This is a genomic window from Pseudomonas sp. DD1 (genome assembly GCF_044510355.1).
Classification (GTDB): domain Bacteria; phylum Pseudomonadota; class Gammaproteobacteria; order Pseudomonadales; family Pseudomonadaceae; genus Aquipseudomonas; species Aquipseudomonas shahriarae.
The window spans coordinates 1-55,327 of record NZ_MSAJ01000013.1; the positions used below are offsets into that span (position 1 = coordinate 1).

Sequence of the window (55,327 nt, forward strand, 5' to 3'; positions counted from 1 at the left end):
CAAGTTCATCGCCAACCGTCGCCTGTCGCAGATCGGCTTGAAGGAAGAGTACCCAGGGACCACTAACCCGTTCCCGTGGATGAGCGAGATCATGGACTTGAAGAAAGAGAAGAACTTCTTTGAGACCCGAGTGATCGAGTATCAGACTGGTGGGGCGTTGAGCTGGGATTGATCCAATACTATCGCCGGTTTGCCGGCGATAGCGATCTATCAGGCGCCACGCATCAGTTCGAGACTTGCTCAAGAAAGATCAGTTTCAGGGGTTCCTGGAGCAAGTCATCCGCCGTGGCGGCAAAGCGCTGGAAGTACGGCATTGCGAAATGCGCATCGAGGGCCGCCTGGTTTTTGAACGCTTCACGCATATAGAACGTGCCCGGCTCATCACGCAGTTCGAACAACACGTAATCCAGGTTGCCAGGCTCGGTGCGGGTTGGCTCGACCAAGGCCAGCAGGCCTGCCTTGAGTGCTTGTTCCTGGCCTGGCTTGGCCTTAAGTACGGCGATGGATATCAAAGGTTTGGTCATGCTGGCGACTCCGTTGGTAGGTTGGCTGGCACATGCAGCGAGCATCATACACAGCGATAAGCCCATGGCTTTGATCAGGGTGGTCATTGGAAATCCTCAAGCACAATCTTGCCCCGCGCCTTGCCGCTTTCGACCAGGGCATGGGCGCTGCGCATATTGGCCGCGTTGATCGCACCGAAATGTGCGCCCAGGGTGGTGTGCAACACGCCCTGGTCGATCAGTTGTGCAACCCGGTTGAGCAGGTGGTGTTGCTGGATCATATCCGCCGTTTCAAACAACGAGCGGGTGAACATCAGTTCCCAGTGCAAGGACAAGGATTTGAGCTTGAGCGGCATCACATCCAGGCTGGCGGGATCGTCGATCAACCCCAGCCGCCCTTGTGGGCGCAGCACTTCGACCAGTTGCGGCAGGTACTCCTCGGTATGCGTGAGGCTGGCGACATGGCTGACCGCGTCAATCCCCAACGCTTGGAGCTGGGCCAGCATCGGCCGGCGATGGTCGATCACATGATGGGCCCCCATGCGCTGGACCCACCCAATGGTTTCCGGGCGCGAAGCCGTGCCGATCACCGTCATGTTGGTGAGTTGACGGGCCAGTTGTACCAGGATCGAACCCACGCCGCCGCCAGCCCCCACCACCAGCAGCACATCGCCCTCGCCGCCGCCTTCGGTCACGCCCAGGCGGTCGAACAGCAGCTCCCAGGCGGTGATCGAGGTCAGCGGCAAGGCGGCGGCGTGCGCCGCATCCAGTGTGCGCGGACGATGGCCGACGATGCGCTCATCAACCACCTGGAACTCGCTGTAGCTGCCGGAGCGGATCAGGGAGCCGGCGTAGTACACCGCGTCGCCCGGTTTGAACAGGGTCACGTCGGCGCCCACCTGGCGCACGATGCCCGCCGCGTCCCAGCCGAGGATTTTCGGCTCCTTGGCAAAGGTGCCGGAACGCACCTTGGTATCGACCGGGTTGACCGCCACGGCCTGCACTTCCACCAGCAGGTCCCGAGGGCCCGGCTGGGGGGCTTCGATATTCACATCAATCAGCGAGCGCGGGTCGTCGATGGGCAGGCCATGCTCGGTAAAGGTAATTGCTTTCATGGGAACTCACGAGTGATGAGGGGCGATGGCCCTCGATGGCTTGCATCTTTACCGTTCCCAGGGAGAAGAAAAATCGACAAAATGCAGCAACACTTTCATTGTTGGAGTGAAAATGATCCGCATCGATGATCTCGGGCTGTTTCTGCGCAGCGCCGCCCTGGGCAGTTTCACCGCCGCGGCCGTGGAGGCCAACCTGTTGCCGGGCCAGGTGGCGGCGGCGATCAAGCGCCTGGAGCGGGAGCTGGAGGTGCGCCTGTTTACCCGCACCACCCGCAGCCTGCGCCTGAGCGCCGAGGGCGAACAGTACCTGCCCACCGCCCGTGGCGTGCTGGAGCAATTGGAGCTGGGCCGCGAACGCTTGCGCGGCGATGACGCGCCACTGCGTGGCACCTTGCAGATCGCCGCGCCGTCGGACCTGGGGCGCAATATCCTGCTGCCGATGCTCACCGAGTTTCGCCGCCAGCACCCTGAGTTGAGCTTGCGCTTTCTGGTGTCGGACCAGGTCACCAACCTGTTTCGCGACCCGGTGGACGTGGCCCTGCGTTATGGCTGGAACGAGGACGCCAATTACATCGCCCTGCCCCTGGCACCCTGGAACCGCCGGGTGCTGGTGGCATCACCGGACTACGTGGCGCGCCACGGCACACCGACATCCGTCGACGACCTGACCCGTCACCCGTGCCTACTCTATCTGCAAAACGGCCGCCTGCATGACCGCTGGGAGCTAGGCGAACAGACCGTGCAAGTCACCGGCCCCCTGTTCAGTGACGACGCCGATGTGGTGCGGCGCTGGGCCGTCGCCGGTGAAGGCATCGCCTACAAGACCTGGCTGGATGTGTATGCCGATGTGCAGGCCCAGCGCCTGGTGGTGCTGTTGCCGGAGATTCCCGGGGATGTGTACCCCTTGAGCTTCGCCTGCCCCCATCGCGGGCAGATGTCGCGGGCGGTCACCCAGTTGTATCAGTGGTTGAACCAGCAGTTCAGCGCTCTGCAGCGCCTGTGAACCCTTTTGTAGTGGATTAGGAAAGACGCGGTTTTTATGCCCAATCAAACCATCAAGACGCCGTGCGTCGGCCTGTGTTCCACCGTGTATGGCGACCTGGTGTGCCGTGGCTGCAAGCGCTATCACCATGAAGTCATTCAGTGGAATGGCTACAGCGCCGAGGAAAAACAAGCGGTCTGGCTGCGCCTTGAGCAGTTGCTGGTGCAGGTCATGACCAGCAAGCTGGAGGTGTTTGACCCGGCGCGCCTGCGCCAGCAACTGGAAGAGCGCAAGATCCGTTTTATGCCGCACCAGTCGCCTTATTGCTGGGCTTATCAGCTGATTGCCCGGGGCGCGCGGGTGATTTCCAGGCTGGATGCGTATGGCTTGGCGTTGCTGCCGGAGTTTCGCGAGCGGCACCTGGCGGATTTGCGTGATGCGATTGATCGGGAGTTTTTCCTGCTGTCGCAGGCGCATTACCAACGCTACATCGCGCCGGATTTTTTGCTCGAGGCGTTTGGGCCAGCGTTGATTGCTACCCTCTAAAACACCCCCCCCCCTGTGGGAGCGGGTTTGTGTGGGAACGGGCTTGCTCGCGAAGGCGGTGGGTCAGTCACCTATGCACCAACTGACACTACGCCTTCGCGAGCAAGCCCGCTCCCACATTTGGTCCTCATTTACCTTGAGGTGTCAGTGAGTCCACGACGCCGCACGCTCGGTGTGCAGGCCGTATCGCTCAATCGCCCGCTGACACACCTGCGCCTCCAGGCTGCCCTGTTCCACCAGGGCGGCCAGCGCGGCGAGCACGATGTGGTGGCGGTCCACCTCGAAGAAATCGCGCAACGCCGCACGGGTGTCGCTGCGCCCGAAGCCATCGGTGCCGAGCACGGTGTAGTGGGCCCCCAGGTAGGAACCGATCATCTGCGGCACCGCCCGCACGTAGTCCGAGACGGCAATCACCGGCGCGCCGTCGGGCAGGCAGGTCGCCAGGTGGCTGCGCTGCGGGCTTTGCAGTGGATGCAGGCGGTTCCAGCGCTCCACCTCACGCGCATCGCGGGCCAGTTCGCTGAAGCTGGTCACGCTGAATACCTCGCTGTCGATCTGCCAATCGTCCGCCAGTAACTGCGCGGCGGCCTGGGCCTCGCGCACCAGGGTGCCGGAGCCGAGCAGGCGCACCTTGGCCCCAACACTGCCCTCAAGGCGGTACATGCCCTTGATAATCGCCGCCTCGACGCCTTCGGGCAGGGTCGGTTGCGGGTAGTTTTCGTTCATCAGGGTCACGTAGTAGAACTCGTCCACATCGTGCTCAAGCATCTGGCGCATGCCGTGGTCGAGAATCACCGCAAATTCGCCGGCAAACGCCGGGTCGTAAGCACGGCAGTTAGGCACGGTCGCGGCCATCAGGTGGCTGCTGCCGTCCTGATGCTGCAGGCCCTCGCCGCCCAAGGTGGTACGCCCCGCCGTGGCGCCGAGCAAAAAGCCCCGGGCGCGCTGGTCGGCGGCGGCCCAGATCAGGTCGCCCACGCGCTGGAAACCGAACATCGAGTAGTAGATGTAGAACGGCAGCATGCGCAAGCCATGCACCGAGTAGCTGGTGGCCGCCGCGACCCAGGAACTGATAGCGCTGGCTTCACTGATGCCTTCCTCAAGGATCTGCCCGTCGGTGGCTTCGCGATAGCTGAGGATGGAACCGATATCTTCCGGCTCGTAGCGCTGACCGACGCTGGAATAGATGCCGATCTGCTTGAACAGGTTGGCCATGCCGAAGGTGCGTGCCTCGTCGGCGACAATCGGCACGATGCGCGGGCCCAGGGCCTTGTCTTTGAGCAGGTTGCTGAGCATGCGCACAAAGGCCATGGTGGTGGACATTTCCTTGCCTTCGGCCTGGGTCGCAAAACCGCCGTAGCCACTCACTGGCGGCACAGGCACCGGTTCAGCGCTCTGGCTGCGGCTGGGCACATAACCGCCCAAGGCTGCGCGGCGCTGGTGCAGGTAGCGCATTTCGGCGCTGTCGGCGGCGGGTTTGTAGAAGCTCAGGGATTCGGTCTGCTCGTCGCTCAGGGGCAACTGGAAGCGGTTGCGAAAGCCGATCAGCGCGTCGCGATCAAGTTTTTTCTGCTGGTGGGTGGTCATCTTGCCCTGCCCGGCCTCGCCCATGCCAAAGCCTTTCTTGGTCTGGGCCAGGATTACCGTAGGGCGCCCCTTGACCCGCCGCGCGGCGTGATAGGCGGCATGGATTTTCAGCATGTCGTGGCCGCCGCGCTTGAGCCGGTCGATCTGCTCATCGCTCAAGCCGGCCGCCAGCTTGGCCAGGGATTCATTTTGGCCAAAGAAGTGCTCGCGGTTATAGGCACCGTCCTTGGCGGCAAAGGTCTGGAACTGCCCGTCCACGGTCTGGGACAAGGTGCGCACCAACGCGCCGTCTTCATCCTTGGCCAGCAAGGCGTCCCAGTCCGACCCCCACACCAGCTTGATCACGTTCCAACCGGCACCGGCAAACAGTGCCTCCAGCTCGTCGATGATCCGCCCATTACCGCGCACCGGGCCATCGAGGCGTTGCAGGTTGCAGTTGACCACCCAGGTCAGGTTGTCCAGGCCTTCGCGGGCGGCCAGGGTCAGGGCTGACATGCTTTCCGGCTCGTCCATCTCGCCATCGCCGAACACACCCCAGACGTGCCGGTCGGTGGTGTCCTGCAAGCCGCGATGGTGCAGGTAACGCATAAAGCGCGCCTGGAAAATCGAGCTGATCGGGCCTATGCCCATGGAGCCGGTGGGGAACTGCCAGAAGTCCGGCATCAACCACGGGTGCGGATAGCTCGACAGGCCACGGGCGCCGGCCTTGACCGCGCCCAACTCCTGACGATAGTGGGCCAGGTCCTGCTCGCTCAGGCGCCCCTCAAGAAAGGCCCGCGCGTAAATACCGGGCGCGGAATGCGGCTGGTAGAACACCAGGTCGCCGCCGACGTTGTCGTGACGGGCACGGAAAAAATGGTTGAAACCCACCTCGAACAGGTCCGCCGCGCTGGCATAGCTGGCGATATGGCCACCCAACTCGCCATAGGCCTGGTTGGCGCGCACCACCATGGCCAGGGCGTTCCAGCGCACCAGCGAGGCCAGGCGCTCTTCGGTCGCCAGGTCGCCGGGAAAGTGTGGCTGCTGCTCCACGGCGATGCTGTTGATGTAGGGCGTGCCATGGCGCGGTTTCCAACCGATGGCTGGCGTATTGCCGGCATCGGCCAGCATATCGAGGATCTCCCGCGCGCGCTCCGGGCCGGCATGGCGTACCAGGGAGTCCAGGGCGTCGCGCCACTCGGTGAGCTCCTGCTGGTCAATGGCTGTTTGATTGACTGTCTTTACGAAACCGTTCATGGGCACCTCCGAGCTGTTTTTTCCAGTTTATGTCTGCCCAAAAGGATTTTTTGACTGTTCTGGGTAGGTCAAAGGACGATTTGCAGCACAAAACGCTTAAACATGGCTGATTAAAAGCACGTTGTGCTTCCTTCACCTGAGTCAACGCAATTGTGTTTAAAATGCCGCCCGTTTAATGATCGACGCTGCCCGATGACCCCAGACGCCCTCGCCCTGCTCCACACTCACTTGCTGACCGCCCTGCGTGACGTGCCCGTGGAAACCCGTCGCCTGTTCCACGGCCGGGGTCGTTGCTGGCCGGGGCTGGAGCAGTTGACCGTGGATTGGCTGCAAGGCGTGGTGCTGGTTTCGTTGTTCAAGGAGCCTGAGCCCGCGCAACTGCAAGCCTTGCAACACCAACTGCGCGAGCTCTGCGAAAGCCGCGAATGGCAACAGGCCGGCGCCCACACTCTGGCCCTGCAACATCGCTACTTGCCGCAAAGCACCACCGAATGGCTGTGGGGCGAGAGGGTCGAGGAATTGACCATCACCGAAGGCGGCCTGCGTTATCGCATCGACCTGGGCAAAAAGCAGAACAGTGGGCTGTTTCTGGATATGCGCTACGGCCGCAACTGGGTGCGCGAACACGCCAGTGGCTTGCGGGTGCTGAACCTGTTTGCCTATACCTGCGGGTTTTCCGTGGCCGCCATCGAGGGCGGGGCCGAGCATGTGGTCAACCTGGATATGGCCCGTGGCGCCCTGAGCCGGGGTCGCGACAATCACCGGCTCAATGGCCATGACCTGGGCAAGGTGAGCTTCCTGGGGCATGACTTGTTCAAGTCCTGGGCGAAAGTCACCAGCAGCGGCCCCTATGACCTGGTGATCATCGACCCGCCGTCGTTTCAGAAAGGCAGCTTCCTGCTGACCAAGGACTACCAGCGCGTGCTGCGTCGCCTGCCCGACCTGCTGACACCCCAAGGCACGGTCTTGGCCTGCATGAATGACCCGGCGCTGGGCGAAGACTTCCTGATCGAGGGCGTCACCCGCGAAGCGCCGGGGCTGCGTTTTGAGCAGCGCCTGGCAAACCCGCCGGAATTTCCCGACATTGATCCGCAAAGTGGTCTGAAGGCCCTGGTGTTCCGTCAGGGCTGATGCCGAATCCTTCTGCGCTTGCTACGCTCAACCTAAGGCCTTGGTGGTGAACCTTATCCCCTCCTTCCCGGTCGATACCTGCATCCCTTGGCCAGATTCGACGCTCAACCGCCGTCGGCTGCCCCGTTTCACCTTTTGGAGAACGCCCCTGTGATATCGACCCTGCATGTAGCCAGACTCAAAGCCTGGGGCGCCCATGGCTTTACCGCCACCGGCGTGGTGCTGGCCTTCCTTGCGACGCTGGCGCTGCTGGAGAACCAACCCAAGGCCTGCCTGCTGTGGCTGGGCCTGGCGTTGATTGTGGATGGCGTGGACGGGTCGCTGGCGCGGCGGGTCAATGTGCAGACCGTGCTGCCAAGCTTCGATGGCTCGGTACTGGACCTGGTGATTGACTACCTGACGTATGTGTTTATCCCGGCGCTGTTTATCTACCGCTATATCGACCTGCCGGACTTCACCCACCTGTTCACCGTCTCGGTGATCCTGGTGTCGTCGTTGTTCTGCTTCTGCAACGTCAATATGAAGAGCAAGGACAACTACTTCCAGGGCTTCCCCGCAGCCTGGAATGTGGTGGCGCTGTGTGTCTACATTATCGACCCGGACGCCTGGATAACCTTGGCCACAGTGATCGGCCTGGCGCTGCTGACGGTGACGCCGATGAAGTTCCTGCACCCGTTCCGGGTCAAGCGCTTTATGCCGATCAATATTGCGGTGACTACGGTGTGGCTGCTGTGCAGCCTGTTGCTGGTGATCGACCAGCCGTACACCAACAAGCTGACCATGGGCTTGTGGTTGTTGATGTCGGCGTATTTCCTGGGGATTTGTATCTGGCGTACGGCGATGGAGTGGTTGGATAAATCGCGCAAGGCATAACCCGTGAAGTGTTGTGGCGAGCCGCCCTCGCCACAGCACCCCAGCGCAAGACCGGCAGTCAGAACGCCAGTTTGAAACCAATCAACCCCAGCATCACCGCCAGGCACGGACGCAGCAGCTCATCCGGCACCCGGCCGGACATATGGCTGCCGAAGTAGATACCCGGCAGCGAGCCCATCAGCAAGAACCCCAGCAAATGCCAGTCCATATTACCCATGCTCGCATGCCCGAGGCCCGCGACCAGGGTCAGAGGGACTGCGTGGGCGATTTCGGTGCCCACCAGGCGCTTGGTGGCCAAAAACGGGTACAGGATAAACAGCGCCACGGTGCCCAGGGCGCCGGCACCGATGGAGGTCAGGGCAACCATGGTGCCGAGGATCGCCCCAGTGAATACCGTCAACCCATTCAGGTTGCGCGGGCTCATATGGTAGTTGTCGCCCGCATGGCGCTGGGCAAAGGCCAACAATCGCTTCTTGAACAGAATCGCCAGGGCCGTCAGCAACAGCACCACACCCAGGGCTTGCTTGATCACTTCGTTCATCGCGCTGGGATCGGTATGCAGGCTCTTGAGGAACCACAGCGTCAGCAACACCGCCGGCACACTGCCCAGGGTCAGCCAGCCGGTGATGGTCCAGTCGATGTTCTTGTTCTTGCCATGCACCAGCACCCCACCGGATTTGGTGATGGCGGCATACAGCAGGTCGGTACCCACGGCGGTCGCCGGGTTGATGCCGAACCACAGCAGGATCGGGGTCATCAACGACCCTCCACCGACGCCGGTCATGCCGACGATAAAACCAACAATCAGGCCCGCCACCACAAAACCAAAATTACCCACATCCATTACAGCTACCTGCGGCCTTATAAAATTCTGGCGGCAGCATAGCGATTTTTCTTATAACTACTTATATCAATACGATCTGACTTTATTCCTTTTGTGTTTTGCAGATTTATTTGCCGCGCCGTGCATCCAATCGGCCACGCCGTGAGTAGTACAGGAAGCAGCCGCAGCGCTGCTCAGCTGTTCACCCTTACGGAGAGACACCGATGAACGCTAAACCCCTGCTCTGCCTGACCTGCCTGCTGATTGCCGCACCGGCGGCCTTTGCCCAGACCAGCCTGCCCGACAGCATCAAGGTGCCGGACGGGCACAAGCTGATCCTGGAAACCACCGGTGTCGGCGAAATCACCTACGAATGCCGCGACAAGGCCAACGCTGCCGGCCAGACCGAGTGGGTCTTTGTTGGCCCCAAGGCGGTGCTCAACGATCGTAGCGGTAAGCAAGTGGGTACCTACTTCGGCCCGCCTGCCACCTGGCAGGCCAAGGACGGTTCTAAAGTCACCGGCACCCAACTGGCCGTGGCGCCGTCCAGCGCCGGCAACCTGCCCTATCAGTTGGTCAAGGCCAATCCGGCTGAAGGCCAGGGTGCCATGACCGGCGTCAGCTATATCCAGCGCGTGGCGCTCAAGGGTGGCGTGGCGCCGAGTGCCGAATGCAGCACCGCCACCAAGGGCCAGCAGCAAGTGGTGAAGTACCAGGCGGACTACCTCTTCTGGGCGGCCAAATGACTCGCCCGGCCAGAAAACTCGTCTAAGCTGCTGCGATAGCACCCCGGCCACTCTGGGCCGGGGGTTGACCCTGAAATGGCGGCCCCAGTCCTTGCCCGAACTTCTCTTTGACTATGAAGCCTGCCTGTTGGCCTGCGCCCGTGGCGAACAGCAAGCCTTGCGTCAGTTGTATGAACAAGATTGCGCCCGTCTGCTCGGCGTGGCCAAGCGCATCGCACGGGACACGGCCCTGGCAGAGGACATCGTGCATGAGGCATTTATCAACATCTGGAACGGTGCCAGCGGGTTCGACCCGCGCCGAGGTTCGGCCCGTGGCTGGGTGTACAGCGTGACCCGGCATATGGCGCTCAACGTTATGCGTAAAAATCAGCGTGAGGTCGCGCTCAGTGATGAGCACGAACGCACACTGGTAGCTGAGCCCACGGCCGAGCACTTCGAGTACCGCGCCCGCAGCGGCAAGGTTTATCAGTGCCTGGAGCATCTGGAACCGTCGCGCCGCAGTTGCCTGTTGCATGCGTATGTCGATGGCCTGTCCCACAGTGAAATCGCACAGAAACTGGACACCCCGCTGGGGACTGTCAAAGCCTGGATCAAACGCAGCCTCGCGGCCTTGCGTGAGTGCATGGCATGACACCCGACGAATTGGACGAACTGGCCAGCGAATACGTGCTGGGGACCTTGGCCGCAGATCAACGTTTGCAGGTGCAGCAACGCCTGGAACACGACGCGCCCTTGCGCGCGGCGGTGGATGCCTGGGAACAGCGCCTGCTGCCCCTGACCGAACTGGCCGAGCCGCTGGCGCCGTCGCCCTACCTGTGGCGACGCATTGAACGCAGCCTGGGCCATCACACCCTGGGCGATGCGCGGTCGATGCCGTGGTGGAACCTGCTCGCCCTGTGGCGTGGCCTGGCCGGTGCAGGCTTGTTGGCCAGTCTGGTGCTGGCCACACTGCTGCTGACCCGCCCCGCCGCCGTCAACCCGACCGCCTACGTGGTGGTGCTGATGGCGCCACAGAGCCAGGCGCCGGGCTGGGTGATCCAGGCCAGCAACGATCAGCAAATCCAGCTGATCCCCCTGGGCGTGGTGCAGATACCGGCAGACAAGGCGCTGGAGTTCTGGACCAAGGGTGATGACTGGCAAGGCCCGGTTTCGCTTGGGTTGGTCAAGCCGGGGCAAAGCCTGTCGATCCCCCTGGATAAACTGCCGCCGCTGGCGCCCAACCAACTGTTCGAGCTGACCCTGGAAGGCCCCAATGGCTCGCCGACCGGCAAGCCGACCGGGCCGATCCAGGCGATTGGCCGTGCGGTAAAGGTGATCTAGCACTGGATTAAAACGCCGACTCGCGCCATCCTCCGCGTTTTACGCCGCCTTATCTGCGGCGCTTGACGCTCAAAGGATATGTTCATGCACGACCACGCCCTCGCCCCTGCCGATTTCGAGTTCATCGAAGACATTCTGCTCAAATACGGCGACGACAACTCGGTGTTGAACCTGGCCGAGCTCGACGGCTACTTCACGGCCCTGGTGTCCGGCCCGGCGCCGGTGGACGTTGCCATCTGGTTCCCGGCCATCTGGGGTGGGCAGGTCCCGGCCTGGGAAAGCAAGGAAGAACTCGGGCAGTTTATCGACCTGTGCACGCGCCATCTCAACCGCCTTGCCCTGCAGTTGGCCAGCGATGCCCAGGGTTTTGAGGCACGCTTTGAACAAACCGAACACCAGGACCAGCCGCTGACCCTCGCCGAGGAATGGTGCTTTGGCTATATCCGTGGCGCCGCGATCAGCGAATGGCCGCCCCTGCCGAGCGAACAGGCGGCACAGTTGGAAGCCATCTCCTGGTGCGCCGAGCAGGACAACTTCGAATTGCCGGCCGACCTGGATGTCGCCGCCCATCAGCAGCAGGTGGCGCGCATCGAACCAGCCGCCAGGGCCTTGCATGCCTATTGGCTGAGCCAGCGCGGTTAAACCTGCGCCACGATTTGACCCTGCCGTGCCGGATGGTCGATTATTCGTCTCCGCCAGCCGGCCACTCCCAGCCACCGCGCCTTGAATCAGGAGCCTTGTACCTTGAGTTCGCAGAAAACCGTGACCGTGACACCGCCCAACTTTCCATTGCACGGCAAGGTAGCGCCTCCCGGCTCCAAATCCATTACCAACCGCGCCCTGTTGCTGGCGGCCCTGGCCAAGGGCACCAGCCGCCTGAGCGGCGCGCTGAAAAGCGACGACACCCGGCATATGTCCGTGGCCTTGCGCCAGATGGGCGTGACCATTGATGAGCCGGATGACGTGACCTTTGTCGTCACCGGCCACGGCAAACTGCAACTGCCGGCGCAACCCCTGTTCCTGGGCAACGCCGGCACCGCAATGCGCTTTCTTACGGCCGCCGTGGCGACCGTGGAAGGCAGCGTGGTACTGGATGGCGACGCGTACATGCAAAAGCGCCCGATCGGCCCGCTGCTGGCGACCCTGAACCAGAACGGCATCCAGGTTGAAAGCCCCACCGGCTGCCCGCCCGTGACCGTGCATGGGCGCGGCAAGGTGCAGGCCAAGCGCTTCGAGATCGACGGCGGCCTGTCCAGTCAGTACGTGTCGGCGCTGTTGATGCTCGCGGCGTGCGGCGAGGCCCCTATCGAGGTGGCCCTGACCGGCAAGGATATTGGCGCCCGTGGCTATGTCGACCTGACCCTGGATTGCATGCGCGCGTTCGGCGCCCAGGTGGACGTGGTCAACGACAGCACCTGGCGCGTGGCCCCCACCGGCTACACCGCCAACGATTATCTGATCGAACCCGACGCTTCGGCGGCCACCTACCTATGGGCGGCTGAAGTACTCACGGGCGGCAGCATCGACCTGGGCGTCGCGGCCCAGGACTTCACCCAGCCCGACGCCAAGGCCCAGGCCGTGATCGCGCAATTCCCGCAGATGCCGGCCACAGTGGTCGGCTCGCAGATGCAGGACGCCATCCCGACCCTCGCAGTGCTAGCGGCGTTCAACAACACCCCGGTGCGTTTCACCGAACTGGCCAACCTGCGGGTCAAGGAATGCGACCGCGTCCAGGCCCTGCATGACGGCCTCAACGAGATCCGCCCGGGGCTGGCGACCATCATCGGTGACGACTTGCTGGTGGCCAGCGATCCGGCGTTGGCGGGCACTGCGTGCACCGCACTGATCGACACCCACGCCGACCACCGCATCGCCATGTGCTTTGCGCTGGCAGGCCTGAAAGTCTCGGGCATCAAGATTCAGGACCCGGACTGCGTGGGCAAGACCTATCCTGAGTACTGGAACGCCCTGGGCAGCCTGGGCGTGCAACTGACCTACTAAGCCGTCAGCACCAGCGTGGGGAGGGAGTGATCATGACAATTCGCCAACCCTGCCCACCGGCTGTGTGTGACTGCGAGCGCGAGCAACTGCTCGATGCCCCCGGTGCCGACCAGCGCATCCTGCAACTGACCCGCCAGGAAGAAAAAAAGCTGCTCGAACGCCTGGAAAACCTGCAAAGCCTGGCCGACCTGGAACGCATGCAACACCTGATGCACCAGCAACTGGGCATCCGCGTGCATATCGCCCCGGGGCATACCGAAGTCAAAAGCATGCGCGGGATCCAGATCGTCATCGACGACCTGCCGGGGCTGTGTCGCAAGACGCGGCAGTCGATTCCGGCAGCCATTCGCAAAGGGATGGAGAAACGGCCGGAGATTGCTTATCGGTTGCTGGATGCCCATGACCTGTTTCGCGACAGCCCGCCGTTGTTGTGAGCAACGGGCTTGATCAGACCCGTTGCCACAACAGCCGCCGGTCAGGCCAAGCGGTTTTGCACAAACACCTGGGCCTTGCGCGCCATCTGATCGAAATGCCGGTCTCGCTGTTTCTCGGCGTCGATCATCGCGCGCTTGCCGTGTTTGTTTAGCAAATAGGTGTGAATCTGCCGCACTTCCAGGGAGCTGTAGATCGACGCCACATCCAACACGCCCATCAGGCCATCGGTGCTGTAGTCACGGGTATTCATCAATACCTGAGTGCCACGCACGCCGCGCACCTGAAAGCCCATGGCTTCGAACGCCGGGACTTTTTCCACCGCGCAGGTCAGTTCGCCATGGGGGTAACGGCCGAGCATGTCGTCCATCATCGCCCGCGCCACGCCCTGGCGGCGGTGGCTGGCATGCACGGCCATATAGGTCACGCCGCAAGCCTCAGGATCGTCCTTGACCGGCAGGTACAGCAGGAAGCCAATGACCTTGGCCGGATCCTGCTCATCCATCGCGACAATCAGCTCAACCGCAATGCCCTTGCCCCCGCCCAGCGCCTCCAGGTACAGGTGCACTTCGTAGCCGATTGCATATTGGTAGATGTTGTACAGCAGGTTGCTCGGCGGGATGGCGACCATGCTGATATCGGTCAGGTAGTCGACCACCATCTGCAGAATCTGGCTGTTGACCGGCTCGGGGCATGGGCTTGCGTAGTGGGTAAGGGTGAACATCGAATTCCTGTTTCCTGGTATTTCGCATCAAGGCTGGCGGGATTGTACCCGTTCTGCGCCACACACCTCGCGCAAACAGCCACGCAACCAGCGATGCGCGAGGTCGGCATCCAGGCGTGGATGCCAGAGCATCGCCACGCTGAACTCCGGGACGTCGACCGGCAGGGCAAAGCTGAACAGGCCATCGCGCAGGCCATGGGTATAACGCTCAGGGACGCTGGCGATCAGGTCGGTCCTTTGCGCCAGTGCCACGGCGGTGGAGAACCCGGTGACGATGGTCGCCACGTCACGCGTGAGGTGCAAGGCCTCAAGGACATCGTCGATCTGCCCGCGCTCGCGCCCGCGCCGGGACACGTAGATATGCCGGCCGGCGGCGTAGCGTGCAGGGGTGATGGGCCCCTGGCTCAGTGGATGGCCGGCGCGGACCACGCCGATAAAGCGGTCGCGAAACAGTAACTGGGTCAGCACTTCGGGGTTGGCCGTGCTATCGACCACGCCGGTTTCCAGGTCCACGCCGCTGTCGCGCAGCGGTGTGCCGGGCTTATGCACAAAGTGCAGGCGTACGCCGGGCGCCTGCGCGGCGATATGGGCCAGCAGCGCCGGGCCAAAACTCTCGACAAACCCTTCGCTGGTGCGCAGCACAAAGGTCCGCTGCAGGCCCTTGAGGTCCAGGACCTGCAGCGGACGCAGCAGCGCTTCGGCATCCTGTACCAGTTGGCTGACCCGTTCGCGCAGTTCCAGGGCGCGTGGCGTCGGCACCAGGCCTCGGCCGGCGCGCACCAGCAACGGGTCACCGGTGGTTTCACGCAGCCGCGCCAACGCCCGGCTCATGGCCGAGGGGCTCAGGCCCAGGCGCTGGGCGGCACGGGCGACGCTGCCTTCTGCGAGCAGCACGTCCAGGGTGACCAACAGGTTGAAATCGGGAAGCGACACGGCGGCAATCCTCATCAGGCGTTTTACGCAGGTATAGAGTGCAACTGCTGCGTCTTCCGCCATGCTAGGCGAGACCATAGAGTGCGGGCAACGACTAGGTGCAGCACAAGGAAAATCCCATGACGTCCCCTACCCCACGCGGCGCGCTCGCCGGTTTATCGTTGTGCATGCTCCTGGCTGCACTGGGCACCAGCATTGCCAATGTCGGCCTGCCGCAGATGGCCGAGGGCTTTACGGCAGCCTTTGCAGCGGTGCAATGGGTGGTGCTGAGTTATCTGCTGGCGATCACGGCCGTGCTGGTTGGTGTGGGCCGCCTGGGGGATCGGTTCGGCCATCGACGCCTGCTGCTGGCGGGTGTGGCGGTCTTCGCCGTGGCATGCGCCCTGTGCAGCGCCGCGCCCTCCCTCGGTGCGTTGGTCGCGGCGCGGGCGCTGCAAGGGCTCGGCGCAGCGACCATGATGGCAATGACCATGGCGCTGGTCACCGCCACCGTGCCCAAGGAGCAGACCGGGCGCATCATGGGTTTGCTGGGAACGATGTCGGCGGTGGGTACCGGCTTGGGGCCGGCCATTGGTGGCGCACTGATTGCGGCGTCGGGCTGGCGCGCGCTGTTCCTGGTGATGCTGCCGTTGGCCGCCCTGGCGTTCGTGCTGGTGCAGCGCACACAGGCCGACAGAGATCCGCCACCACCCGCTGGCGGCCGCGTCAGTGTCTTCTCGGCACTCCATGACCGAGCCCTGGGCGCCGGGCTTGGCATGAGTACGCTGGTGGCGGCCGTGATGATGACCACCCTGGTCGCCGGGCCGTTTTACCTGAGCCATGGCCTAGGGCTGCATCCCACGCCAATGGGCCTGGCCATGGCTGTCGGCCCGTGCGTCGCGGCGCTCGCGGGCATACCGGCCGGGCGCCTGACCGACCGCTGGGGCAGCTATGCCACGACGCTTGGCGGCCTGTTGTGCATGCTGGCCGGCTGCTTGATGTTGGTGTTGCTGCCCTTGGGCGCAGCAGGTTATATCAGCGCGCTGGTGATCCTCACCCTGGGCTACGCGCACTTTCAGGCGGCCAACAACACAGCAGTGATGAGCAATCTGTCGGCGGATCGACGCGGCGTGATCGCGGGCTGGCTGAACCTGTCGCGCAATCTGGGCCTGATTATCGGCGCCTGGGCCCTGGGCGCGGTGTTTGCCTGGGGCACTGGCGATCTCCAGTCAGCCCTCCCCGCAGCAGTCGGCCAAGGCTTGCGCGTGACCTTTGCGGTGGCCGCAGGGCTGGTTGTGCTGGCGCTGCTGCTGGCCTTGGGGCGCCAGGTAAAAACGCTGCAAGCCACAGCGGCGCCTTGACAAGGGAAAATCGTAACAGCTATTGTCTGACAACCTGATCACCTAGGTTTTGCCATGCTTGAGCTTCAGCGTCCAGATTCCCTCGTTGTGCGTGTTGTCAGCGCTATACGGGCCGAGATTGACTCCGGACAACTGGCGCCCGAGTCGCGCCTGCCCACCGAGCAGCAACTGGCGGAACAGTTGAATGTCAGCCGTTCGGTGGTGCGCGAGGCGATTGCCCAGCTCAAGGCCGATGGCGTGCTGACCGCCCGCCGTGGCCTGGGCTCGTTTATTTCGCAGACCCCGGCCGGTACGGTGTTCCGCTTTCCGGAAAAGAATGGCCGACGCCCTGACCTCGCGCAAATGTTCGAAGTGCGCCTGTGGATCGAAACCCAGGCGGCCTCCATTGCCGCCCAACGCCGCGACGCCGACGACCTGCAACGCATGAAACGTGCCCTGCAGGAAATGCACGACAAGCGCGCCGACTTTGAGGCCGCTGCACTGGCCGACGTGGAGTTTCACCGGGCCATCGCCGACGCCAGCAAAAACGAGTATTTCGTCGCCTTCCACGACTTTCTGCGCAATCAGTTGGCCAGCGCACGCAAGACCGCCTGGGAAAACTCGGCGTCGCGCTTTGCCAGCGGCTCGGCGGATGCCACCCAGGAACACCAGGCGTTGTACCAGGCCATCGTCGACGCCGACCCCCAGGGCGCTGCCGCCGCCGCCGAGGCGCATTTGCGTGCCGCCGCCAAACGCTTGCAACTGGAGCTGCCGGCCACCCATTGATCCATCGAACACCTATAAAGCGTGCCCGCGGGCACGCTGTTTTTTTAACAAAAACATTAGTCTGACAACCTGATAAGCAGACTGAAATGTACTGATTTAGGTAGCCCACATGATTTATGACTTTTGCATCATCGGTGGCGGCATTGTCGGCCTGGCCACCGCGATGGAGTTGCTCAAGCGCCAGCCCAACGCGTCCCTGGTGATCCTGGAAAAGGAAGCGGTGTTGGCCAAGCACCAGACCGGCCATAACAGCGGCGTGATCCATGCCGGCATCTACTACGCACCCGGCAGCCTCAAGGCCGAGTTGTGCAAGCGTGGCGCCGAGGCCACCAAACAGTTCTGCAGCGAGCATGGGATCAAGTTCGAGGTGTGCGGCAAATTGCTGGTGGCCTCCACGGCCCTGGAAGTGCAGCGCATGGAAGCGCTGTATGCGCGATCGCAGCTCAACGGGATGAAGGTCGAGCGCCTGGACGCCGAGCAACTGCGGGCCCGCGAGCCGAACATCGTCGGTCTGGGCGGGTTGTTCCTCGATGCCACCGGGATAGTCGACTACCGCCAGGTCTGCGAAACCATGGCTGCAGTGATTCGCCGCAATGGGGGTGAGATCTGCCTGGAAAAAACCGTCACGGCGATTGCCGAAGACACCGACAAAGTCACCGTCAGCACCCACGACGGCGCCTGGCAAGCGCGGCACCTGGTGGTGTGCGCGGGCCTGCAATCGGACCGCCTGGCGACTCTGGCCGGGATTGATATCGACCACCAGATCATCCCCTTCCGTGGCGAGTATTTCCGCTTGCCGGCGTCGAAGAACAACATCGTCAACCACTTGATCTACCCGATCCCGGATCCGGAGCTGCCGTTTCTGGGGGTGCACCTGACCCGCATGATTGATGGCAGCGTCACCGTCGGCCCCAATGCGGTGCTGGGCCTGGGCCGGGAGAACTACAAGAAGTTTTCCGTCAACTGGAAGGATGTGGCCGAGTACGCGCGCTTCCCCGGCTTCTGGAAAACCATCTGGCAGAACCTCGGCTCCGGCAGCGTGGAAATGAAGAATTCGTTGTTCAAGTCCGGCTACCTGGAGCAATGCCGCAAGTACTGCCCGTCCCTGGAACTCGACGACCTGCTGCCCTACGAAGCCGGGATCCGCGCCCAGGCGGTGATGCGCGACGGCAGCCTGGTGCACGATTTCCTGTTCGCCCAGACGCCGCGCATGTTGCACGTGTGTAACGCGCCGTCACCGGCGGCCACCTCGGCGATTCCGATTGGCGAAATGATCGCCGACCGCATGTTCACCCCCAACTAAACACCCCTCTGTAGGAGCTGTCTCGCCCCGCGAGGCTGCGATGACGGCGGCACAGGCAACCAATGCATTGCCTGACACAGCGCTATCGCAGCCTCGCCAAGGCTCGACAGCTCCCACATTTGATCGCGTTCGCAACCCCCTAATAAATATAATGACTGAGAAGGAAGTACAGCATGACGGCAAAAGCCCACAACCCGGCCACGGTGGAAACCCCGGCACAAACCAAGAAGCGCCTGCGCAAGGTGGCTGCTGCCACCATCTTCGGTTCGATGCTGGAGTGGTATGACTTCTACCTCTACGCAACCATGGCGGCGATTGTCTTTTCGAAGATCTTCTTTGATAACAGTGACCCGAAAACCGCGACCCTGATGGCGTTCTCCACCTTTGCCATCGGCTTTATCGCCCGCCCCTTCGGCGGCATCCTGTTCGGCTACCTGGGCGACAAGTTCGGCCGCAAACATGTGCTGGTGTTGACCTTCTGCATGATGGGCGTGTGCACCACGCTGATCGGCCTGATCCCCAGCTATGCCTCGATTGGCATCTGGGCGCCGATCATTCTGGTGTTTATCCGCATCATCCAGGGCCTGGGCGCCGGTGCCGAGCTGTCGGGCGCAGCGGTCACTTCCTACGAGCATGCTTCAGAAGGCAAGCGCGGCAGCCAGGGGGCCTGGCCGGCGCTGGGCTTGAACCTGGGCCTGCTGCTGTCGTCGCTGACCGTGTACCTGCTGACCATCAATGGCAATGAGTTCCTGTTGGCCGGCGGCTGGCGCATCCCGTTTATCTGCAGTATCGCCCTGGTGGGTGTGGGCCTGTGGGTGCGTAACAGCATCCCGGAAACCCCCGAGTTCAAAGAACTGAGCCAGGAGCCGGCCAAGGCCAAGGTCTCGCCGCTCAAGGCCCTGTTCAAGAATGACCTCAAGGGCCTGGCGGTGGTGTTCTTCGTGGCCATTGGCTACAACGCCCTGAGCTACATCTTCAAGACCTTCTCCCTGGCCTATCTGACGCAGTTCAAGGGCGTTGATGTGCACGTCACTTCGCTGTCGGTGACCATCGCCAGCCTGGTGGCGATTGTCGCCGTGCCATGCTTCGGTTGGCTGTGTGACAAGTGGAGCAGCAAGTCGGTGCTGGTGCTGGGCGGCGTGCTGTCGCTGATGTTCGCCTACCCGTTCCTGGCGCTGTTGAACACCGGCGAAAGCCTGATGATCTACCTGGCCATCGGGATCGGCACCGGGATCCTCGCGCCGATGATGTTCGCGCCACAGGGCTCGTTCCTCAGCCGTCAGTTTCCGACCCAGACCCGTTCTTCGGGTTTCGGTACCGGCCGTGAAATCGGCACGGCTATCGCCGGTGGCCTGGCGCCTTTGGGGGCCTTGTCGATGGTGGCTGCCTCGACCACTCACTCGACAGACGGCGTGGTGATCATTCTGGCCATCGCGTCAGTGCTGGTGGTGGTGTTTGCCCTGTGTGACCAGGGTCGCAAGCACTCGGCATTCAAGAACTAAGGGCAAAATATTGCCCAAGGGGTGCATCTGCGCCCCTTGATCGCGCATCATGGGCACTTTCATGCTCAAGGGAAACGTCCATGCGCGTTCTGTCATTGATGATGGGTGTTACCACGCTGGCCGCCAGTCTGGTGTTTTGCGCCACCGCGTCGGCGAGCGAAGAGAGTCAATTGATCGACTCGATCAACCAGTACCGCAGCCAGGTGCAGCGCTGTGGCGACCAGGGCTCCCAGGAGTTGCCGCCGCTGGCGGTCGACCCACGCCTGGTGTTGCCGGTCAATAATGTCGGCGATTTGCAGCAGGCCCTGGCCCAGGTGGCCTACCCGATGGTCAACGTGCAGGCGATCAGCCTGTCCGGGCCTCGCGACTCGCAATCGGCGATGAAAGCGGTGCGCGAGAGCTTCTGCCGGGTGGTGCTCGACCCGCAATTCGTCGACATCGGCGTCAGCAACAATGGCCAGGACTGGCGCATTGTCCTCGCCCGCCCACTGTTGAGCCGTGGCTTGGCCAGCTCCCAGGACGCCGGCCCGCAGTTGCTGGAGATGGTCAACGCCGCCCGCAAACAACCGCGCCAGTGTGGCGAGCAGGCCTTCGCGGCCACCACGCCACTGGTCTGGAACGCCCAGTTGGCCAGCGCCGCCGACAGTCATGCACGCAATATGGCCAACCACAACTTCTTCGACCACCTGGACCGCGACGGTCGGACCCCGGGCGACCGCGCGGAACTGGCCGGTTATGTGGCGCAACAGGTCGGCGAGAACATCGCGGCCGGCCTGGACACGCCGCGCAAGGTGGTTGACGGCTGGCTCGCCAGCCCCGGGCATTGCGCCAACCTGATGAACCCACAATTTCGCGAATTGGGCGCCGCCTATGGGCTGGATCCGAAAAGCGATGCGGGGATTTACTGGACGGCATTGTTGGGCACGCAATAGCGTCGAAACGAACAAGGTATTGAGTCGATGACAGACTGGCTGCAAGGCGGCGGTGAGATGGCCGAACGGGTTCGCCGCCATGACTGGGCCAACTCGCCCCTGGGGCCAATGGAGCAATGGCCGGACGTGCTCAAGACCACGGTGTCCCTGAGCCTTGCTTCCCGTTTCCCCCAGGCGGTGGTGTGGGGGCCCGAATTGATCACGCTGTATAACGACGCGTTCATTCCGGTGCTGGGCAACAAACCAGAGGCCCTGGGTCAACCCTTCAGCACGATCTGGCAGGAAGCCTGGAGCCAGATCCGCCCGATCGCCGATGCTGCATTCGACGGCCAGGCAACGTTTATCGAAGACTTCCCACTGATCGTCGAGCGTGGCGCGGCGCCGGAACAGGCTTATTTCACGTTCTGCTATAGCCCGATCCGCGACTCCACAGGCAAGGTGGTGGGGATGCTCGACACCGTGACCGAGACCACCAATACGGTGTTTATGACGCGCCGCCTGGCCGTGCTGGATGCCATCAGCCTCGGTGTGGCCAACGCCACCGATCCGGCGGCGATCATGGCGGCCACCACGCGGGTGCTGGCGACCCACCTGAACCTGTCCAACTGCGCCTATGCCGACATGGAGGCCGACGAAGACGGTTTTACCATCCGCGGCAACTGGGCCGCAGAAGGCTCGCCCAGCATCGTCGGGCATTATCGCCTGACGGACTTCGGCCAATTGGCGGTCGAGCGCCTGCAGGCCGGCGAGCCATTGATCATCAATGACAACCTGACGGAACTGACGCCCGAGGAGGCCGCGACCTTCCAGGCCATTGGCGTGACGGCAACGATTTGCATGCCGCTGATCAAGTCCGGGCGCCTGACCGCGCTGATGGCCATTCACGACCGCGTCCCGCGGCGCTGGTCTTCCTACGACCTGGCGCTGCTGGGTGAGGTCACGGAGCGCTCCTGGGCCCATATCGAACGGGTGCGGGCCGATGCCATTGTGCGTGAGGGCCTGTCGGCGCTGGCCGATTTGAATGCGACCCTGGAGCAACGGGTCATGGAGCGCACCACCCTGCTCAACCAGACTGAAGCGGCGTTGCGCCAGTCGCAGAAGCTCGAAGCCATTGGCCAGTTGACCGGCGGCGTTGCCCACGACTTCAACAACCTGCTGACAATCATCCGCTCGTCGGTGGACTTCCTGCGCATGCCCAACCTGCCCGAAGAGCGCCGCGAGCGATACATGAGTGCGGTGACCGATACCGTAGAACGCGCCAGCAAGCTGACCAGTCAATTGCTCGCCTTCGCCCGGCGCCAGCCGCTGAACCCACAAGTGTTCAATGTGGGCCAGCGCGTGCAAAACATCGGCGACATGCTGGAGACGCTCACCGGTGCGCGGATCCACGTCCGCGTCCAATTGCCTGAACAGGCGTGTTACATCTGCGCGGATTCCAGCCAGTTTGAAACCGCGCTGATCAACATCGCCCTCAATGCGCGGGATGCGATGAATGGCCAGGGTACGCTGGTGTTACGCCTGGACCGGGACCAGCCGTTGCCATGCATTCGCGGGCATGGCGGCTCCGGCAAACCCTTCGTCGCGATCTCCCTGGCGGACACCGGCAGCGGGATTGCCTCGAGTACCTTTGAACGCATCTTCGAACCGTTCTTCACCACCAAGGAAGTCGGTAAAGGCACCGGGCTTGGGCTGTCGCAGGTATTCGGGTTCGCCAAGCAATCGGGAGGCAATGTCGATGTCGCCAGTGTGCTCGGCCAGGGCACCGTGTTTACCCTGTACCTGCCGCAAGTGGAGCCGGAGACGATCCTCGACAACGTGGTCGAGACGCCGCTTGAACTGGCCCCGGACGCCGGGCGACGGCGCATCTTGATCGTGGAGGACAACCTCGAAGTGGGCCGCTTCGCCAACCAGATTCTGCAGGACCTGGGCTACCAGACAGTGTGGGCCACCCATGCCGAAGAAGCCCTGGAAATGATCGGCCCGGATGCCCGGGCATTCGATGGGGTGTTCTCCGACGTGGTGATGCCCGGCATCGGCGGCGTGGCGCTGGCCCGGGAGTTGCGCCGGCGCCGGCCCGATCTGCCGGTGATCCTCACCTCCGGCTACAGCGAGGAACTGGCCAAGTCCGGTTATGACGGCTTTGAGTTTCTCGCCAAACCCTACTCCGCCGACCAGGTCTCACGGGTGCTGGCCAAGGCTATGGCAAGGACTGAAGCCTAGGACGCGACCACCACCTGGTTGCGCCCCAAGGCCTTGGCGCGGTACAGGGCTTTGTCGGCCGTGTTCATCAAGTGCTGCAAGTCGTCGCCCACGGCATGCGTCGAGGCCACCCCCAGGCTCGCACTCAACACCTGCACCGGGTCAATGGTCAAACCGGCAATGGCGCGGATCAGTTGTTCGCCGATGTCCCGTGCTACCTCAAGCGTGGTGTCGGGCAACAACACCGCAAACTCCTCGCCCCCCAGGCGGCCGTAGATATCCGTCTGGCGAAAGGAGGCGCTGATCACCTGGCCAATCTGCTGCAACACCCGGTCACCCGTCTGGTGGCCGTAGGTGTCGTTGATGGCCTTGAAGTGATCCATGTCCAGCATCAGCGCACACAGGGGCTGGCGAGTGCGTTTGCATTGGTCATACAGCACCTGGGCCTTTTCGAAAAACGCCCGGCGGTTCATCAGCCCGGTGAGTTCGTCGGTCTCGGCAGCGCGCGTGGAAATACTGTGGGCCCGCTCTATTTCGCGGGTCAGGCGAAAGGCCTTCTCCAGGGCCTCGGACAATTTCCGCGAGGCGCCTACGACAAAGGATGAGAACACCAGCACTGCGATAGCCATGCCCATTTGCATCTTGGAAGGTTGAAACAGCAACCACAGGGTGCACGGCAACAGCACCAGGGCCATGGACACCATGGTCATGTAGCGGTAGGCCGAGTAACACGACACCGCGCTGACGGACATCCCCACGGTAAAGAGGATGACCAGCGCCTGGGTCAAGCGGTCATCGGTTGGCATTATGGCAAGGGCGCCGGCGCCCCAGATCCCCGCAGAAAGCACCAGCGTAAGCCAATAATGGAGCTCCCAGCGGCGCGGCGTGCGCTCACTTCTGGGGCTGCGAAAATACTGGAAGAACATCAACAAGCGCAGGAGCGACGAGCCGGACAGCAAGATCAGCCAGCCGATCATCAGGTCGCGATCAAGGCGGTCCCAACACAACCAGCACAACATGCCGGCGGCCAGATAGCTGCCGAAAACCGCAGAAAAGGATTGGCGAAACAACTGATGCAGGCAATCAGTCCGCACCTGCGCTTCGATGAAAAAATCCTGGTCCTGCTCACGCCCAAGGCCATTCATTTGATTCGCCTGATCAGTAGTGCCGCGACAAAATGGCATTGTGGCACCCTGCCAGTATCCAGAACAGCGAAATCCGCTGTAGATACCGCGTAAACGCCCATGTTAAAGCCATCGCGCCTCTGTAGGAGCCAGCTTGCTGGCAATGGCGATATGACTGTGAGCTGCAACGCCACGTCGCCCGGCGTCCACAGCTACTGCGGGTTTTCAATCCTGAGCCACGGCCAGCGGGCCTGATAGCTTCTGGCCTTCTGCTGAAACAGATCCGGCTGCGGGGTGATGGGGTTGAGCCGGAGTATTCCCTGTTCGATGTCGGCCAAACCGAAAGGTGCATAAATTTCGCCCGTGTCTACGGCCAAGGCGATGCAGGTGCCCGCCACCAAATAGCGATCCACCCCATCCATGGCCGAGTGCAACTGGGGATAAGGCATGCCGAACCGCTGCGGGTACCAGAGATGCACACGCGCCTGGTTCTTCACTTCAATGTTCGCATGCAGGTCGCGAAAAAGTTCGGCGGCGCGCTCAATCACCGCATTCTCGGCTTCCCAGGACAGATCGGGATCGAAGTAGAACACGTCGTAATCCTTCACGCCCCAATCGGCGCTCAAACCGGCCTGATGATTCCACACCGCCTGGAACAGGCAACCGGCCATCAGCAGGCATTGATCCAGGCCAAGGGCTGGCAGGCGCGCGGTCATTTCAGCATTGATGGGGTTGGTCATCGCCAACTCAACCAGCCTCTGGGTCGTCAGTCTCATGTGCAGTCCGTTGCCATTGCTCGTGTTGAGGGCAAAGGTTATACCAGGGTTTCGTTACCCCTTGAGCGTCGCCTCGATGGCCGCAATGTCGATTTTCACCATGCCCATCATCGCCTCAAACGCACGCTTGGCTGCGGCCGGATCGGGGTCGGTGATCGCCGCCGTGAGCACCCGCGGGGTGATTTGCCAGGAAAGCCCCCACTTGTCCCGGCACCAACCGCACGCAACCTCCTCGCCACCATTGCCGAGACGGATCGCCTGCCACAGGCGATCCGTCTCGGCTTGGTCGTCAGTGGCGACCTGGAATGAAAATGCCTGGTTGTGCTGGATACCCGGCCCGCCATTGAGGCCCAGGCACGGGATCCCCATGACGGTGAATTCCACGGTCAGGACATCGCCCTGCTTACCCGCCGGATAGTCACCCGGGGCTGTATGTACGGCCTCTACGCTGCTGTCTGGGAATGTCGCGGCATAGAACCTGGCAGCGTCCAGGGCGGCGCCGTCGAACCAGAGGCAGATGGTGTTTTTGTGGGTCATCTGGATACTCCCAAAAAGGCCATTGACCGCTACAGTCTAGCCACGCCCGGAGCGGGCCCAGTGACGAGCAATCAGAGCGTACCGCACGACACCGACTTCATGCCCAGCCAGGCCAGCGCACGCGTGGCACTCATGGGCCGCGCGCAGAGGTAGCCCTGGCCCAGCTCGCAACCGAGCTTGAGCAAGCCCTGGCGCTGGCTTTCGTGCTCGACGCCCTCGACCACCACCGCCATATCCAGCGCTTGAGCCAATGCCAGGGTGCTGCTGATCACTGCACGGTTACGGCTGCTGGTTTCAAGGTCGCGGGCGAAACGGGCATCGAGTTTGATTTCGGTAAAAGGCAGTTGGCACAGACGCTCCAACGACGAATAGCCGATACCAAAATCATCAATGGAAAGGCCGGCGCCCATCATCCGCAAGCGAATCAAGGTTTGCAGCACCCCGGGCGAGACCTCCAGTAATCCGCTTTCAGTGATCTCGAAGGTCAGGCGCGAAGGCGGGATGGCGTAGCGCTCCAGCGCTGCGCACAGACGCGGGAGCAAGGACTTACAAGCCAGTTGCCCGGCCTCCAGATTAAACGCCAGAGAGAGCACATGCCCCTGCTCCTGAGCCGTCTGCAGGAACGCCAACGCCTGTTCCAGCAGGCTGAAAAACAGTTCATCCATCAAACCGAAACGCCCTGCCTGGGCGAGGAAATCAGCCGGGGGTAACACGCCAAACTGAGGGTGTTCCCAGCGCGCCAGCACTTCAAGACTGTCGCTTTTACCGGTCATCAGATTGAACTTGGGCTGGAAGAAAGACTTGAGCTCATCCCGTGCAATGGCGTGCTCCAAACGTGCTTTGCTCGCGCGGGTATGGCGCGCCTGCCGAGAGACGGGATGCCCGTTAGCGACCGTGGTTTCCAGGTATCGGGTCAACAGCGCCGCAATCGCCGCCGCTCGCACCGGAGCATCGACATATCCCAGGAAACTCACCCCCAGCAGGCCGAGCATCCGTTCGATGGCGTCATGCAGATCCTGGGCATGGCTACTGCAAATGATCATGGACCTGACCCACCGGGTGCGGCTGAGTGCTTCGAGGGTCGTCAGCCCTTGCAGTCCTTCCTCCTTAAGGGTGCACAGCACGATATCCACCGGCCCTGTGCGGTCGAGCAGCTCCAGGGCCGCGGCCACGTCGGCCACGCCCATCACCCACTCACACCCCGAGTCCTTGAAGACCTGAGTGGCAACGAGCTGCTTGAAGGGGTGCTCTTCAACGACCAGAACACGAATTGGTAGAAAGGACATGACAAATCACAGATGACATGAAAGTACGGCCATTCTCGTCTCGCTTCCTACCGGCGTATTTAGGAAAAGTCTTAAATGGAAAACGAAAATTTCCTGGTTTGGTCGCTGACGCCAAACGACCATAACGCCGCAGCTCAACGGCGGGAGCTGGCTTGGCAACCCCGCGTTGACGGTTCAGAGAGCGGTGGTTATCATTCTCCAAACCTACCGACCGGTAGGCAGTCATTATTGTGGAGTTTTTATGAATGCCCAACCCACCCACAGGGTTCCCCTGAGGCTGGCTATTGGTCTGGGACTGATCGGCGCCCTCGGCCCGTCGGCTGTCGATATGTACTTATCGAGCCTCCCGCAGATTGCCCGCGAGTATCAGAGCAGCTTCGCCAGCGTGCAGTTGACCTTGACGTTCTTCCTCCTGGCCATGGGTGCAGGCCAGTTGATCTTCGGGCCCATCGTCGATGCCTATGGCCGACGCCGCCCCCTGCTGGCCGGCCTGCTGTTGTTTACCCTGTGCTCATTAGGCGCGGCGTGGGCACCGACCCTTGAGACATTGATCGCTCTGCGCTTCGTCCAGGGGCTTGGCAGCGCCCTGACGCTGGTGGTGATCATGAGCATGGTCCGGGATGTCAGCGAAGGCGTGGCCGCAACCAAGCTCTTTGCGTTGCTGATGACCATCGAAGGGGTTGCGCCCATCTTCGCCCCGGCACTGGGTGGGATTATCGACACCCATTACGGATGGCGCGCGGTGATGCTGGTCCTCGCCGGTTTTGGCCTGGCCGTGCTCGGCAACAGTTGGCTGTCGCTGCCGGAAACCCTGGCCCCCAGCCAACGGGAATCGCTGCGCCTGGGGGCGGCGTGCCGGACTTACCTGACCATCGCCAGGGACCCGCACTTCCTGCGCCCGACCCTCGCCGTGGCCGCGGTGTTCTTCTTTCTGTTTGCCTACATCGGCGGTGCAACCCTGGTGTATCAGCAAACCTATGGCCTGAGCCCGCAAGCGTTTGGCATGCTGTTCGGCGTCACGGGCGTGGCCATCCTGATCGGGGCCATGAGCGCCGGGAAACTGGTCAGCCGCCTTGGCTTGAACCGTCTTTCCTTGATTGGCGTGTCGTGCATGGCGGGTGGCTCGGCAATCGCTCTGGTTTCCAGCGTTACCCTCCTGGGCCTGCCCGGTATAGTGGCGGGCATGGCCGTTGCCCTGTTTGGCCTGGGTATCGCGGAGTCCACACTGATGTCGCTGGTAATGTCCTCGCAAAAACGCGCGCTGGGCTCCACCGCCGCACTGTTGGGGGCATTTCAACTGTCGATCTCCGCCAGTGCGACGCCGCTCTCGGCCTTGGCGCTGACCTATGGACCAGTAGCTTGGGCCGCGTTGCTGCTGGCCAGCGCGTTGCTGACTTGCCTGCTGACCACCATCAGCCTCCCCCGGGGTGCAGGGCAAACCTATGACCTGACCGGGCATTGATCAAGGAGCAGCACCATGACATCCACCATCCTGACCTCGGCCGCCGAACGCATCGCGCAACTGGCGCTGGAGCAATTTGCCGAGCATGGTTACGACGCCGCCTCACTGAATGACATCGCCGTTCGCGCAGGCATCAAGAAGGCTTCGCTATACGCGCACTTTGCGAGCAAGGACGCGCTCTACGTGGTCGCACTCGAACTCGCCCTACGGGCCGAGCTCGATTACGTGCAAAGCCAATTTGCGAGGAACTCACGGTCGATCAAGGCCCCCGGCGAGGTCTATATCAACAACCTGCAACGCCGCCACAGCGCCAATCAATCCCTGCGGTTCTTGTTACGGGCCGCGTTCTACCCGCCGACGCCGCTGAGGGACGTGGTCATGTCCGGGTTCAATGACTACATGGCGACGATCCGCGGCCATTTCCAACAGGCTCTGCTTAAGGCCTATCCGGACGTAGACGAACAGGCCATGCAAGTGTTGGCAGAGGCTTACCTGGTGATGATCGACAGCCTGCATGTAGAACTGACCTACGGTGATGCTCCGGCCTACGCACGCCGCCTGGAGGCGCTGCAACGGTTGTCGCGGGCGGTGGGTTACGATGAGATTATTCTTCGGCTACGGGGGTAAATACCTGAACGGCCTTGGCAGATTCAAGTTCCGTTTTGGTTCTCATCGGAATGACGCCCAGGCCACTTCCCGAATCGAATGTTCTAAACATAGGTGATCGCACGATGCTATGCGTTAAACGGCGGCTACAAGGCCGGTAGAGTGTCCACCGTGGTGATGCGCCGCCGAGTCGAATGCCCCCCAGGAAAATGTAGATCACTGATATGGCGGGCTTTTTTTCAAAGCTGGCGCACGCATTCCAACAGAAAAAGAGCGCATGCAAACTTGCGCCAAAGTGCCTGGATCTATATATTCCCTAGCCTGCTGCACCGCTCAAGCGCTTTGTTCGACAACGCCCCCTTGAGCAGCTTCATCGCGCTGCCGCCCGAATGGCGAAACTGGTAGACGCATGGGACTTAAAATCCCCCGCTCGTAAGGGCGTCCCGGTTCGATTCCGGGTTCGGGCACCATAGATATCAAGGGCTTGCATGATGAACTTCATGCAGGCCCTTATCTTTTCTGTTCCGCAATTCTACAAGCTGTTCCGCAATTATCCCTTCCCCGGCGTCCTGCCGACCGCTCACAATCCACCACCAAGCAACCCAACTGTTACGCTGTTCACTCCAAGGAGTAACACCGATGCCGAACTCTGACCTGCTCCCTTCCCTGCTGTCCAAAATCAATGAGAACCAACTCGCCCTTGAAGCGGCCATCATGGAACTGACGAGCTGGGTTGACCAGCAAGGCGGCACCGAAGTAGCCGACAACGTTCGCGGCGCGCTGGACACCATCGACCGCAACGAAGAGTTCATCAAGCTAACCTTGGCCGTTCTCAACGCTCCCTGACTGATCGTCGGGAACACCTGCAGTTCGTCGCCTCGCAACCTCAGTCCGCACAAACCTCGATTACTGTATGGATATACAGCTTTCGGATTGACCCACCATGAACATCGACGAAGACACCTGCGAGTGGCTTGGATGCCCTACGCCTCTAGAAATGCACAAGCAACACGCCCTGCTCCTGGAGAACGAGATTCAGGAACTGCACCTGCAGCTTCGCAAGGCCCGAGAGGACATCTACGGCCTTGTGCGAATGCACGCTGAGTTATCTACCGAGCGCGACAAGCTTCGGGCAGAGCTCAAGGCGTCCGATAGCGCTCTTGCTAGCTGCAATACAGACCTGGGTTTTGTCACAAGCAAGCTCAATTCACTTGAATGGGCGCTTGCGCGGGCTACAAACGGGGCCTGGGGAAGCGCCCCCATGAAGATTTTGCCGAGTGATCTAAGCTGAAGTTTCTACCGAGGGCTTGCCGATGTGCGGAAGACTTTCACAGTACAGCGGAATTCATGACTTCGTTGCGGTACTGAGCATGCCCAACGCCCTGGCAAACTCAGTGGGTGAGGCACCCCTTGAGCGGTACAACGTAGCACCAACCACCCAGGTCGCCCTGCTCCACCAGCAGGATGAAACGCTGCACGCAGACCTGGTGCGGTGGGGTTGGCGGCCGCATTGGGCCAAGGATAGAGCAGCCCCGATCAACGCCCGCGTGGAGAAAGTGGCCCACGGGCCATTCTTCCGGGCTATTTGGCCACACCGGGCAATCACGCCCGTGGACAACTGGTTTGAATGGGTTGATGAAGGCGGGCCAAAGAAACAGCCCTATTTGATCCGGCGACGGGATGGCGCGCCTGTGCTGTGCGCGGCCATTGGCCAGCTACCCGACGCAGATGAGGGCCCAGGCGAGCATGACGGCTTTGTGATCATCACAGCCGACAGCGCCGGCGGCATGGTGGACATTCACGACCGGCGGCCCGTGGTGCTAACGCCGGAGCTGGCCAGGGAATGGCTGGACCCGGCCACGCCCAAGGAGCGTGCCGAGCAGATGGTGTTGCACCAGGGCGAACCGGCCGAGGCTTTCGAATGGTTCAAGGTCGATACGGCCGTGGGCAATGTGCGAAACAGAGGGCCGGAGCTGATCAGGCCAATGATTTAGAACGGAATCGCACCACTTTATCGCTCTTTACTTAGGTGTGGCATGATAGCTTTTTGACCACACTTTGAGCAGGGAGAGCAGCACAATGCTTAGTGACAAACAGATCGACGACGCAATTAAGGCAGCGCCGCCTGCACCAGGTGAGAGCAGGCAGCCGGAGCACCGCGACTGCATACGATTTGCCTATGAATGGCTTGACGCACAAACAAAAACGAAGGGTATACAGAAAATCCCGTTTGATCTAAAGCATCTAATTCAGCGCTGGGCTGGCAGGTATGTGTCAAGCTCAGACGTCGAAGTCGCAGCGTATCTCCATCCCGAAATTCGCGGCCGTTACCCTTATTTCAATATCAGCTCAAGGCTCACAAGCCCTTCAATTAACCGAATATCTAATCTCGGTGAAACGTACACTCAGACCAAAGGCGAGCATCACGACCTAGCCAGATATTCCCGCTCCGAGTAGGTCATCGCGTCAAAGCCCTGACATAAGCCTGGCACGCCCGCAGTGCGATCAGTCTGAACACAGATTCACTTTAAGAAAAATGCACATGCACGTTCACTCTTATCCGTGCACTCCAAAATTTGCTTAGATGAAAAAACCGGTGACCTACTCCACGAGGACAGCCTGACAATCCACATGACCTCATCGGGCTTGTTACCGGCGTCGGGCCTCATACTCAGATATCTTCCCTTCGACGTGGTGTAAATGCAGCTACTCAGAAACCCACGTGTTTCAGAATTTTCTTCAGCTAGCACAAAAACCGCTTTCTCAAACGCCACAACATTCTCAATCCCGTCACTAGGCAACACACCAATCCAATCGACACCCTGCGATTTGGCTGGCGAGACAAACACCCCTCGGTTATTTTTTATGTGCCCTGGGGTCGGGCATGATTCTTCATCACCTGGCCAAGCCGGGATATCAAAGTACTGGCTACTAGCCCCAGCAGGGAAAATCGCAAACAACTGCAAAAAAATAATCCCTCTTAAGACAAAAAGACGCACGAACTAGCCACCTGATAGATTTCAAAGCCTACTTTTATCAGTCCGCAGATTTTCTCGATGTAGGACTTGTCCGAAACTTCTCGAGAATTTTCCTATTTTCATCACCTCCAAAAAATCCTCTACCTATTCGTTACAGCCCTGACATACGCCTGGCACGCCCGCAGCGCGATCAATCCTTGGTCGCCGGCATCGGTGATGGCGATAATTCGTTGAGCATGCGCTGGGTTAAGTTGGGCTCTCTGGGTTCCATGAACCACGCCGACGGCGCCGGAGGCGGGAGGCACGTTGCAGCCACTGGCTGAATCCGTGGCGTCGAGAAGGACTGACAGCCGCAAATCAGTAGTAGCAAGGCGGTCAAGCAGGCGGGCCTGGTTGCGTTGAGCATCGGAAAGTTCTCGGGTGTGTTGTTGATCGGAGGTGGCCAGCGTCTTCTCCAGGCCCAGGCGCCTGTCCTGCTCGTCGCGCACTTGCTTGATGGCCACCGCGCTGATCCTGTCCAGCTCGTCCTGGTGCAGGCCAGCCTGCTCGGCCAGCGTCTTGCCCGTGCGCCACTCCTGAACCTGCCAGGTGACGCCGGCGGCGCTGGCCATCAGCGCCAGGATCAGCACCACCAGCCCGGCCAGCTTCTGTACGGGCGTCATCACGGCACGTCCTTGAAAAAGATGTGATGCCCCAGGCGCAGCGTTTGCTTGGCCTTCGCCGCCCAGGCCGGAGCCTTGGGCATCGTGGTTGCGTAGTAGTGCGTGGCGCCGCCGGTTGGATCCGGTACCGCGCCGGTCATCACCTGGTCAGCAGCACGCTGGGCCTGGGCAAACTGCGCGGCCAGAATCGGTTTTGCGCCGCTGAGGTAGGCGTAGTTCGGGTCGTTCTGGTTCCAGCAGCTGAACTGCCACGGCTTCAGGCACACGCCGGCGTAGCCCTCCCCCCACCAGGACTTGGCCTTGCCGTCGAACACGCGGTTGCGGATAGTCCAGGCCACGGCGATCTGGCCGGCCAGCCCCTCGCCCCGGGCCTCTCCCCAAATAGTTAGTGCTAGTATTTCTAGATCTTTGGATGACATTATTCCACCTATCAGTTAACAACAGTAAGGAATGCGCAGTGAGTAATATCAAGGATCGTACACCCGCACTTTTTAAGTTCCTGAGCCACGATTATGCAGAGACCATGCTCAAAGGAGACGTGTATATAAGCGATATCTCCGACTTTCGAAATACCGACAAGCACAAACTAACCGTGGGAGATGCAATGGAGGGAATCACAAACTACATCAGCTGCAACGAGATAAAGCAAATAGTAGTCAATAACCACTACATATATTGCACAACTACAAACTTTATTTCCGACTCCTTATTCTGGGCACAAAAAAACAACAAAGAATGTTGCGTAATGATCACCTCACCCCAGGACTTTTTCGACAAAATAAACCGTGACAGCCCAGACATAGAATTCTGCGGGTCAGCAATTTGCTCCTATAAACCTTCAAAAACTTTTGACTTCAAACTTTATCATGAGGTATCTACAAACTATACAACAAGACTCAATACATGCCTAATCAAAGAGCTTAAATATGCCCCTCAATTAGAGTATCGCGCAATTTGGAAACCAAAGACCACTCCAGAAAAAAATATTCTATTAAATTCAGACATATCAAAACACCTAATAAAAATTCATTATTCAAAAATCAATGAAGATGAGTTCAAGCTAGGCAAGCCTGTAACAATAAAGGTTTTTAGACACAAGGGACCGCCTACAATCCTTCAGTGCGGCTACCCTCACAAAATACTTACACCAAGCACTTTCTCAATCGACAGTACTAGATACTTAGGCTTCTCGTTTATCTCAAACCGCCTGTCCTACATCAATATTGAATCAGCAGATATGGGTATGCATAGCGTCGGAAACCACCACACAATAGGAATTAATGCTATTGCAAATATAAGCCACATTGAATTTGAATAATCCCCCCCAAAAAAAACAGAGCGATCACTCAATAACTTATGGTTGTCTAACGTCCGGCCGTGGAAGAAGTAGGTTGAGACGAATAGCCTCTCACTCAGCCAGCAGGTGCTATAGGCCAATCAATGGCGAGCGGGTAACCTTCCTGTTCGGGAACTCGGTTCAGAGCCACGCGGTATTTCTTCCAGGCCTTGAGGGTCGCCAGCTCTGTCTCGGTCCCTTCGTCGATATCGACGGCGTCCTGAAGTGGCGCCATTGCGTAATCAGCCTCGGCTCGCAGGTGCGCGATCTGGGTCTGTGCAGCCGCCACAGGATCAAGCGCAGACGGTGGCAGCTCTTCCTGTGGAGGAAGATCCGGCACCAGGATGTGCAGCGTGATCATGACCTTCAGATCGTACGGCTCGCCATCTTTGGTCACGGTGACCGTGAGTAGGTCGTCTTCAAACGAGATGTTCACCTCGGCGGGATTGTCCGAGGGGTGAAGCCCGTAGCCCCAGCCCTGATCGAGCGGCGGGAATGGGACCATGCCCTGGGTGCCGGTGACGCAGTAGACACCCACGTCCTTGCGATAACAGTTCACATCCGCCCCGCCGAGCGAGACGAAATCGAACTTTTCACCCGCACCAGTAACGTTAATTGCTGCTCTTGCCATGATTAGATCGCCCTTAGTGTGTTGTCGGCCATGCGGGTGGTGTTGCCGGTGTGGTACATCCGCACCCACGGAAGGAACCCGTTGAATGCCGATCGAAAGAGGAACTGGTTATCACCGTTGTAAATCATGATCTGAGCGCCAACGCGGCCAGAACGCCTCAAGGTGATACCTGTTGCATTAATCGACTCCCCGGTGCCGCCGGGAAAGATCGCATTACCGGCGATAAGCGCGCCGCCAAGTTCATCGTAGGCGGCAGTCCAATCTGAAATCCCTACACAGTCTGCACCAAGGCCAAGGTCTCCATTTTTCAGCACTCGCCCTGGTGTGGTATCCGCATTGCCCACGGTCAGCGCCGCTGTTGCAGCAGTGCCCAGCCCCAGGCCCGAGCGCCCTTCAGCCTGATTTCTGCCACCAGTGCCGCCCTTGGCCACCGGCACAACGTTCTCCGTCGATACGCTCCCCAGGCCCGCGAGCGTGGCGCCCCACTGCTGAACCATTTGGTTCACCGCGTCGGCCAGGGCTTTGGGGTAGCCATTGACGGGCACGATCCCGTACCCAGCGCCGCCAACGGCCGGCCCACGGTAGGCTGGAGAAATGGAAAGCGATGTATCGCTGGCTGGGTTGATCACTTGATAGATGCCCTGGTCAGGGCCGACAAACATATCCCCGGCACGGCAGTTCGAGAACTTGGTGCCGACGCCCGTTACTGTCGGGCTCCCGTTCTGCAAGCTCACAGTCCCTTCTGAAAACCAAGAAGCCATAGGTTTCTCCAGTTGAGTGCCCACATCAGCACTTGAAATTAGTTGTAGTAACGTTCTATTGGAAACTTGCAGACGGGAATGCTTAGACAAAAACCATCTGAGCCTTGCCAATAAAATCGTTCTAGGTAGTGCCTCTGATTAAAGATCTGCAACACCGGAACCCCGCCCTCTAAAATTGTGATGCCCGCATATTTCGAGTCGTTTGCAAACCACATTATTCCCCGATCAAGACTCGACACGCTTATAAAATCGTCAGTATCTACTGTTAGATCGCTGTAGTAGATATCTACGAAACGTCCTCTGCCTACCGTCCAATTCTTTGAAAACTTCCCATAACGAACAACCCTATCACTGGACACAAACATGATCCGGTTTTGTGCATCGCGCACTTCAAGTCCGTATTCAGATGAGTTGCTTTGGTCGGAATATTTGCAAGACACAAACTCCATTAAATAGTCTTGCAACACGCTTCCCCCCCGAACTGCTGATGTGACATGAAACCCGGTCCAGTTACCGGAAGACCCTTCAATGGAGGTATACAACCCAAGGCTGTCGTGTGATGCCGATATCGTCCTCAAAAATATTTGGGGCGGTTCCACGGTGCGAATAGGCTTGGCAAAGGTAAACTGCCCTTTGCCTTCCTTGTCAGTGTAGCGAGACTGGATTCTGAACTGCCCTCGCTCGGAGAACACCAGAACTTTGTACACGCTGCTGATGCTGACAGATCCGTGATCGTTTACAGCGACAAAACCGTAGTCATCCATATCAATTTACCTTGACCACTTCTACGACGCTCTCCACAACATTGCGCGTCCACATCTCGCGGTTTTTCCCGCCGCCACCACCGTCCGGCTCGCGGTAATTGATTTGTGTGTAAATCGCAATTCTTGTCCCGCCCAAGTTTGTGTAAGTCGGTAAGCCACCCCAAGTATCAGGGTAACCAGGCTGATCATACGGCGCGTAAACTTTGGGGGTGATCGTGACAAAGCAGGTGGCGGGGTCATAGCCTGGAACATCCATAAGAATGTACTCATAGTTAGAACCTCTTCCGCCACCAGTTGCCGCCGGAACTATCAACACTGCCAACTTCTGTAGGGTGAAATCCTCCATACCTAATGTTTTAACGCCGTTAGCGTCAAACACACTTAAACCAAAGTCCATGCCCGCACCTCCCCTGCAACTTCAATCCAGTCAAAGTCTTAGATTGCCGGTCATTGTCCGACGTACGTCATTACCGTCATACACAGCAAGGCCGTTGTTATTGAGCAAGATCGAGCCGCCAGTACCATCGCCGCGCAGCACGAATGTGCCCGCCTTCACATTGATCTCCAGCAGCGGGCGCCCCCTGGAGTCGATAGCCTCGGATCGCAGCGTCATGCCCAGGATGATCTCCTGGATAAATGCCTTGTTGATCACCGCCTGGTTGATGAACACCTGGCCGCCGCTCACAACGAACGGCGTTATCAGCTGCCCACTGACCTCGTCGACAATCGCGAAGCGCTGCGCAAACGCCAGGATCTCTGACGTTTCCCCGTCACTACCCAGCGCCAGGGCCGCCATTACTGTCTTGCCGTTGGCCGTGGTCTTGGTTTTGATCGTGGTCTGAGCAGATACCTTGCCGTTGAGATCGACAACCGTCTCGTTCACTTGCTGAACCGAGGCATTGGTCTGTCCGATGCTCGACTGCAGGGTTTCCGAGGTTCTGGCCAGCGCCTGGTTGGCGGAAGCCTGGACCTTCTTCTCAACCTCAAAGCTGGCCGTCGCCTCCCAGGCCTTGATCGCGCCGGCAAGATCACCGGAACCATCATCGCCGCGCACCGAAGCCCGTAGCGCCTCATTGCTGGACGCTTGAGACGTGACCTTGCCGTCGAGGTTGGAGACCTTGGTGTCGAGGCCGGTGATTGCCTGCGCATTGCCGGCCACCTTCCCCTCGGTCAACTCCAGGTCGCTTTTAAGCTGAGTCAGTTGCGTGGCTGCCGTCTGCTTGTTGGTGGCCACCACCTGCTCCAGCACGGTCAGCCCGGACTGGTTCGCCCCCACCCGCGCCTCCATCGTGGTGAGTTGCCGCGCCATTGCATCGTTTTCCGAGGCCCGCGTGCGCTTCTCAACCCCGAAGTCCGCTGTCGATTGCCAGCCTTTCACCGCATCCGCCAGATCGCCCGCGCCATCATCGCCACGGGCGGCCGAGCGCAATGCCTCAACCGATGTAGCCGTGGCCACCACCTGGCCCTCGATCTCCTCGATCATGCTGGTGACCAGTTGAACCTGCTGGGCCAGCGCGTTGGTGGTTTGCAGGATCGTGCCGATGTCCTTCCAGTACAGCGGGTTTGGCGGCGCTTCGCCGGCCGGTACCGGGCCAGTCGCCTGGTACAGGTGCCCATCCTTTTGCGTGAATGCGCCGGCGCCGTATGGCTTCGTCGGGTTGTATGGCTCTGCCCCGGTGATCTGCCCCAGCAGCCCCTCCAGCTCTGCCTTGGCCTCTTTCAGCCGTTCGTTGACCGATCCGTCGCCGTCCCCCGAAATCAGCGCAATCTCTTCTCGCAGGCCTGGATACAGCGCGCCCTTGCCGATTTTGTCGGCGAAGTACTTGTCGTACTCGGTCTGGTCCGAGCTGGCCTGGCCATTGACCGCACCAGGGATCGGGAAGAACGGGCCAACGTTGCCGGTCCGGTCCACCAGGCGCGCCCAGAAAAACAGGCTCGCGCCCGCCAGCAGGCTGTGCATTTCATGCGTGGCCTGCGGGTAGCTGAAGTCGCTCAGCTTCTTGGCGGTCTCCAGATAGGGCGACTCGCTGTACCAGACCTCCGTGCGCTGGGTGTCCTCAGCACCTGGTGGAAAACCCCACTGGATGCCAATGCCGTAGACCAGGCTGGTGGTGGTCAGAAACGCCACCGCCGGCGGCAGGCCGACCTTACCTTCCAGGTTGGTCAGGTTTGAGCTCTTCCAAATCGAAGAAATCTCAAATGCGCTCACTGAACGCACCCGGGCCAGATAGGCGCCCGAGTAGATGCCCGTAACGTCAACGCTCGTCGAGCCAGTGCGCTGCAGCTTGATCCAGTTGCCGTTGTCCTTGCGCCATTCCACGTCATATGCGACCGCGCCAGCAACGGCGGGCCAAGAGATGTTCATGGTGCTGATAGAGATACCCTGGTCCACGGAGTCATTCGAGGAGATGCTGACGCTCGCCGGCGCCGGAACCACAGTGATCGGCACAACGCTGATTGGGCGTTCTTCCAGGCGGGCACCGGTGTCGATGTGCGCGAATTTACTTGGGTCGTACTGCACGGCCGAGATTTCAAAGACGCCGGGCTCCGGCCGGGCCACGCTCACCACCCTATACAGCGGGATGGCGAGATCGTCGGCATCCAGCGCCCACACCAGTTCGGGCTCGGGCGCAACGGAGTAGGCAACGGTAATGGTGACCTCCCGGCCGCTGACCAACTGCACGGTGCGCCCCTCGCACTTGCCGTCAGGCAGGTTGAGGATCAATCGGTCCCCGGGTTTGGCCTGGGTGTCGCGGTCTAGTTTGATGACTTTGCCATTCACCGCCGAGATGCGTCCGCCCACCGGACGGCCAGCCAGAAGTTCGTCGGCGATCGGGATCACGTATCCAGGCAGCGGAATGCGCCCGTCGAGACCAACCTTGAAGGTAACGGCCCGGTCCTTGGAGTTCGTCAGCAGCGCCCACTTACCGCGGCGCTGGGCCTCGGATTCGCGGGTGCAACCGATCGCACTGATTTCCAGCGGATTGTCGCCGTAGCGCCGCTGCAGCTTCTGGTCGGTCACCGCGGTGACGTCGGTGTCGTAGTTATTGAGCGGGTTGTCGTAGCTGATCAGCGCACGGGTGTAACGGGTGCGCTCCGATGCGCTGGAGTATGTGAACTTGCCATCGATGACGTTCGCCCGGGTATAGGCAAAGTCGAAGTCAGTAGCACGCGGCATATCCGACAGGGTGAAGACCTGGCCCTGGGCCCAGTAAGTCATGCCCCGGTAAATCGCGGAAATGTCGCGCAACAGCGACCAGGCATCGGCCTTGCTCTGCAGGTTCAGGTTGCAGATAAAGCGCGGCTCCTGGCCGCCCTTCCCGTCCGGCACCAGTTGGTCGCAGTACTGGGAAATTCGGTAGAGCTCCCACTTGTCCACCATCCACGGCTTGATACGGCGGCCGAGACCGAAGCGGTCAGCGGTGGTGATGTCGTAGGTCATCCAAACCGCGTTATCGGTCCAAGCTTGCTTGAATGTGCCGTCCCAAATCCCCGTGTACGATCGAGCCACAGGGTCGTAGTTGCTCGGGACCTGCATCTTCTTCAGCTTGGTCTCAACGGTCACCGCCGGGATGCTACGGAACTGCTCAGCCGAAAACTCGATATAGAGCAGCGCAGTGTTCGGGTACCGAATCTTTGCGTCGATCACTTCCGTGAAACCAGTAATCTGCATGGTGTCGGCGATTTTGTTGTTGTTCTGATTGGCGGTCAGCCGAGTAACTTTGAGCAGCCAGCCCGTAGTCGCCTTCGGTAAATTGATTCGTCGGGTACGCTCGTAGGTGCTGGTGGTTTTGCCGTCGACAGCCTCGCTCAGGACTTCCTGATACGCGCCGCCGTCAGTGGCCACCTCAACTTTGTAGGCGATCCGATATCCGTTGATGTTGCCACCAGCGTCAATGGACTGAAGCATCGGCCAAGCAAAACGAACGCGCACCGCTGAAAGCTGAGTGTTGCTGATTGCCCGAACCCACGGCGTACTGCTACGCAGCTCGGTGCTGATGGTGGTTTCGTTCTCAACAGATGGAATGCCCTGGATATAGGTCTGATCCACCGCACCGGTGCGCCACTCCCACTTCACGTTGGGAAAGTTCATGTTCCCCTGCGGGTCTTGCAGTGGTGTGTTGTCGAGGAAGATGTCTCGCGCCGTTGGCGTGCCTTCAAACTCACCCTCGCCCACAGCGATCAGCATCTTGGCAATTGCGACAGAGCGCAGGCTATCCGGAGCTTCAGTTGGCGTTTTCGGCTTATCTTCGCCGCCTTTGGCGCCGTGGATATCAATCTTGCGTGCTGCGCCCATGCTTTCCTCCAGGTAATGAAAAGCCGCCTCATGGGCGGCTGCGGTGCTTCAGTTTCTGGCTACATCTGGTCTTCGGCATAGATTGCGGCGCTGATGATCGCCCCGCCCACCCGACGCTTGCCGTAGCAGAGCGGTACCGGGTTGCCAGATGCAGTGGTGTTCTTGGCACTGCCGAATGCGTAGCCAGGGGTGTTCTCAGGGGCTGCGCTGGTCTTGAGGCCGCCGGCCTGAGGGCTGAGCATTTGAATCGCGCCCCCAATAGCCATTGAGCCGCCTCCCATGCCGACCGCGAGCGCCGTAGCGGCTGACCACCCAAGCGGGTTCCACCACGCCAGCGCCACAATCACAACACCAATGATGGTTTGAAGAAGCCCAGCGCGCTTGCTGCCACAAATCACTGGAGCTATACGAATGTCGCCGGAGCCGCTGTAGCCGAGCTCTTTCTCTTCAAGGTTTTTACTTCCCCTGAAAACCGCGAACTCGATACCTCTAGACTTTGCGTTCGACAGGAATCGCTCGAATCCAGGGATCTGCACGCAGAGTGCCTTGATAGCCTCTGCTGGCGAGCGCACAGATAGCCTGAACGAACGGCCAAACTGCCGAAGTTGTCCGTAAAGCAAAATCGTGGTCATCGGTTGATATTCGATAGCTAATGCGGCCATTACCTTTCTCCAGCTGTAAAAAAACCACCCGTAGGTGGTTTGTTGGTATGCCTTGCCTATCTAGCGCAAGACCTCACTACATCGGTGACTCTCTCGAGCGGAGATTGCCAGGTTCTATAGAAGTGGTAGCGCACGGTTGATCCGTTTTTGCTGGGAGTCACATCAACCAGATGCAGCGGCGCCTGCGCATCCGGGGCCAGGATCGTGTAGTTATCACCTGATGTTTGCAAAGTTCCACCGATCCCCGCGCCAAGCACCGTGGTGCCCTGCCATCCATCTCGAATGCACTCAGCAACCGCCTTCGCTGGCTTGCTTGATTTCAGGGACAAAAGTGGCGGGTTGCTTCTGGTATCGCCAACGCTGGCACACCCCGCCAACATCGCCACCGCTACCGCCGCTATCAAAATCCGCATGTCGTTCCCTCTTTGGTTTGGCGGGACTGTAGCACCGGGGGACGGATGCAAAAAGCCCAGCGCGGGACTGGGCCCACGGACATACTCACCATTCGTAATAGTTGACACCATTTTCAATTCGAGGCTGCAGTATGTAGCCATCTCCCTCGATGGCTCGCTTTCCTGCGCCACTGTAGCTACCACCGAATCCACCTCGAATGATCAAGGCACCATCGTTGTGAACGGACCCTGCAATCCTTCCGCCCCTCTCGATCAATACCGCCGAATCACGCGATATGGAAAATGAACCCTGGCACGCCCCAAAAATCCTTACCCGTCCTCCACCTGACACAGAGATTGATCCTTGGTTTACCCCGTTTACGATAACGGTCGCACCATTGGTTATGGATATTGAGCCCTGAATCGTTCCGTTGATTACTACAGTGCAACCTGTAATTTCAAACCCTGTCTTATGCACCCCATCTAGCGACCGATCACTAGTGATCACTGTAAATGGCACTTTGCGACCATCAATGATGCTGTAGCCCGCCATGCAGAATCCCTCCCTGCCTATTTGAATAATGGCAATACCATAGCACTCGGGTTTTATTTCTGCTTGGTGCCCTCTTTGCCCTGGCCAGGCATCCAGCGTGGATGGAATGCCAGTAACTGAATAGAGGTTCGGCGTAGTAGCTTTGTGCCTTACAAATGGAGATTGTCATGACTAAAGAAGAAAATCTGGCAAAAACCTTTCTGGAAGCCCTTGAAAGCACCGAGGTTGGCAAGAAAATCACGTTCAGCTTCCACGGACTTCCAGTCCCTGTAGATGTTAAGTACACGCTTGCAGGTGGGTGGATAATTGAGCAGCACCTTATCCCTGGCATGGCTTTAGAAATCACCAAAGGTGAGCCAGGAGCCCTTGCGGGAATCGAGATCACCATTCAGCCGCAAAAGCCGCTGGAATAAAAGGACTCCCAGTCCTTCGCCTGCAAGCCCAAGGACTGGGGTTGCGCCAATATCGGCGCGCATAAAGACAGGGCGTTTTGCATGTCCGAAATGAAAATGACTGACGACTCGACGAGCTACAAGATCTGGCCGTTCCAGTCGGCGGAGGTTTCTATAAACGGGGACCGGAATAACGGCGGGATCAATCTTGTGGGTAGCCCGGAGCTGATTGAGCTCATACATGAAGCAACTGAAGAAAACGGCTTGCGGCAGCTACTGCTGTCGATGAACGCGCCGGACCGGGCGTTCATGACGCTCGGCTGCCTGACCGGAGACACTGACGCAGCTTATTATTCCTACGTTGAGTTCACCCCGAGAAACCAAGCGCTTGCAAGAAGAGAAGATTTGATCACCGGGCTACATCAGTTATGGCTGAACTGGTCAACGACGAATTGCGCTGCTTATCCCGGGCTCGCCGATGCACTTCATCAAAATGTAAAATGGGAATATCGGAAATTTTCGTTTCGCGGAAGCGAGCCGCAATATCTGATAACGATATATCCGCGTGCCCGCTCTGCGCAGGATCATGCTTCTCTACTTTCATGGGTTCACAATTTCCTCTGCAGTGTCGATCCTAATAACCTTCAGCGCACGCTTTAGGCTAAGTCACTTGGCGCTCTTCGCTGATTGGTGTCTGAGGATCAGGCGCGTACGGTCATGCCAAGGCCCGCCGTATACGATGATTTCGGACGGCCTGCCGTACAGGTGATGCAGCAGGAAAGGTCCCGGGCCGAAGGTGTTGGGTTCTTCACCGGGCAATGCCGGATCGGCGCCCAGGTAGATGCCGGCGTGGTTCGGGTGCACCGCGCGCCCGACGTGCATGACGATCATGTCGCCACGCCGGGGGCTGTTCACACGCTCAAAACCCGCCGCCTCGTAGTGCTGCTCATAAAGACTGGCGTTCTCCGCACTCTCCCACCAGCCATCGACGCGTTGGAATGCCTCGAACTCAATCCCCCACTCACGCTGGTACCAGTCAGCGCAAACCTGCCAACAGTCCCAGGCGCCGTGCACGAACGGGCGCTTGAGCAGCGGCACGCTGCCGGTCGGCGTGATCGTGCGCAGGTCGCCCTCGGGCCAGCTCATAATGTGCCAGGGTAAGGCCGTGGCCTCACACATGGCCAGGTCGTGCGGTGACGGCCTGCTAGTGGCGTCCGGGTGCGAGTGAACGATGCCGATAACGTCGCCCAAGTCTTCCGCAGCGGCGTAGTCCTCGGGATCGAGCCGGAACTCTTCGTTCGGTTCCGTGGCGATGTTTCGGCACGGGAAGTACTTCTGCTTACGCCCGATGGCCAGCAGCAGACCGCAACATTCTTTCGGGTACTGGGCCGCCGTGTGCGCCTGGATAGCAGCGATGATGTGCTTGCGCATGGTCAGCTCCGGGCAATGAGGGATACGGCGGGGAATCCACCGAAGGACAGTTCGTTGTTCTCGCCGAAACGCAACTTGCAAGACGACAAGCAGCCCTTGCACTGGTCCAGGGCCGGGTCGTCCGTGGGATTGTCCTCGTCATCGAACATCGCCGCACCGGTGTAGCCGCAATCAGGCCCACGGTAGCCATTGGTCATGGCCCAGTGGCAGAACGTCGTCATTTGGCGCCCTGGCAGACCGTGGTTGTCTATCTCGCCCGGAGAGGACAGCTCCCAGACCACGGCTTCCCCGTCCTCGCTGGTTTTCTGGTCGATGTACCAGATCTCCAGCGCTTCCTGGGTCGGATCGGCAGTTGGGTTTCCCTCGGGGAAGTTTGCCGCGTCCAGATACTTGGCCAGCGTCTCGCGAACCGTCAGCTTGAACTTGAGCAGGTCCTCGAAGGCGAGGCATAGCGCGGTGACCCGCCCATTCACGTTGCCGGCGGCGAAAGTCGGTCGAGAGGCGGTGCCGTCGCTGCTCGAAGAAATGCCCTCAATCTGCACTGGCCAGGCCGCGTACTCTTCGCCCTGCCACCAAATCGACTTGGCCGGGAGCTCCTCATCGGAATGCTCGTAGGCCAGCAGTTCTTCGGGTGTATGCGGAATAGCGTGCCCGTGAAAGCGCAGGTAATCCGCGCCGTACTCGGTCCCGTCAATTTCAAACAGGCGAATCTCGCCGCCGGGCTCCAGTTTCTGGATGTCCGTGATCAGTGCCATGGGCGGTTATCTCAAGGGTGAAAGGTTTGCTGGAAGGTTGCGGTGATGGCGTAGACCTGACCGCCACGGTGCACGGGCTTGTAGCCGTTGCACTTGTAGAGCCCCAGATCCCCAAGGGGTGGCGTCCAGAGAAACGCCTTTGCCCCCTTGTGTCGATCAAGGAACGCCTTGATTAACAGAACCCGTGGCTTGGCGCCGGTGAAGGTGAGGGGCCAGGACTGGGACTGGTTGTTAAGGCCGTCCTCGACCGACTGCTCGTACCCGTCCCCGAACTGCTTGGTGCGGACGCGCTGGGCGACATCCCCTTCCGCGCCCTTCTCCGTCGCCCAGGTGAATCGTTCGATTGCCATACTTCACCCTCTTGCGTTTTGGCGGCTCACACCATTTTGGCGCCAAGACTTGGCGATCTCTTCTTTCGCGACGCTGCGCATGCGCTCCTGCATGTTTCGCTGGAAGAGTTCTGTATCAAGTTTGTCGCCATCCGACTTGCCCGACTCTTCATCCGTCATGACCATAATCGGCATGGTGAGGCTAACCGAAGTCCCTCCGCCGCCCCCGCGACCAGTCAATGCGGACATCCCAGGCACGCCTCCCGTAGTAAGCGGCGTGACACTCCCGCCGTTTGCACCCGTCATCAGGTACGACTTTCCACCCTCGTTGTAGAGCTCTGGACCGAGCTCGTTCACCTGGTACAGAGAGTTCGGATTAACGGGGCCGCCAGTTGCCCTGAAGCCACTGAGGTAGGTACCTGAATAACCGGCCGAGGACGCGCCGAGGTTTGACGATGTGGCACCAGCAGACCCAGCTGCCAGCCCATTGCCGCCACCCGCGGCGCTGCCGCCCAAGTAGCTGGCCGCTGCCCCCACCAAACTGCCCAACAATGCCGAACTGGCCTGGCGGGTGGCAATGCGCGCCATGTCTGCCAGGATCGACTTGGTGAAGTCAGCAAACGACAGCTTCCCGGTCATGGCGAAGTTGACGATTGAATCCTCCATAGAGCTGAACGCGTTGCCGAACAGGCTCTTGGTCTGCCCTGCGATGTTTTGCGCCGAATCCAGGTAGTTGGCCCAGGCCGATGTAGCGCCCTTCGTCCAATCGCCCTGAGCGGCCTCCACATCCGCGTAGTTTTGCCGGATCTGGTCGGTTGCCTTTTTGTTCGCATCGGCGAGCGCCTGCGATTTTCGGGTGAATTCTTCGTCCGACATATTGCGCGATGGATCGGAGCGCTGGTTTTCCAGATCCAGCGACTGCTGTGCAAACCGATCTTGCTGACTGTTCAGCTCCCCGTTGAGCGCGTTTTGCCGATCTCCCTGGCCAACGCCGAGCACAGCACGCTGTCCGGCAAGCTCCAGCGCTCGCTGTTGCTGCCCTAGCGCCTGCACGTACGAGCTGATCGCCCGCTCCTGCTTAGCGAGTCGCCCGGTCTCATTGGTAGCCAACACTTCAAGTTGGCTATCGGCATCCTTCTGCGCCTTGACCATCCCTGCGCGCGCGTCGGCTATCTTCTGGTCGAGTTGAATGCTTTGCGCTGCCGATGTGCTTTTCTTGCCCTTGGCGGCTTCCAGCGCCGCAATCTCGGCCTCGTACGCTGCCGTGGTCTGGTCGAGCTGATTGCCGATCAGCGCCTGGCGCCGCAGCAGGTAATCAGCCTCTGAAAGCAGGCCGGCCTTCTGCGCCGCGTCCAGTCCCTTCTGGTAGTTTTTGTAGGTGTCGGTGATGGCAGCCAGGTCGTTCTTGGCGCTGTTGAAGCTGGTCAGGTCGACCTGGGTGCCGGGCGCTTTGGGATCTTTGAACTTGGCGTTGATGTTCGCAATGTTCTTATCGACAGCGTCCTGCTGTAGGCGCGGATCGTTTGGCGAAACCTTGCGGATATCAGCTAGTTGCTGCTTGTAGTCCTCAAGCTCTTTGGTCCGCTTATGCTCATTGGTCAACGACGACTTGGTCAGCGCGTCAACTTTGGTCATGGCAGTAACGGCCGCACCCTGTGCCTTGGCCTGCTCGCCCTCCCACTTGGCGATATCTTCCTGGGCGGCTTTCTCATCTTCCAGCATGTTCAGGCGGTTTTGCCGGAACTCGATCAAGGCATCCTTGGACTTTTGGTTTTGGAATAGGCCATCCATGCCCTGGGCTTCAGCCAAGCCAGCGCGGGCATTTTCGATGTCCGCGTTGATATCTCGGCGGCCGGCATTTTTGAGGCCATCGGCTGCCTGAGCAACCGCGTTATAAGCCCTCTCCCAAAAACTGAGGTTCTCCAGGATCTTCGGTGTACGCTCATTGATGGCATCGGCGTACTGCTCTGTGGCCAGTTTCACCGCGCCGGCGTGATCGCCTTGCTCTTCCAGTGCCGCGATCTGCGAGTAAACCGAGGCTGTCAGGTAGTGGTATTGATCATTCAGCGCGGCAGACGCCTTGACCGGGTCGTCGGCCAGCTTCACGAACTCCGCGACCGTCTCGCTGACCGCCTTACCGGTGGCTTCCTGCATCGACACGGCAGCCTGGGTAATCCCGGTGAAGCTATCACCAGCGATCTTTCCGTTGTCCGCCAGCATCGCTAGAACGGCAGCAGCCTGGCCAGTGGTGCCCACGGTAGCGCTGACCTGCCGCGCCATGTCGCCCAACTGGCCCGCACTCACGCCGGCGTAGTTGCCAGTAAGGTTCAGGGATTTGTTGTAGCGGTCCTGCTCTTCGCTGCCCTTGTAGTACGCAACGGCCAGGCCGCCCACAGCAGCAGTGGCCAACGCCAGCGGCGCCAGGATGGCGAGCAGACCAGCAGCACCAGCACCAGCTCCGGCGCCCAACTGAGCCACGGCGCGTACGCCGCTACCCCAGTCGCCAGAGGACAGCGCATTACCCAGTTGCACAACGTTTTCCTGTGCCTGACGGGTGCCGAGGCGCAGCTTGTCGAATCCCGTGGCGGTCTTTTCGAGCTTGGCGTAGTCCTTGTCGATCTTGCTCAGGGCAGTGTTGTACTGATCCTGGCTGATGCGGCCGGCGTCCAGATGCTTACCAAGCTGCTCGACCTGAGTGTCAAGCTTCGCCAGTGCGGCGCGGGCCGGGTCGATTGCGCCCAGCAGGCTGTTCAGGGCCTTCTGTTCGTCCAGGGCAGACTTGGCCAGGGCCACCTGCTGCTTGTCGAGCTGCGCGGAGATCTTCGCCGCCTCGGCCTCGCCATAGGCGCCGGTCTTGGTCAGCTTGGCAAGAGCCTCACGCTGCTTTGCCAGGTCCTGGGTAGTCTTAGCGCTGGTGGACAGCGACTTCTCCAGGGCCTGCATTTCGTTCATCAGCGAAACGGCGGACTGCTCGGCCCGGCCGCCGGCCTTCGCCATTTCATCCAGGCTCGTTTTTGCCTGGATCGCATCGGCCGAGTCGATCTTGACGCCGAGTTCTGCAATGTTCATCGACTCACCTTGAATAAGTGCCCGTGGTTACGGGCTGTTTTCCCTTTCCTCCGCCATAACGCGCAGGGCTTCACCTTCCAGCACCTGAAGGTCAGGGAAGATTTCAGCGAGTTTCTTTTTCTTGATGCCGAGGAAGCCGGCCACGTCGCGGATGCAGTTGTAGTCGAGACCGATCGCGCCGCCGGCGCCTGCTCGCCACTGGGTGGACATGCGGTTGAAAAGGAGGAAGGCAGGCCAGTTACAGGGCCAGACCTCCACCTCCTCAACCAGATCTCCCGGGGCAAGGCCGAACATCCCGATAATCGCGTCGGGCACGCTCGGCGAGTACATGGCGCGGGCGGCGTCGGTTAGTTTCCCAGGCGGGCCTGGTTATATGCGCCTTCATGGGCTTTAACGACCGCCTCGGCGGCGCCCTGGCAGGACTTCACGAATGCAACGATGTTGTCGTCGTTGTATTCGTCGTCGAAGCCCCAGCCTACTACCAGATCCTTGATCTGCTGGGTTTGCTGCTCGGTATCCACGGCCACAATTTCTGACCATGACGGTTTATCGCCCAATGCGGCCTGCGCTTTCTTCCGCTTCTCGTTCCATTCATCGAACAGAGCAGCAAGCTCGGCGCGATCCCGGTACTTGAAGGTGAACTCAACCTTCTCAGGCGCGCTGCCGACGATTGGAATCAGCACTGGAGCAGCGAAAGTGGCGTTCTGCGCGATACGGATCTTGGCCATGGGTTACACCACCGCAGTCAGGTAGCGAGTCGGCTCGGCCTGTAGCGCAAGGTTGACGGTGCGCGTCAGCAGGTTGTTACGAGACACCGCCGGCTGTTTGGAGAACGACGTGTAGGCGCCGTACAGCAGCGTGTCATTGCCCGGCAGGTTCAAACGTGCGGCCTCGACCTGCTTGCCCGCATCGGCCTTCATCAACACCTTGTTGAAGTCTTGAATCGGATCGTCGGCAAGGGTCAGTACCATGCTGGCAGCCGACTTATCGGTGGGAATCTGCTTGCCCTGGTCGTCTTCGAGGAAAACCACGTCGAGGTAGTTCTGCTCGCCACCGGAGAAGGCCACATCGGAGATTTGCGGGATCTGAACCCAGGTCAGCACCTTACGCATGGCCCCGGCACCACCACCGACAGGGAAGGCCTGGGTGTCGGTAGTGTCGATACTTTCCAGGGTGATTGCAGTAGCAGTCGCCGCCTTCACGCGCACGACCTTGCTATCCAGCTTGCTCCAGCCGGAAGTGAGCAGGACGATGTCGCCCGCAGCCAGGGTGCCGCCGACAACGGTGGCCACGGCCTCAGCGGCGTTGGTGATAGTGGCAAATGCCAGCGCAGCGGCATAGGTCGCGGCGTGCTGGAAGGTGCCGCCGTTCGGGATTTTGTAGCCCATGGGTATTTCCTCTTTGCAGATATGAAAAAACCCGCTCAATGGCGGGCTCGTGGGTTTGCCCAATGGGCGGGATCAGTTCGTGTCGGCTCGGTACAAGAACGAGACCGGGACGGTATAGGTGGAATCGCCGGTAATACCGGGGCCCTGGTCGACCGGCGACATCGTCACCACGGTGACCGGGTCCTTGGTGTCCCTGGCGTACAGCGGGAACAGATCTGTCAGTTCAGCTGCTATCGGGTTCGTCTTGGTCTTGCCGGTGCCCGCCGGCGCGATGATGCTTACTTGGAACACACCGGTGAACAGCCGGTGATCACCGCCAAGCGTGTTGCTCGCGGTGTCGCCCGGGATTGTGAAGGCTCGCAGGTAGGTCTCGCCCGCCGCCGGCGTGTAGGCCGTGTTCTCGAAGACGATCTTCAGCTTCTCCGACCTGGCAGCGCTCCAAGCGATGAGCTTGGCCTCGTAGATCGAAGCGATGATTGCGTGACTCATACCTGGTTGTTCCTTATGGCCTCCACCACGATCTGCTGAAAGCGAGCCACGGTTACCCGGACCATGCCGCCAGGGGCCTGGGTCGAATGGCCGAACTCCAGCGGGATCGCATAGGGCAAGTTGTTGATGATGTAGGCCATCTGGCCGGCGGTGAAGTCGCTCATTGCAGCGACGAGCGCGGCAGTGGTTTCGGCGCCGCTGGGGTCTACCTCGTCAAATGTGACGTTTTCGACCACGCCGAGCGAGATGTGCCAGTTGGCCCGGAACCGGCCGCCGACGTAGCCATCGGGCGCCTTGATGTCCATACCGTCGTTGAGCTTGCGGCCCCTCTTCAGCCTGCCGCCCTTGGTGAGGTTGGCCGGATCACTGCGCAATGCGCTGTTGTGATCGTCGACAGCCTTGTTGTACTGGGTCGCGACTGCGTTCTCAGCCCAGATCTCCGGGTTGCCCACGGGTGACATGCGGATCAGGCTGCTGCCGACCTCGATGATGATCTCTCGCACACTGGCGTCGATTGCTTCGCTGGTCTGGGCGGCGAACTCGGCGAGGCTCAGGGCGAAGCTGCCGGATTGGCCGGTGCCTGACCGGCTCAAGAGCGCACCTGCAGCTCATACAGGATCGGCGTGCCGGCGGGGTTGATCTCTTTCAGTGGCGGGACGATTGACCAGGTGCGGCCTTGAGCGACCACCTTGTCGAGCAGGCCCGGTACCCAGGCCAAGCCCTGCGCGGCGATCTTGAGCTTCTTGTCGCCCTGCCGGATGAGGCTGTTGTTTTGAAATTCGAGGCCGGTGAAGTCAAGGAGGATGCCCTGGGCGATTTGCTCGACGGTTGCTCCTGGCACTTCGCCGCCCTGTTCTGGGTCGTACTCTCCCTGCTCTGTCTTGCTGATGGTCACGGGCTGGCCGAACTCTGTGATCATCTCCAGAGCCATCACGGCCATTTCGTCGTAGAAGGCCATGGTGGCTCCAGATGTTAAAAGCCCAGCGCGGTGGCTGGGCAGTTTGAGTTAAAGCTTGAGAGGCACGCTTCGAGCCGTCGCCTTTTTCTCAGGGAACAACTCTCTCCGCTCGTTGAGTAGCAAGGTAGCGAACTGTGCGGCCTTTGAAGCCGCCAGTTTATTTGGCTCGCTTCCTATAGCAACAAGCGAGGAAAGAGCAGCGCTGGCATAAGCATCCCAAGCGTCTTTTTCATCCTGATTCGGGTGTTTTCTAACTATCTGATGCTCTGCCATATCGACTTCCTTTTTGATGGAGTCGCAAGCCTACGCCCGATTATGCCCGCACAGCAAACAGCCCCCTTTTCTGGAGGTAATCAGCAAACTGAGTGGCGCTCGGCCGATCCGGCGCTGCCGGCAGCAGCCGGTTGCTGGTGGACGGGATAGCCGCATACTGCCGGGTTACCGCACCTTCGACACGATCCAGCAGCACCGCGCCTTTGCGTTTTTCCACCGGGTCGATATCGTCCTGATAGATCTCAGCAGCCAGGGCCATCTGCCCGTACTGGATCCTCGCCGGAAGGTAGTTGTTCGGCTTGATCTCATAATCCAACCGCACCTCCTGGCGCGGCCAGGCCAGCCCCTGCTCGCTGCTGGTCTTGCGGCCCTTCCAGGTCATTCCATCCATAGCCAAAGCGGCCCGGCGCAGCAACGCTTCCTGCGCTGGAACACCGTCAGGAATGACCGTGCCGAACTTCACGGCATACATGGCCAGATCCTCGGCGCTCGCGTAGCTTTCGGCGTCAGGCTTGCCGGTGCCGTCCTCGATGATGAGTGTCATGCGTCAACTCGCTGGAATGGTTTGAAGATTGGCCGCCGGGTCACCGGCAGCCAGCAGTATCAGGTCTTGGGCAGATCAGCTACGAGCTTTTCCAAGGAATCTTTCGAGGCGTTGGCCCGGTACGGAACCTTGGCTTCGTCCAGCTTCGCTTTCAACGCCGCGATTTCACCGGCCTCGTCAGCGGTCGGCGGGATCGCAGCCTTCTTCAGCGCTTCGACCTCGTCGCGCAGCGCGTCAACCGTGGTGCGCAGGCCATCACGTTCAGTAGTCACTTCGACAACAGAGTTGTGAATGGACAAAAGCGCATCGAACAAACGAATTGGCAGTTCACCGGCTTCTGGGTGCTCAAGTGGAACCAAACCTTCGGCAGCAGCAATCAGCACACGCAGAGAATTGCTCTCGGCCTGGAGCCGGCCAAGCAGTTCTTCTACCTGGGATTGATCCTCACCGACCACAAGCACAGAGATAGACGGGACCAGGTCTCTCATCGTTACCGTTGGAGTATTTTCAGCCTCATCCTCGCGGCTCTCGGTAGCGCTTGCGTCGATGATGCGCAAACCATTCGCCTTGGCCAGTGCCTTCACGTCTTCCTGGTACTGGTGGAATGGGCCCGGCAAATACCAGATGTTTTTGTTGCTCATGATCTCGTCCTCGCCAAGTCGGGCACCAGGCCCGACTCAGCTTTCAGGGTTACTTGGAAGCGTCACCGATCAGGGCAACACCAGCGGTGTGCTTGATGCTGGTCGCGGTCTTGTCCCAGTTGGTGCCGGTCGCCAGTTCGGCGTCGGTCGGAGACTTGCCGCCGGTGGTGGTGTCCCAGGTGTAACCCTTCAGGCCCAGGCCGAAGGTGTAGTCGGTCTGGAGCGTGGTTTCGATACGCTCCTTGCCGTTGGTGGTCTGGACGTTGCTGATGATGTCGCGGCCGTCGTGGACGAGCGCAGCGCCCTGCACCAGGGACAGGATGATTTCCTTGTTCGGGGTGCCGGCCTGCATCAGCGCCGGGGCATCCGTAACGATGGAGATCTTGCCGAGGATGTCCACGACGCGGACGTTGCCCGCCTGGAACAACTGCTGCTGGTTCGCCAGGTTCTGGCCTACCAACTTGTGGTAGCTGGTGCCCTGCATCACCTGAGTGACCAGGTTCTGGCTCGCATCGCCGAACTTCGCATGGGCGTTGTTCAGGCCCGCGTAGGTGATGCCAGCGGTAGCCGACACATCGTTGACCGCGGTGGCCTGTGCGGTGATTGCAGCAACCAGGGCAGCGATCGCGGTGTTCAGCTGGTCCTTCAGCAGGATTTCAGCGAACGCGCGGCTAGCGACTTCGATACCTTGCGCGGTTGGGCGCTCCAGCCAGGTCATCTGCGACGGCTCGTAGCGGATCGGGCCGAAACCGCCGGCTACCTTCACCGAAGTGTTCTTCAGCTCGGTCAGATCGGTTGCAGCAACCGCGGCGTTCGCGCTGTAGCGATCCACGCGACGTTGGGCAGTGGCCAGAGTCTGGAAGAACGACTCTTGGAGGAAGTCGCCAGTGAAGCCGTCCGGAGACAGCACGATTGCACCGCGGCTGGCAGCGTTGAAAGCGGCGAGATACTGATCCAGCGTCTCGAGAGTCGCCGGCATGATGTATTCGTTGAAAACCTGCATTTGCGACAGGGACATGAGTTATTTCCTTACGATTGTGGGAGATCCGGGAACCGGCTCGCAATTGCGGCCGTACGTTCCTCTTTGGTGCCGCCGATTTTTCCTTTTGCGGCCCCGCCGCCACCTCCAGCACCAGCAGCCCCGCCGCCAGATGCCTTACTACCCGCGATCAACGGCGCGAAGGCCGTGTCGTTTGCGAATTCAGCTTTCAGCTCATCCAGCGTTGCCGCCGAGAGCTTGCCCTGCTGGTCGAGGACGACCACAACAGGCTTCCCGTCGCGCTGCTCGACGCTCAGGCGGCGCTCGATGTGCGGCAACAGGGCTTTGGCGCTGCCTGGGATTGCAAGGGCAGACGCGATGTCAGTAGCGGTACGGCCCACGGTCAGATCCCGGATCTGCCCGCTCAGCGTTCCACGCTCCTGCTCCAGCATGCCGTTCAGCTCAGCTTCGCGGCGGTTGTACTTTTCGGACCATGACTTTTCGAGCTCTTCGACGTTGCCGGACTTGCGAGCGGCTTCTTCACGCTCCAGCCGGGCCTGCTCTTCCGCATCCTTGCGAGCTTTCTCGGCGGCTTTCTTCTCGCCGAGCAGCTCATCAACCTTGGCCTTCAGGCCGGATACATCTTCCTGCTGCGGCAGACCTTCAATGCCGAGCACGAACTTGCCGTCCTTCTCGGTGTAAAGAGCGCGCACGGCTTCATCTACCCCTTCCAGGGTATCCAGTTGGAATTTCAGCATTGGTTGTCTCCCAGAGACGTGAGTGCAGGCCCTGCCTGCGGATAAAGAACGCTTACAGTTTTGAGTTTTGCAACAACAGTCTGTAACCTCATTAGCGTTGGCAACGCAAAAATCACCAGACTGTATTCAGCTTTATTTAAACGACAATTAACTCCTAGCATCATCACGGATGAAAAAAACATGACATCAAATTCAGAGTTCGCCATTGATCTTCCGCACTTAGGTGCGGACGCGCACATCGACCTATTGCGCCTTGTCGATTACTGCATGCGTCAACAGCTTGGCAGTCTGGGAGCAGACAATGATCGTCAACATGCGAGAAAGCAATATTTGGATCTATACCGTAAGAGATCTATAGAAATTCCAGAAATTCAAATCATCGAAAGATTCGAAAACAAGTGCTGCGGAAGTTTAGAACCAATAATTCGGAATTTTTTCGCACCCAACGTATTACCACTAGAAACACAGATAGTTACAGACCATGTTATAAGCGAACTTGTAAAAACTAAAATATTTACAGCGTCTACTGAAAAGTTCGATTTGCCTTTTTTCGTTAACTCTTTAGTGCTTGACAGAGAGAAGGGGGAAGATTTCTTAAAGGATAAAGAAAAGACTAGCGAGCCTATACCGGAAAACTTCTGGAAAATCCCGGCTAACAACTTCAGCTAAATTATATTTCTGCGCGCTCGAACGCCAAAGGCTCAAGAGCGCGCATTTGTGAAAGCGTCAACGGTGAAAAGTTGCGATCAAGCTGAAGCTCGGAGAATCGCTCGATACTCAGGCCACCTTCGCGGAACAGCTTGGCACGGACTGGGCCGATAGCCTTGTCCTGAAACGCCGCTGGCTGCCGCTTGAGCCAGTCGTAATAGCTGAGGTCTGCCCTCACCTGCTGGGCACCGGCGTCACCGATGGATGCACGCGTGGCGTCCTTGGCGAACAACGCGCTGAAGCGCGTCACCGCCACCACCGTCGAGCGGCAGTTGATGTGGATCGGCGGCCTCGGCCCCTCCGTCAGCTTGAACCGACGCTTATCGAGCGTCCGGCACTGGCTGGTGGTCTTCGAATCCAGGGTGCTGACCCATTCCACCGAATGCACGACGTCGCTGTTTTCCTTCAGCGTCTCCATGCGCGCCTGGGTGGCTACGTGCTGCACTGCCGTCCGCACGATGGCGCCGGCGTTGCGGTTGGTCGTGGCCAGGATGCCGTCGTTGTACTGAAGCGCCTTGGTGCCACGGATGTTCTTGATGATCTGGAAGTTCGTCTGGCCCTCGAAGAAGCCCTGCCTGACCGCGCCTGTGAGGCGTTGCCGCTCCGTGGCGGTGAAGCCATCAATGAATGACTTGAGCAACTTGCCGCCGTCAGCACCGCGCACGCTGAGCGGGTTTGTGAGGATCGCCGCACGAATCGCAGCAGCACCAGGCACAGCCGCGTCAAAGGTGACGCCCACCGGTGCCGCTCGGGTCAGGCTTGTCGCTTCAAACTCGGCCTCGTAGTTGGCGAT

Annotated in this window: 61 protein-coding genes, 1 tRNA gene and 1 pseudogene (1 of these 63 cut by a window edge); 28 read left to right on the forward strand and 35 right to left on the reverse strand. The window is 60.1% G+C overall.

Annotated elements, in window-relative coordinates:
• A pseudogene (locus PSFL_RS11945) lies at nt 1-172 on the forward strand (ribonucleotide-diphosphate reductase subunit beta); the annotation flags it as partial.
• Between the two features lie 52 nt (nt 173-224).
• Here PSFL_RS11945 and PSFL_RS11950 read toward each other — a convergent pair.
• Nucleotides 225-524, reverse strand: coding sequence for a putative quinol monooxygenase (locus PSFL_RS11950; protein WP_057441906.1), 300 nt, complete (start codon nt 522-524; stop codon nt 225-227).
• Nucleotides 525-607: 83 nt separating this feature from the next.
• Nucleotides 608-1,618 carry a zinc-binding alcohol dehydrogenase family protein gene (locus PSFL_RS11955; RefSeq protein WP_057441901.1) on the reverse strand — a complete coding sequence of 337 codons (1,011 nt, stop codon included), beginning with the start codon at nt 1,616-1,618 and terminating at the stop codon, nt 608-610.
• Between the two features lie 112 nt (nt 1,619-1,730).
• Here PSFL_RS11955 and PSFL_RS11960 point away from each other — a divergent pair, with 112 nt between their 5' ends.
• Complete coding sequence (locus PSFL_RS11960; RefSeq protein WP_057441899.1) at nt 1,731-2,621, forward strand: LysR substrate-binding domain-containing protein; 891 nt, start codon at nt 1,731-1,733, stop codon at nt 2,619-2,621.
• A 36-nt stretch (nt 2,622-2,657) separates the two neighbouring features.
• Nucleotides 2,658-3,146 (forward strand): DUF1289 domain-containing protein, encoded by a 489-nt coding sequence (locus PSFL_RS11965; protein WP_397470087.1) that lies wholly within the window; start codon nt 2,658-2,660, stop codon nt 3,144-3,146.
• A 144-nt stretch (nt 3,147-3,290) separates the two neighbouring features.
• Here PSFL_RS11965 and mdeB read toward each other — a convergent pair whose 3' ends face one another.
• A complete protein-coding gene (gene mdeB / locus PSFL_RS11970) occupies nt 3,291-5,969 on the reverse strand; it encodes an alpha-ketoglutarate dehydrogenase (protein WP_397470088.1) in 2,679 nt (892 codons plus the stop codon).
• Nucleotides 5,970-6,161: 192 nt separating this feature from the next.
• Between mdeB and PSFL_RS11975 the strand changes: the two genes are divergently transcribed.
• Nucleotides 6,162-7,100: a class I SAM-dependent methyltransferase gene (locus PSFL_RS11975; protein ID WP_397470089.1), complete on the forward strand. Its 939-nt coding sequence runs from the start codon at nt 6,162-6,164 to the stop codon at nt 7,098-7,100.
• A 150-nt stretch (nt 7,101-7,250) separates the two neighbouring features.
• Nucleotides 7,251-7,973, forward strand: a complete 723-nt coding sequence (gene pcsA, locus PSFL_RS11980; RefSeq protein WP_057441892.1) for a phosphatidylcholine synthase — start codon at nt 7,251-7,253, stop codon at nt 7,971-7,973.
• 58 nt (nt 7,974-8,031) lie between these two features.
• Here pcsA and PSFL_RS11985 read toward each other — a convergent pair whose 3' ends face one another.
• Nucleotides 8,032-8,817, reverse strand: coding sequence for a sulfite exporter TauE/SafE family protein (locus tag PSFL_RS11985; protein ID WP_057441891.1), 786 nt, complete (start codon nt 8,815-8,817; stop codon nt 8,032-8,034).
• Between the two features lie 203 nt (nt 8,818-9,020).
• Between PSFL_RS11985 and PSFL_RS11990 the strand changes: the two genes are divergently transcribed.
• From PSFL_RS11990 to PSFL_RS12015, 6 genes are all read left to right on the forward strand, one after another.
• Nucleotides 9,021-9,542, forward strand: coding sequence for a DUF3455 domain-containing protein (locus PSFL_RS11990; RefSeq protein WP_057959536.1), 522 nt, complete (start codon nt 9,021-9,023; stop codon nt 9,540-9,542).
• Nucleotides 9,543-9,633: 91 nt separating this feature from the next.
• Entirely contained in the window at nt 9,634-10,173 is a 540-nt protein-coding gene (locus PSFL_RS11995; RefSeq protein WP_170045160.1) for a sigma-70 family RNA polymerase sigma factor, read from the forward strand.
• Entirely contained in the window at nt 10,170-10,862 is a 693-nt protein-coding gene (locus tag PSFL_RS12000) for an anti-sigma factor domain-containing protein (RefSeq protein WP_120732817.1), read from the forward strand. The genes PSFL_RS11995 and PSFL_RS12000 overlap by 4 nt, the downstream gene beginning before the upstream one ends.
• An 84-nt stretch (nt 10,863-10,946) precedes the next feature.
• Complete coding sequence (locus PSFL_RS12005) at nt 10,947-11,504, forward strand: UPF0149 family protein (protein ID WP_115128073.1); 558 nt, start codon at nt 10,947-10,949, stop codon at nt 11,502-11,504.
• A 102-nt stretch (nt 11,505-11,606) separates the two neighbouring features.
• Entirely contained in the window at nt 11,607-12,863 is a 1,257-nt protein-coding gene (aroA, locus tag PSFL_RS12010) for a 3-phosphoshikimate 1-carboxyvinyltransferase (RefSeq protein WP_120732813.1), read from the forward strand.
• Between the two features lie 32 nt (nt 12,864-12,895).
• Nucleotides 12,896-13,297, forward strand: coding sequence for a hypothetical protein (locus tag PSFL_RS12015; protein WP_057441881.1), 402 nt, complete (start codon nt 12,896-12,898; stop codon nt 13,295-13,297).
• Between the two features lie 41 nt (nt 13,298-13,338).
• On the opposite strand, the gene PSFL_RS12020 is transcribed toward PSFL_RS12015, so the two are convergent.
• Together PSFL_RS12020 and PSFL_RS12025 are read right to left on the reverse strand one after the other, a co-directional pair.
• Nucleotides 13,339-14,019 carry a GNAT family N-acetyltransferase gene (locus PSFL_RS12020; protein WP_057441879.1) on the reverse strand — a complete coding sequence of 227 codons (681 nt, stop codon included), beginning with the start codon at nt 14,017-14,019 and terminating at the stop codon, nt 13,339-13,341.
• Between the two features lie 27 nt (nt 14,020-14,046).
• On the reverse strand, nt 14,047-14,952 hold the full coding sequence (locus PSFL_RS12025; protein WP_397470090.1) for a LysR family transcriptional regulator: 906 nt from the start codon (nt 14,950-14,952) through the stop codon (nt 14,047-14,049).
• Nucleotides 14,953-15,071: 119 nt separating this feature from the next.
• Between PSFL_RS12025 and PSFL_RS12030 the strand changes: the two genes are divergently transcribed.
• The 6 genes from PSFL_RS12030 to PSFL_RS12055 all read left to right on the forward strand — a co-directional run bounded on the left by PSFL_RS12030 (nt 15,072) and on the right by PSFL_RS12055 (nt 23,014).
• Nucleotides 15,072-16,292, forward strand: coding sequence for an MFS transporter (locus tag PSFL_RS12030; RefSeq protein ID WP_397470091.1), 1,221 nt, complete (start codon nt 15,072-15,074; stop codon nt 16,290-16,292).
• A gap of 54 nt (nt 16,293-16,346) precedes the next feature.
• Complete coding sequence (locus PSFL_RS12035) at nt 16,347-17,057, forward strand: FadR/GntR family transcriptional regulator (protein WP_397470092.1); 711 nt, start codon at nt 16,347-16,349, stop codon at nt 17,055-17,057.
• A gap of 109 nt (nt 17,058-17,166) precedes the next feature.
• Nucleotides 17,167-18,360 carry an L-2-hydroxyglutarate oxidase gene (gene lhgO, locus PSFL_RS12040; RefSeq protein ID WP_397470093.1) on the forward strand — a complete coding sequence of 398 codons (1,194 nt, stop codon included), beginning with the start codon at nt 17,167-17,169 and terminating at the stop codon, nt 18,358-18,360.
• A gap of 173 nt (nt 18,361-18,533) precedes the next feature.
• Nucleotides 18,534-19,862: an MFS transporter gene (locus PSFL_RS12045; protein ID WP_397470094.1), complete on the forward strand. Its 1,329-nt coding sequence runs from the start codon at nt 18,534-18,536 to the stop codon at nt 19,860-19,862.
• Between the two features lie 80 nt (nt 19,863-19,942).
• Nucleotides 19,943-20,794 (forward strand): CAP domain-containing protein, encoded by an 852-nt coding sequence (locus tag PSFL_RS12050; protein ID WP_120732807.1) that lies wholly within the window; start codon nt 19,943-19,945, stop codon nt 20,792-20,794.
• A 27-nt stretch (nt 20,795-20,821) separates the two neighbouring features.
• On the forward strand, nt 20,822-23,014 hold the full coding sequence (locus PSFL_RS12055; RefSeq protein ID WP_169961160.1) for a response regulator: 2,193 nt from the start codon (nt 20,822-20,824) through the stop codon (nt 23,012-23,014).
• Here PSFL_RS12055 and PSFL_RS12060 read toward each other — a convergent pair.
• The 4 genes from PSFL_RS12060 to PSFL_RS12075 all read right to left on the reverse strand — a co-directional run bounded on the left by PSFL_RS12060 (nt 23,011) and on the right by PSFL_RS12075 (nt 26,716).
• Nucleotides 23,011-24,138, reverse strand: a complete 1,128-nt coding sequence (locus tag PSFL_RS12060; RefSeq protein WP_315493020.1) for a GGDEF domain-containing protein — start codon at nt 24,136-24,138, stop codon at nt 23,011-23,013. The two genes, PSFL_RS12055 and PSFL_RS12060, sit on opposite strands and share 4 nt — an antisense overlap.
• Nucleotides 24,139-24,329: 191 nt before the next feature.
• On the reverse strand, nt 24,330-24,893 hold the full coding sequence (locus tag PSFL_RS12065; protein WP_397470095.1) for a nucleotidyltransferase family protein: 564 nt from the start codon (nt 24,891-24,893) through the stop codon (nt 24,330-24,332).
• Nucleotides 24,894-24,947: 54 nt separating this feature from the next.
• Nucleotides 24,948-25,430 carry a VOC family protein gene (locus PSFL_RS12070; RefSeq protein ID WP_170060609.1) on the reverse strand — a complete coding sequence of 161 codons (483 nt, stop codon included), beginning with the start codon at nt 25,428-25,430 and terminating at the stop codon, nt 24,948-24,950.
• Between the two features lie 71 nt (nt 25,431-25,501).
• On the reverse strand, nt 25,502-26,716 hold the full coding sequence (locus PSFL_RS12075; protein WP_115128063.1) for an EAL domain-containing protein: 1,215 nt from the start codon (nt 26,714-26,716) through the stop codon (nt 25,502-25,504).
• 241 nt (nt 26,717-26,957) lie between these two features.
• Here PSFL_RS12075 and PSFL_RS12080 point away from each other — a divergent pair, with 241 nt between their 5' ends.
• From PSFL_RS12080 to PSFL_RS12110, 7 genes are all read left to right on the forward strand, one after another.
• The gene (locus PSFL_RS12080) at nt 26,958-28,178 is read left to right on the forward strand and encodes a multidrug effflux MFS transporter (RefSeq protein ID WP_115128062.1); all 1,221 of its coding nucleotides are present in this window, start codon (nt 26,958-26,960) and stop codon (nt 28,176-28,178) included.
• A 15-nt stretch (nt 28,179-28,193) separates the two neighbouring features.
• The gene (locus PSFL_RS12085; RefSeq protein WP_115128061.1) at nt 28,194-28,805 is read left to right on the forward strand and encodes a TetR/AcrR family transcriptional regulator; all 612 of its coding nucleotides are present in this window, start codon (nt 28,194-28,196) and stop codon (nt 28,803-28,805) included.
• Between the two features lie 362 nt (nt 28,806-29,167).
• Nucleotides 29,168-29,254: transfer RNA gene (locus tag PSFL_RS12090), tRNA-Leu, on the forward strand.
• 21 nt (nt 29,255-29,275) lie between these two features.
• Nucleotides 29,276-29,437 (forward strand): hypothetical protein, encoded by a 162-nt coding sequence (locus PSFL_RS12095; protein ID WP_397470096.1) that lies wholly within the window; start codon nt 29,276-29,278, stop codon nt 29,435-29,437.
• Entirely contained in the window at nt 29,424-29,630 is a 207-nt protein-coding gene (locus PSFL_RS12100) for a hypothetical protein (protein ID WP_128593564.1), read from the forward strand. The genes PSFL_RS12095 and PSFL_RS12100 overlap by 14 nt, the downstream gene beginning before the upstream one ends.
• 97 nt (nt 29,631-29,727) lie before the next feature.
• Entirely contained in the window at nt 29,728-30,075 is a 348-nt protein-coding gene (locus PSFL_RS12105) for a hypothetical protein (protein ID WP_133714825.1), read from the forward strand.
• Nucleotides 30,076-30,097: 22 nt separating this feature from the next.
• Nucleotides 30,098-30,778 (forward strand): SOS response-associated peptidase family protein, encoded by a 681-nt coding sequence (locus PSFL_RS12110; protein WP_397470097.1) that lies wholly within the window; start codon nt 30,098-30,100, stop codon nt 30,776-30,778.
• Between the two features lie 528 nt (nt 30,779-31,306).
• On the opposite strand, the gene PSFL_RS12115 is transcribed toward PSFL_RS12110, so the two are convergent.
• The 3 genes from PSFL_RS12115 to PSFL_RS12125 all read right to left on the reverse strand — a co-directional run bounded on the left by PSFL_RS12115 (nt 31,307) and on the right by PSFL_RS12125 (nt 32,843).
• The gene (locus PSFL_RS12115; protein ID WP_397470098.1) at nt 31,307-31,783 is read right to left on the reverse strand and encodes a DUF3757 domain-containing protein; all 477 of its coding nucleotides are present in this window, start codon (nt 31,781-31,783) and stop codon (nt 31,307-31,309) included.
• Nucleotides 31,784-31,902: 119 nt separating this feature from the next.
• A complete protein-coding gene (locus tag PSFL_RS12120) occupies nt 31,903-32,424 on the reverse strand; it encodes a lysis protein (protein ID WP_397470099.1) in 522 nt (173 codons plus the stop codon).
• Nucleotides 32,424-32,843: a cell wall hydrolase gene (locus PSFL_RS12125; RefSeq protein ID WP_397470100.1), complete on the reverse strand. Its 420-nt coding sequence runs from the start codon at nt 32,841-32,843 to the stop codon at nt 32,424-32,426. Before PSFL_RS12125 ends, PSFL_RS12120 begins: the two co-directional genes overlap by 1 nt.
• Nucleotides 32,844-32,881: 38 nt before the next feature.
• On the opposite strand from PSFL_RS12125, the gene PSFL_RS12130 reads away from it, so the two are divergent.
• Complete coding sequence (locus tag PSFL_RS12130) at nt 32,882-33,742, forward strand: hypothetical protein (protein WP_397470101.1); 861 nt, start codon at nt 32,882-32,884, stop codon at nt 33,740-33,742.
• 94 nt (nt 33,743-33,836) lie between these two features.
• On the opposite strand, the gene PSFL_RS12135 is transcribed toward PSFL_RS12130, so the two are convergent.
• Genes PSFL_RS12135 through PSFL_RS12160 form a run of 6 tightly spaced genes read right to left on the reverse strand, consistent with a single transcriptional unit; the run spans nt 33,837 to nt 40,875 of the window.
• The gene (locus tag PSFL_RS12135; RefSeq protein WP_397470102.1) at nt 33,837-34,391 is read right to left on the reverse strand and encodes a tail fiber assembly protein; all 555 of its coding nucleotides are present in this window, start codon (nt 34,389-34,391) and stop codon (nt 33,837-33,839) included.
• 2 nt (nt 34,392-34,393) lie between these two features.
• A complete protein-coding gene (locus PSFL_RS12140; protein WP_397470103.1) occupies nt 34,394-35,152 on the reverse strand; it encodes a hypothetical protein in 759 nt (252 codons plus the stop codon).
• Between the two features lie 38 nt (nt 35,153-35,190).
• Nucleotides 35,191-35,916 carry a hypothetical protein gene (locus PSFL_RS12145; RefSeq protein ID WP_397470104.1) on the reverse strand — a complete coding sequence of 242 codons (726 nt, stop codon included), beginning with the start codon at nt 35,914-35,916 and terminating at the stop codon, nt 35,191-35,193.
• Nucleotide 35,917: 1 nt separating this feature from the next.
• Nucleotides 35,918-36,313, reverse strand: coding sequence for a hypothetical protein (locus PSFL_RS12150; protein WP_092236114.1), 396 nt, complete (start codon nt 36,311-36,313; stop codon nt 35,918-35,920).
• 30 nt (nt 36,314-36,343) lie between these two features.
• Nucleotides 36,344-40,213 carry a DUF1983 domain-containing protein gene (locus PSFL_RS12155; protein WP_397470105.1) on the reverse strand — a complete coding sequence of 1,290 codons (3,870 nt, stop codon included), beginning with the start codon at nt 40,211-40,213 and terminating at the stop codon, nt 36,344-36,346.
• A gap of 59 nt (nt 40,214-40,272) precedes the next feature.
• Nucleotides 40,273-40,875 (reverse strand): tail assembly protein, encoded by a 603-nt coding sequence (locus tag PSFL_RS12160; RefSeq protein ID WP_205475881.1) that lies wholly within the window; start codon nt 40,873-40,875, stop codon nt 40,273-40,275.
• A gap of 1,112 nt (nt 40,876-41,987) precedes the next feature.
• On the opposite strand from PSFL_RS12160, the gene PSFL_RS12165 reads away from it, so the two are divergent.
• Nucleotides 41,988-42,233 (forward strand): hypothetical protein, encoded by a 246-nt coding sequence (locus PSFL_RS12165; protein ID WP_397470106.1) that lies wholly within the window; start codon nt 41,988-41,990, stop codon nt 42,231-42,233.
• Nucleotides 42,234-42,314: 81 nt separating this feature from the next.
• Nucleotides 42,315-42,872 carry a hypothetical protein gene (locus PSFL_RS12170; RefSeq protein WP_090291344.1) on the forward strand — a complete coding sequence of 186 codons (558 nt, stop codon included), beginning with the start codon at nt 42,315-42,317 and terminating at the stop codon, nt 42,870-42,872.
• A gap of 6 nt (nt 42,873-42,878) precedes the next feature.
• On the opposite strand, the gene PSFL_RS12175 is transcribed toward PSFL_RS12170, so the two are convergent.
• The 15 genes from PSFL_RS12175 to PSFL_RS12245 all read right to left on the reverse strand — a co-directional run bounded on the left by PSFL_RS12175 (nt 42,879) and on the right by PSFL_RS12245 (nt 53,826).
• Entirely contained in the window at nt 42,879-43,643 is a 765-nt protein-coding gene (locus PSFL_RS12175; protein WP_397470107.1) for a C40 family peptidase, read from the reverse strand.
• Between the two features lie 2 nt (nt 43,644-43,645).
• Nucleotides 43,646-44,398: a phage minor tail protein L gene (locus PSFL_RS12180; RefSeq protein WP_397470108.1), complete on the reverse strand. Its 753-nt coding sequence runs from the start codon at nt 44,396-44,398 to the stop codon at nt 43,646-43,648.
• Nucleotides 44,399-44,409: 11 nt separating this feature from the next.
• A complete protein-coding gene (locus PSFL_RS12185; protein WP_120731897.1) occupies nt 44,410-44,748 on the reverse strand; it encodes a phage tail protein in 339 nt (112 codons plus the stop codon).
• Nucleotides 44,749-44,751: 3 nt separating this feature from the next.
• Nucleotides 44,752-47,796 (reverse strand): phage tail tape measure protein, encoded by a 3,045-nt coding sequence (locus PSFL_RS12190; RefSeq protein ID WP_397470109.1) that lies wholly within the window; start codon nt 47,794-47,796, stop codon nt 44,752-44,754.
• A gap of 27 nt (nt 47,797-47,823) precedes the next feature.
• A complete protein-coding gene (locus PSFL_RS12195) occupies nt 47,824-48,126 on the reverse strand; it encodes a DUF1799 domain-containing protein (protein ID WP_170045140.1) in 303 nt (100 codons plus the stop codon).
• A gap of 17 nt (nt 48,127-48,143) precedes the next feature.
• Nucleotides 48,144-48,524, reverse strand: coding sequence for a phage tail assembly chaperone (locus PSFL_RS12200; RefSeq protein ID WP_032880702.1), 381 nt, complete (start codon nt 48,522-48,524; stop codon nt 48,144-48,146).
• 3 nt (nt 48,525-48,527) lie between these two features.
• Nucleotides 48,528-49,184, reverse strand: coding sequence for a phage tail protein (locus tag PSFL_RS12205; RefSeq protein WP_397470110.1), 657 nt, complete (start codon nt 49,182-49,184; stop codon nt 48,528-48,530).
• A 72-nt stretch (nt 49,185-49,256) separates the two neighbouring features.
• A complete protein-coding gene (locus tag PSFL_RS12210) occupies nt 49,257-49,673 on the reverse strand; it encodes a phage tail terminator-like protein (RefSeq protein WP_397470111.1) in 417 nt (138 codons plus the stop codon).
• Nucleotides 49,670-50,266, reverse strand: coding sequence for a hypothetical protein (locus tag PSFL_RS12215; protein WP_170045139.1), 597 nt, complete (start codon nt 50,264-50,266; stop codon nt 49,670-49,672). Before PSFL_RS12215 ends, PSFL_RS12210 begins: the two co-directional genes overlap by 4 nt.
• Nucleotides 50,263-50,631, reverse strand: coding sequence for a hypothetical protein (locus tag PSFL_RS12220; protein WP_170045138.1), 369 nt, complete (start codon nt 50,629-50,631; stop codon nt 50,263-50,265). Before PSFL_RS12220 ends, PSFL_RS12215 begins: the two co-directional genes overlap by 4 nt.
• Nucleotides 50,632-50,679: 48 nt before the next feature.
• Nucleotides 50,680-50,904: a hypothetical protein gene (locus PSFL_RS12225; RefSeq protein WP_169998788.1), complete on the reverse strand. Its 225-nt coding sequence runs from the start codon at nt 50,902-50,904 to the stop codon at nt 50,680-50,682.
• Between the two features lie 40 nt (nt 50,905-50,944).
• Nucleotides 50,945-51,448 carry a DnaT-like ssDNA-binding protein gene (locus PSFL_RS12230; RefSeq protein ID WP_170045137.1) on the reverse strand — a complete coding sequence of 168 codons (504 nt, stop codon included), beginning with the start codon at nt 51,446-51,448 and terminating at the stop codon, nt 50,945-50,947.
• Nucleotides 51,449-51,507: 59 nt separating this feature from the next.
• Nucleotides 51,508-52,089, reverse strand: a complete 582-nt coding sequence (locus tag PSFL_RS12235; RefSeq protein WP_170045136.1) for a hypothetical protein — start codon at nt 52,087-52,089, stop codon at nt 51,508-51,510.
• Nucleotides 52,090-52,138: 49 nt separating this feature from the next.
• A complete protein-coding gene (locus tag PSFL_RS12240) occupies nt 52,139-53,107 on the reverse strand; it encodes a major capsid protein (protein WP_397470112.1) in 969 nt (322 codons plus the stop codon).
• Nucleotides 53,108-53,118: 11 nt separating this feature from the next.
• Nucleotides 53,119-53,826, reverse strand: a complete 708-nt coding sequence (locus tag PSFL_RS12245; RefSeq protein WP_198849411.1) for a hypothetical protein — start codon at nt 53,824-53,826, stop codon at nt 53,119-53,121.
• A gap of 60 nt (nt 53,827-53,886) precedes the next feature.
• On the opposite strand from PSFL_RS12245, the gene PSFL_RS12250 reads away from it, so the two are divergent.
• Nucleotides 53,887-54,495 (forward strand): hypothetical protein, encoded by a 609-nt coding sequence (locus PSFL_RS12250; protein WP_397470113.1) that lies wholly within the window; start codon nt 53,887-53,889, stop codon nt 54,493-54,495.
• Between the two features lies 1 nt (nt 54,496).
• On the opposite strand, the gene PSFL_RS12255 is transcribed toward PSFL_RS12250, so the two are convergent.
• Nucleotides 54,497-55,327 carry the 3' portion of a minor capsid protein gene (locus PSFL_RS12255; RefSeq protein WP_198849409.1) on the reverse strand. Its footprint extends 255 nt past the window's final position, so the window shows 831 of its 1,086 coding nt (coding positions 256-1,086); the start codon falls outside the window, past its right edge; its stop codon occupies nt 54,497-54,499.

Coding starts and splice junctions, on each gene's coding strand:
- PSFL_RS11950 (WP_057441906.1), bottom strand. CDS start 524: ATGACCAAACCTTTGATATCCATCGCCGTACTTAAGGCCAAGCCAGGC.
- PSFL_RS11955 (WP_057441901.1), bottom strand. CDS start 1,618: ATGAAAGCAATTACCTTTACCGAGCATGGCCTGCCCATCGACGACCCG.
- PSFL_RS11960 (WP_057441899.1), top strand. CDS start 1,731: ATGATCCGCATCGATGATCTCGGGCTGTTTCTGCGCAGCGCCGCCCTG.
- PSFL_RS11965 (WP_397470087.1), top strand. CDS start 2,658: ATGCCCAATCAAACCATCAAGACGCCGTGCGTCGGCCTGTGTTCCACC.
- mdeB (WP_397470088.1), bottom strand. CDS start 5,969: ATGAACGGTTTCGTAAAGACAGTCAATCAAACAGCCATTGACCAGCAG.
- PSFL_RS11975 (WP_397470089.1), top strand. CDS start 6,162: ATGACCCCAGACGCCCTCGCCCTGCTCCACACTCACTTGCTGACCGCC.
- PSFL_RS11985 (WP_057441891.1), bottom strand. CDS start 8,817: ATGGATGTGGGTAATTTTGGTTTTGTGGTGGCGGGCCTGATTGTTGGT.
- PSFL_RS11990 (WP_057959536.1), top strand. CDS start 9,021: ATGAACGCTAAACCCCTGCTCTGCCTGACCTGCCTGCTGATTGCCGCA.
- PSFL_RS12000 (WP_120732817.1), top strand. CDS start 10,170: ATGACACCCGACGAATTGGACGAACTGGCCAGCGAATACGTGCTGGGG.
- PSFL_RS12005 (WP_115128073.1), top strand. CDS start 10,947: ATGCACGACCACGCCCTCGCCCCTGCCGATTTCGAGTTCATCGAAGAC.
- PSFL_RS12015 (WP_057441881.1), top strand. CDS start 12,896: ATGACAATTCGCCAACCCTGCCCACCGGCTGTGTGTGACTGCGAGCGC.
- PSFL_RS12020 (WP_057441879.1), bottom strand. CDS start 14,019: ATGTTCACCCTTACCCACTACGCAAGCCCATGCCCCGAGCCGGTCAAC.
- PSFL_RS12030 (WP_397470091.1), top strand. CDS start 15,072: ATGACGTCCCCTACCCCACGCGGCGCGCTCGCCGGTTTATCGTTGTGC.
- PSFL_RS12035 (WP_397470092.1), top strand. CDS start 16,347: ATGCTTGAGCTTCAGCGTCCAGATTCCCTCGTTGTGCGTGTTGTCAGC.
- lhgO (WP_397470093.1), top strand. CDS start 17,167: ATGATTTATGACTTTTGCATCATCGGTGGCGGCATTGTCGGCCTGGCC.
- PSFL_RS12045 (WP_397470094.1), top strand. CDS start 18,534: ATGACGGCAAAAGCCCACAACCCGGCCACGGTGGAAACCCCGGCACAA.
- PSFL_RS12050 (WP_120732807.1), top strand. CDS start 19,943: ATGCGCGTTCTGTCATTGATGATGGGTGTTACCACGCTGGCCGCCAGT.
- PSFL_RS12055 (WP_169961160.1), top strand. CDS start 20,822: ATGACAGACTGGCTGCAAGGCGGCGGTGAGATGGCCGAACGGGTTCGC.
- PSFL_RS12060 (WP_315493020.1), bottom strand. CDS start 24,138: ATGAATGGCCTTGGGCGTGAGCAGGACCAGGATTTTTTCATCGAAGCG.
- PSFL_RS12065 (WP_397470095.1), bottom strand. CDS start 24,893: ATGAGACTGACGACCCAGAGGCTGGTTGAGTTGGCGATGACCAACCCC.
- PSFL_RS12070 (WP_170060609.1), bottom strand. CDS start 25,430: ATGACCCACAAAAACACCATCTGCCTCTGGTTCGACGGCGCCGCCCTG.
- PSFL_RS12075 (WP_115128063.1), bottom strand. CDS start 26,716: ATGTCCTTTCTACCAATTCGTGTTCTGGTCGTTGAAGAGCACCCCTTC.
- PSFL_RS12080 (WP_115128062.1), top strand. CDS start 26,958: ATGAATGCCCAACCCACCCACAGGGTTCCCCTGAGGCTGGCTATTGGT.
- PSFL_RS12085 (WP_115128061.1), top strand. CDS start 28,194: ATGACATCCACCATCCTGACCTCGGCCGCCGAACGCATCGCGCAACTG.
- PSFL_RS12095 (WP_397470096.1), top strand. CDS start 29,276: ATGAACTTCATGCAGGCCCTTATCTTTTCTGTTCCGCAATTCTACAAG.
- PSFL_RS12100 (WP_128593564.1), top strand. CDS start 29,424: ATGCCGAACTCTGACCTGCTCCCTTCCCTGCTGTCCAAAATCAATGAG.
- PSFL_RS12105 (WP_133714825.1), top strand. CDS start 29,728: ATGAACATCGACGAAGACACCTGCGAGTGGCTTGGATGCCCTACGCCT.
- PSFL_RS12110 (WP_397470097.1), top strand. CDS start 30,098: ATGTGCGGAAGACTTTCACAGTACAGCGGAATTCATGACTTCGTTGCG.
- PSFL_RS12120 (WP_397470099.1), bottom strand. CDS start 32,424: ATGACGCCCGTACAGAAGCTGGCCGGGCTGGTGGTGCTGATCCTGGCG.
- PSFL_RS12125 (WP_397470100.1), bottom strand. CDS start 32,843: ATGTCATCCAAAGATCTAGAAATACTAGCACTAACTATTTGGGGAGAG.
- PSFL_RS12135 (WP_397470102.1), bottom strand. CDS start 34,391: ATGGCAAGAGCAGCAATTAACGTTACTGGTGCGGGTGAAAAGTTCGAT.
- PSFL_RS12140 (WP_397470103.1), bottom strand. CDS start 35,152: ATGGCTTCTTGGTTTTCAGAAGGGACTGTGAGCTTGCAGAACGGGAGC.
- PSFL_RS12145 (WP_397470104.1), bottom strand. CDS start 35,916: ATGGATGACTACGGTTTTGTCGCTGTAAACGATCACGGATCTGTCAGC.
- PSFL_RS12150 (WP_092236114.1), bottom strand. CDS start 36,313: ATGGACTTTGGTTTAAGTGTGTTTGACGCTAACGGCGTTAAAACATTA.
- PSFL_RS12155 (WP_397470105.1), bottom strand. CDS start 40,213: ATGGGCGCAGCACGCAAGATTGATATCCACGGCGCCAAAGGCGGCGAA.
- PSFL_RS12160 (WP_205475881.1), bottom strand. CDS start 40,875: ATGGCCGCATTAGCTATCGAATATCAACCGATGACCACGATTTTGCTT.
- PSFL_RS12165 (WP_397470106.1), top strand. CDS start 41,988: ATGACTAAAGAAGAAAATCTGGCAAAAACCTTTCTGGAAGCCCTTGAA.
- PSFL_RS12170 (WP_090291344.1), top strand. CDS start 42,315: ATGTCCGAAATGAAAATGACTGACGACTCGACGAGCTACAAGATCTGG.
- PSFL_RS12175 (WP_397470107.1), bottom strand. CDS start 43,643: ATGCGCAAGCACATCATCGCTGCTATCCAGGCGCACACGGCGGCCCAG.
- PSFL_RS12180 (WP_397470108.1), bottom strand. CDS start 44,398: ATGGCACTGATCACGGACATCCAGAAACTGGAGCCCGGCGGCGAGATT.
- PSFL_RS12185 (WP_120731897.1), bottom strand. CDS start 44,748: ATGGCAATCGAACGATTCACCTGGGCGACGGAGAAGGGCGCGGAAGGG.
- PSFL_RS12190 (WP_397470109.1), bottom strand. CDS start 47,796: ATGAACATTGCAGAACTCGGCGTCAAGATCGACTCGGCCGATGCGATC.
- PSFL_RS12195 (WP_170045140.1), bottom strand. CDS start 48,126: ATGTACTCGCCGAGCGTGCCCGACGCGATTATCGGGATGTTCGGCCTT.
- PSFL_RS12200 (WP_032880702.1), bottom strand. CDS start 48,524: ATGGCCAAGATCCGTATCGCGCAGAACGCCACTTTCGCTGCTCCAGTG.
- PSFL_RS12205 (WP_397470110.1), bottom strand. CDS start 49,184: ATGGGCTACAAAATCCCGAACGGCGGCACCTTCCAGCACGCCGCGACC.
- PSFL_RS12210 (WP_397470111.1), bottom strand. CDS start 49,673: ATGAGTCACGCAATCATCGCTTCGATCTACGAGGCCAAGCTCATCGCT.
- PSFL_RS12220 (WP_170045138.1), bottom strand. CDS start 50,631: ATGGCCTTCTACGACGAAATGGCCGTGATGGCTCTGGAGATGATCACA.
- PSFL_RS12225 (WP_169998788.1), bottom strand. CDS start 50,904: ATGGCAGAGCATCAGATAGTTAGAAAACACCCGAATCAGGATGAAAAA.
- PSFL_RS12230 (WP_170045137.1), bottom strand. CDS start 51,448: ATGACACTCATCATCGAGGACGGCACCGGCAAGCCTGACGCCGAAAGC.
- PSFL_RS12235 (WP_170045136.1), bottom strand. CDS start 52,089: ATGAGCAACAAAAACATCTGGTATTTGCCGGGCCCATTCCACCAGTAC.
- PSFL_RS12240 (WP_397470112.1), bottom strand. CDS start 53,107: ATGTCCCTGTCGCAAATGCAGGTTTTCAACGAATACATCATGCCGGCG.
- PSFL_RS12245 (WP_198849411.1), bottom strand. CDS start 53,826: ATGCTGAAATTCCAACTGGATACCCTGGAAGGGGTAGATGAAGCCGTG.